Source organism: Patescibacteria group bacterium, assembly GCA_041651355.1.
In the GTDB taxonomy this organism is placed as follows: Bacteria; Patescibacteriota; Patescibacteriia; order Patescibacteriales; family UBA12465; genus JAPLVX01.
The window spans coordinates 57,672-115,342 of the sequence record JBAZJK010000001.1; the positions used below are offsets into that span (position 1 = coordinate 57,672).

The 57,671-nt window shown below is 43.3% G+C and carries 46 protein-coding genes and 3 tRNA genes (1 of these 49 only partly in view); 29 read left to right on the plus strand and 20 right to left on the minus strand.

What is annotated here, in order from left to right; genetic code table 11:
- The 10 genes from rpoC to WC441_00335 form a co-directional block, all read left to right on the plus strand.
- Positions 1–1,987, plus strand: partial view of a DNA-directed RNA polymerase subunit beta' gene (gene rpoC / locus WC441_00290; protein MFA5162949.1) — the 3' portion only. The gene continues 1,958 nt to the left of window position 1, outside the view; only the last 1,987 of its 3,945 coding nucleotides appear in the window; the start codon falls outside the window, past its left edge; it ends in the stop codon at positions 1,985–1,987.
- Between the two features lie 100 nt (positions 1,988–2,087).
- Positions 2,088–3,662 (plus strand): hypothetical protein, encoded by a 1,575-nt coding sequence (locus WC441_00295; GenBank protein MFA5162950.1) that lies wholly within the window; start codon positions 2,088–2,090, stop codon positions 3,660–3,662.
- Complete coding sequence (locus tag WC441_00300; protein MFA5162951.1) at positions 3,655–3,885, plus strand: hypothetical protein; 231 nt, start codon at positions 3,655–3,657, stop codon at positions 3,883–3,885. Before WC441_00295 ends, WC441_00300 begins: the two co-directional genes overlap by 8 nt.
- An 11-nt stretch (positions 3,886–3,896) precedes the next feature.
- Entirely contained in the window at positions 3,897–5,969 is a 2,073-nt protein-coding gene (locus WC441_00305; GenBank protein MFA5162952.1) for an acetate--CoA ligase family protein, read from the plus strand.
- Positions 5,950–6,696, plus strand: coding sequence for a glycosyltransferase family 2 protein (locus tag WC441_00310; GenBank protein MFA5162953.1), 747 nt, complete (start codon positions 5,950–5,952; stop codon positions 6,694–6,696). Before WC441_00305 ends, WC441_00310 begins: the two co-directional genes overlap by 20 nt.
- 5 nt (positions 6,697–6,701) lie before the next feature.
- Positions 6,702–8,405: a tetratricopeptide repeat protein gene (locus WC441_00315; protein MFA5162954.1), complete on the plus strand. Its 1,704-nt coding sequence runs from the start codon at positions 6,702–6,704 to the stop codon at positions 8,403–8,405.
- Between the two features lie 21 nt (positions 8,406–8,426).
- Positions 8,427–10,070, plus strand: a complete 1,644-nt coding sequence (gene murJ / locus WC441_00320) for a murein biosynthesis integral membrane protein MurJ (protein ID MFA5162955.1) — start codon at positions 8,427–8,429, stop codon at positions 10,068–10,070.
- 80 nt (positions 10,071–10,150) lie between these two features.
- On the plus strand, positions 10,151–11,974 hold the full coding sequence (gene lepA / locus WC441_00325; protein ID MFA5162956.1) for a translation elongation factor 4: 1,824 nt from the start codon (positions 10,151–10,153) through the stop codon (positions 11,972–11,974).
- A gap of 117 nt (positions 11,975–12,091) precedes the next feature.
- A complete protein-coding gene (recJ, locus tag WC441_00330; protein ID MFA5162957.1) occupies positions 12,092–13,927 on the plus strand; it encodes a single-stranded-DNA-specific exonuclease RecJ in 1,836 nt (611 codons plus the stop codon).
- Positions 13,928–13,936: 9 nt separating this feature from the next.
- Positions 13,937–14,338 carry a ribonuclease HI family protein gene (locus WC441_00335; protein ID MFA5162958.1) on the plus strand — a complete coding sequence of 134 codons (402 nt, stop codon included), beginning with the start codon at positions 13,937–13,939 and terminating at the stop codon, positions 14,336–14,338.
- Here WC441_00335 and WC441_00340 read toward each other — a convergent pair.
- The 7 genes from WC441_00340 to WC441_00370 are packed head-to-tail and all read right to left on the minus strand — an operon-like array spanning position 14,335 to position 20,286.
- Entirely contained in the window at positions 14,335–15,495 is a 1,161-nt protein-coding gene (locus tag WC441_00340) for an NlpC/P60 family protein (GenBank protein MFA5162959.1), read from the minus strand. The genes WC441_00335 and WC441_00340 overlap by 4 nt on opposite strands.
- On the minus strand, positions 15,492–16,364 hold the full coding sequence (locus WC441_00345; protein MFA5162960.1) for a thiamine pyrophosphate-dependent enzyme: 873 nt from the start codon (positions 16,362–16,364) through the stop codon (positions 15,492–15,494). The genes WC441_00340 and WC441_00345 overlap by 4 nt, the downstream gene beginning before the upstream one ends.
- 21 nt (positions 16,365–16,385) lie before the next feature.
- The gene (locus WC441_00350) at positions 16,386–17,498 is read right to left on the minus strand and encodes a pilin (GenBank protein ID MFA5162961.1); all 1,113 of its coding nucleotides are present in this window, start codon (positions 17,496–17,498) and stop codon (positions 16,386–16,388) included.
- Positions 17,499–17,509: 11 nt separating this feature from the next.
- Positions 17,510–18,676, minus strand: a complete 1,167-nt coding sequence (porA, locus tag WC441_00355; GenBank protein MFA5162962.1) for a pyruvate ferredoxin oxidoreductase — start codon at positions 18,674–18,676, stop codon at positions 17,510–17,512.
- Positions 18,677–18,680: 4 nt separating this feature from the next.
- Positions 18,681–18,962, minus strand: coding sequence for a 4Fe-4S binding protein (locus WC441_00360; GenBank protein MFA5162963.1), 282 nt, complete (start codon positions 18,960–18,962; stop codon positions 18,681–18,683).
- Positions 18,959–19,531, minus strand: coding sequence for a 2-oxoacid:acceptor oxidoreductase family protein (locus tag WC441_00365; protein MFA5162964.1), 573 nt, complete (start codon positions 19,529–19,531; stop codon positions 18,959–18,961). Before WC441_00365 ends, WC441_00360 begins: the two co-directional genes overlap by 4 nt.
- Positions 19,532–19,536: 5 nt before the next feature.
- Entirely contained in the window at positions 19,537–20,286 is a 750-nt protein-coding gene (locus WC441_00370; protein MFA5162965.1) for a thioredoxin domain-containing protein, read from the minus strand.
- 67 nt (positions 20,287–20,353) lie between these two features.
- On the opposite strand from WC441_00370, the gene WC441_00375 reads away from it, so the two are divergent.
- The gene (locus WC441_00375) at positions 20,354–21,121 is read left to right on the plus strand and encodes an exodeoxyribonuclease III (protein MFA5162966.1); all 768 of its coding nucleotides are present in this window, start codon (positions 20,354–20,356) and stop codon (positions 21,119–21,121) included.
- Between the two features lie 18 nt (positions 21,122–21,139).
- On the plus strand, positions 21,140–23,569 hold the full coding sequence (gene leuS / locus WC441_00380) for a leucine--tRNA ligase (protein ID MFA5162967.1): 2,430 nt from the start codon (positions 21,140–21,142) through the stop codon (positions 23,567–23,569).
- 125 nt (positions 23,570–23,694) lie between these two features.
- Here leuS and WC441_00385 read toward each other — a convergent pair.
- A tRNA-OTHER gene (locus tag WC441_00385) sits at positions 23,695–23,763 on the minus strand.
- Positions 23,764–23,825: 62 nt separating this feature from the next.
- Here WC441_00385 and rsmA point away from each other — a divergent pair.
- The 13 genes from rsmA (at position 23,826) to radA (ending at position 46,443) form a co-directional block, all read left to right on the plus strand.
- Positions 23,826–24,668 (plus strand): 16S rRNA (adenine(1518)-N(6)/adenine(1519)-N(6))-dimethyltransferase RsmA, encoded by an 843-nt coding sequence (gene rsmA / locus WC441_00390; protein MFA5162968.1) that lies wholly within the window; start codon positions 23,826–23,828, stop codon positions 24,666–24,668.
- 73 nt (positions 24,669–24,741) lie between these two features.
- Entirely contained in the window at positions 24,742–25,380 is a 639-nt protein-coding gene (locus WC441_00395; GenBank protein MFA5162969.1) for a hypothetical protein, read from the plus strand.
- Positions 25,381–25,395: 15 nt separating this feature from the next.
- Positions 25,396–33,837 carry a hypothetical protein gene (locus WC441_00400; protein MFA5162970.1) on the plus strand — a complete coding sequence of 2,814 codons (8,442 nt, stop codon included), beginning with the start codon at positions 25,396–25,398 and terminating at the stop codon, positions 33,835–33,837.
- A 105-nt stretch (positions 33,838–33,942) separates the two neighbouring features.
- Positions 33,943–35,250, plus strand: a complete 1,308-nt coding sequence (gene aspS, locus WC441_00405; GenBank protein ID MFA5162971.1) for an aspartate--tRNA(Asn) ligase — start codon at positions 33,943–33,945, stop codon at positions 35,248–35,250.
- A gap of 165 nt (positions 35,251–35,415) precedes the next feature.
- Positions 35,416–36,063, plus strand: coding sequence for a hypothetical protein (locus tag WC441_00410; GenBank protein MFA5162972.1), 648 nt, complete (start codon positions 35,416–35,418; stop codon positions 36,061–36,063).
- A gap of 12 nt (positions 36,064–36,075) precedes the next feature.
- Entirely contained in the window at positions 36,076–38,637 is a 2,562-nt protein-coding gene (locus WC441_00415; protein MFA5162973.1) for a hypothetical protein, read from the plus strand.
- Positions 38,638–38,647: 10 nt separating this feature from the next.
- Positions 38,648–39,841: a hypothetical protein gene (locus tag WC441_00420; protein ID MFA5162974.1), complete on the plus strand. Its 1,194-nt coding sequence runs from the start codon at positions 38,648–38,650 to the stop codon at positions 39,839–39,841.
- Positions 39,842–39,989: 148 nt separating this feature from the next.
- Entirely contained in the window at positions 39,990–41,312 is a 1,323-nt protein-coding gene (locus WC441_00425) for a hypothetical protein (GenBank protein ID MFA5162975.1), read from the plus strand.
- Positions 41,313–41,315: 3 nt separating this feature from the next.
- Positions 41,316–41,786, plus strand: a complete 471-nt coding sequence (locus WC441_00430; protein MFA5162976.1) for a PrgI family protein — start codon at positions 41,316–41,318, stop codon at positions 41,784–41,786.
- Between the two features lie 9 nt (positions 41,787–41,795).
- Entirely contained in the window at positions 41,796–42,470 is a 675-nt protein-coding gene (locus tag WC441_00435; GenBank protein ID MFA5162977.1) for a hypothetical protein, read from the plus strand.
- 18 nt (positions 42,471–42,488) lie between these two features.
- Positions 42,489–44,393, plus strand: coding sequence for a DUF87 domain-containing protein (locus WC441_00440; protein ID MFA5162978.1), 1,905 nt, complete (start codon positions 42,489–42,491; stop codon positions 44,391–44,393).
- A gap of 21 nt (positions 44,394–44,414) precedes the next feature.
- A complete protein-coding gene (locus WC441_00445; GenBank protein ID MFA5162979.1) occupies positions 44,415–45,026 on the plus strand; it encodes a hypothetical protein in 612 nt (203 codons plus the stop codon).
- A gap of 67 nt (positions 45,027–45,093) precedes the next feature.
- A complete protein-coding gene (gene radA, locus WC441_00450) occupies positions 45,094–46,443 on the plus strand; it encodes a DNA repair protein RadA (GenBank protein MFA5162980.1) in 1,350 nt (449 codons plus the stop codon).
- Between the two features lie 70 nt (positions 46,444–46,513).
- Here radA and WC441_00455 read toward each other — a convergent pair whose 3' ends face one another.
- On the minus strand, positions 46,514–46,810 hold the full coding sequence (locus WC441_00455; protein MFA5162981.1) for a hypothetical protein: 297 nt from the start codon (positions 46,808–46,810) through the stop codon (positions 46,514–46,516).
- A gap of 287 nt (positions 46,811–47,097) precedes the next feature.
- On the opposite strand from WC441_00455, the gene WC441_00460 reads away from it, so the two are divergent.
- Positions 47,098–47,376, plus strand: a complete 279-nt coding sequence (locus WC441_00460; GenBank protein MFA5162982.1) for a hypothetical protein — start codon at positions 47,098–47,100, stop codon at positions 47,374–47,376.
- Positions 47,377–47,429: 53 nt separating this feature from the next.
- Here the strand turns inward: WC441_00460 and recG are convergent, their stop codons facing one another.
- From recG to WC441_00475, 3 genes are all read right to left on the minus strand, one after another.
- A complete protein-coding gene (gene recG, locus WC441_00465; protein ID MFA5162983.1) occupies positions 47,430–49,532 on the minus strand; it encodes an ATP-dependent DNA helicase RecG in 2,103 nt (700 codons plus the stop codon).
- Between the two features lie 7 nt (positions 49,533–49,539).
- Positions 49,540–49,611 (minus strand) — tRNA-Arg (locus WC441_00470).
- Between the two features lie 20 nt (positions 49,612–49,631).
- Positions 49,632–50,159: a hypothetical protein gene (locus tag WC441_00475; GenBank protein MFA5162984.1), complete on the minus strand. Its 528-nt coding sequence runs from the start codon at positions 50,157–50,159 to the stop codon at positions 49,632–49,634.
- Positions 50,160–50,229: 70 nt separating this feature from the next.
- On the opposite strand from WC441_00475, the gene WC441_00480 reads away from it, so the two are divergent.
- A tRNA-Ser gene (locus tag WC441_00480) sits at positions 50,230–50,316 on the plus strand.
- 1,576 nt (positions 50,317–51,892) lie between these two features.
- Here WC441_00480 and WC441_00485 read toward each other — a convergent pair.
- From WC441_00485 to WC441_00500, 4 genes are all read right to left on the minus strand, one after another.
- Positions 51,893–52,123: a hypothetical protein gene (locus tag WC441_00485; protein MFA5162985.1), complete on the minus strand. Its 231-nt coding sequence runs from the start codon at positions 52,121–52,123 to the stop codon at positions 51,893–51,895.
- A gap of 156 nt (positions 52,124–52,279) precedes the next feature.
- On the minus strand, positions 52,280–52,465 hold the full coding sequence (locus WC441_00490) for a hypothetical protein (protein MFA5162986.1): 186 nt from the start codon (positions 52,463–52,465) through the stop codon (positions 52,280–52,282).
- A 13-nt stretch (positions 52,466–52,478) separates the two neighbouring features.
- Positions 52,479–53,099 carry a hypothetical protein gene (locus WC441_00495; GenBank protein MFA5162987.1) on the minus strand — a complete coding sequence of 207 codons (621 nt, stop codon included), beginning with the start codon at positions 53,097–53,099 and terminating at the stop codon, positions 52,479–52,481.
- Positions 53,062–53,424, minus strand: coding sequence for a hypothetical protein (locus tag WC441_00500; GenBank protein MFA5162988.1), 363 nt, complete (start codon positions 53,422–53,424; stop codon positions 53,062–53,064). The genes WC441_00495 and WC441_00500 overlap by 38 nt, the downstream gene beginning before the upstream one ends.
- A gap of 169 nt (positions 53,425–53,593) precedes the next feature.
- Here WC441_00500 and WC441_00505 point away from each other — a divergent pair, with 169 nt between their 5' ends.
- On the plus strand, positions 53,594–53,722 hold the full coding sequence (locus tag WC441_00505; protein MFA5162989.1) for a hypothetical protein: 129 nt from the start codon (positions 53,594–53,596) through the stop codon (positions 53,720–53,722).
- Positions 53,723–53,772: 50 nt separating this feature from the next.
- Positions 53,773–54,066 (plus strand): hypothetical protein, encoded by a 294-nt coding sequence (locus tag WC441_00510; protein MFA5162990.1) that lies wholly within the window; start codon positions 53,773–53,775, stop codon positions 54,064–54,066.
- A 61-nt stretch (positions 54,067–54,127) separates the two neighbouring features.
- Here the strand turns inward: WC441_00510 and WC441_00515 are convergent, their stop codons facing one another.
- The 4 genes from WC441_00515 to WC441_00530 form a co-directional block, all read right to left on the minus strand.
- Positions 54,128–54,982: a zonular occludens toxin domain-containing protein gene (locus WC441_00515; GenBank protein ID MFA5162991.1), complete on the minus strand. Its 855-nt coding sequence runs from the start codon at positions 54,980–54,982 to the stop codon at positions 54,128–54,130.
- Between the two features lie 4 nt (positions 54,983–54,986).
- The gene (locus WC441_00520) at positions 54,987–55,262 is read right to left on the minus strand and encodes a hypothetical protein (GenBank protein MFA5162992.1); all 276 of its coding nucleotides are present in this window, start codon (positions 55,260–55,262) and stop codon (positions 54,987–54,989) included.
- 8 nt (positions 55,263–55,270) lie between these two features.
- Positions 55,271–57,088 carry a hypothetical protein gene (locus WC441_00525; GenBank protein MFA5162993.1) on the minus strand — a complete coding sequence of 606 codons (1,818 nt, stop codon included), beginning with the start codon at positions 57,086–57,088 and terminating at the stop codon, positions 55,271–55,273.
- A gap of 208 nt (positions 57,089–57,296) precedes the next feature.
- A complete protein-coding gene (locus WC441_00530) occupies positions 57,297–57,545 on the minus strand; it encodes a hypothetical protein (GenBank protein MFA5162994.1) in 249 nt (82 codons plus the stop codon).
- Positions 57,546–57,671 lie beyond the last annotated feature (126 nt).

Sequence of the window (57,671 nt, forward strand, 5' to 3'; positions counted from 1 at the left end):
GGATTTGATTAAAGAGTGCCTACATGTCTATGGCGAGGAGTCGACGGTGCACTTTATTGATAACCTGAAGAATAAAAGTTTTGCCTTCATTACCAAGTCTGGTTTATCTTGGGGTTTTGGCGACCTGCCTGATCTTAAAGAAAAAGACCTGTTGATCGAGGCGGCTAACCAGAAAGTAGACCTTATCCAAGAACAGTATGAAGAAGGCTTGCTCACTGAAAGCGAACGCTATGCTAAGGTCATTGAAGAATGGACTAATACTAAGGATAAGATCGCTGATATCTGCAAGCAAGGCCTAAATGATGTTTTGCCCGTGTTCTCCATGATTGATTCTGGTGCGCGCGGTTCTTGGGCTCAGCCGGTTCAGATTCTAGGTATGAAGGGTTTGGTGACTTCACCTTCCGGCGCGATTATCGAATTGCCAGTCAAGGGTAACTTTAAACGCGGTTTCGGTGTGTTGGAATATTTCATTTCGACTCACGGTGTGCGTAAAGGTTTATCTGATACGGCTTTAAGAACGGCTAATGCCGGTTATCTAACTCGCCGTTTAGTCGATGTTTCTCAAGATGTAATCGTGTCTAGCGAGGATTGTGGCGATAGTGAGGGCTTATTATTCAATCGTCAGGAAGCTGAAAAGAATGGTGACGATTTCTTCAAGAAGATTACCGGACGTTATTTGGCTCAGGATCTCTTGGATTCAAAAGGGAAATTATTAGCTAAAGCCGGGGATCTTTTAACCGAATCAGTCGTCAAGACTTTTAAAGGTAAAGATTTTTCCGATATCATCATTCGTTCGGTTTTGAGCTGCAAGCTCCATAAGGGTGTTTGTGCTAAATGTTATGGCTACGACTTAGCTTATAATAAAACCGTGAAGATGGGGGCGACCGTTGGTATTATCGCGGCCCAGTCGATCGGAGAACCAGGAACTCAGTTGACGATGAGAACTTTCCATACGGGCGGCGTTGCCGGACAAGATGATATTACCCAGGGTTTGCCGAGAGTTGAAGAAATTTTTGAAGCCCGTCCACCGAAAAAGAAAGCCTTGATGTCGGATGTCGCTGGTAAGGTTAAAGTGGAGTTTGCCCAGAAGATAATTAAAGGTGAGGACGGACAGGATATCTTAGTCAACAATCCGCAAGCCAAAGTGTTGAGTATTTATTTTAAAGGCAAGGATTCGGATAAATATTATTTTTCCGAGAAGATTAATGAAGTTAAGCTGGCTGGCGGGATTACCGGTAAGACCAAGGCGAAGATCGAAGTCAAAGTCTTGGTGCAAGACGGTGATAAGGTTGCCAAAGGTTCGGATCTGTTCAAGGTCGGAAGCGAATTGGTTAAAGCTAAGGCTGCCGGCGTCGTCGAAGTTAATGATAAGTTCATCAAGATTTCCAAAGAAGTCGATAAGGTTAAGGAGTTTTCCATTCTCAAAGGTACGATGTTAATGGTTAAGGATGGCGATACAATTGAAAAGGGCCAGCAATTAACTGAAGGCAGCTTAGATTTACGCGAATTGTATAAGCTTAAGGGCCGCCTAGAAACCCAGAAATATATTATCAGGGAAATCCAGTACGTTTATTCTTCCCAGGGCCAACCTTTGAATGATAAGCACGTAGAGATCATTGCTCGTCAGATGTTTTCTCGCTATCTTGTTAAAGATCCGGGCGATTCCGGATTATTGCCAGGTGAGACCGTTGAAGAAGAAGTTTTAAGCGTCGCCGACAAGAGTGCTGCGACCAAAGTCAAGGCCGAAAGATTACTCTTAGGCATTACTAAGGCTTCTTTAACAACGGATAGCTTCCTATCAGCGGCTTCTTTCCAAGAGACTTCCCGAGTTTTAATCGAGGCAGCCGTTAATGGCAAAATCGATTATTTGGAAGGACTTAAGGAAAACGTCATCATCGGCTGTCTGATTCCGGCTGGCACCGGCTATAAAGGTAAGCAGCTACGCGATGATTACGGCCAAGCTAACCCTGAATTATCCGAGAAATAATTTTAAATAATTCAAAAAGCGCCCTATTATGGGCGCTTTTTATTATAAGCCTTCAGTCTTTTTAATTTTAGCAAAATAGCTTAAAATATAGACAGAGGCTATGATAGCCAAATTTTTTGCTTTAGTTCTAAATTTGATTTATTTCTCTATGGGTCGATGGTGGAAAATCATTAAAAATAGCACTTTGTTAAAGATCCGCTTATCTTTAGCTTTTCTCTTAGCTGTTATCATCTCATTTTTCTTATTGGCTAAAGTCGTTCCTAGCGGCAAAATTGTTTATAGTCGGGACTATTCACGTAGCTTTTTCGGTTTAGGCGGCCAAGGCTTCTTAAGCCTTTTTAGCCCAGCTGACAGAATTGACGCGATTTCTGGCGCCTATCCCCGTTTTCTGGCCGACCCGATCTATTTTTCTGTTTTTACTCCGCGGCGTTTTGAGAGGGCGCGCTTAATTATTAAATATCAAGACGCTTTATCTGATAACACCCCGCTTATCGAGGCCGGTGTTTTGAAAGACAAGATGATTTGGAGTTACCAGATGAAGCCGATAGAAAATAAAATTTTGGATTCATTATCTTGGCCGTCCTTGCGCGATGGATCCTTAGTCTTGTACCAGCGTTCAGAAAAAGTTAAAGATCTTTCTGTCTTTCAGCAAGATGTCGCGGGCCGAAATGATTTAGCCCTTTATAATTATACTCTGAACAAGCGTTTTTATTTGCCGGATTATCAGGCCGGGCAGTCAAGCCGGATAGTAGCTTCGGCTCTGCGGGGGCCTTACCAATTTTATACCTATATTGATAACGAGAGCTTAAATTTTATTTTCTATTTTCAAGACCTCAACCAAAATTATGATTTAAAAGGTGACGGTATTAATATCGTAGTCAGAGACCAAGCCGGAAAAAATATTTTAAGCCGTGAGATTTCTGATGACGGCATTATCGTTGATAGCGGTGATTTAGGCCCCGAGAAAATCAGCTCTTTTATCATAAAAGATTTACCCCGGGGAGTTTATAGGATTGAAGTTAAAACTAACGACGATATCCTGACTAAGAAAATAATTAGCACGCAAAGCAAGCTCTCCTTCATTAATAAGGTTTGGCTAGAAGATTCAGATTCAGGCTCGAAATCCACGGAGATTTATACTAACGCCGACTATATTAAGGCGACCGCTTTTGGAGCCTCCGGCTTGCAAAACTTATTTTTCCAGGATAAGGCTTATAAGATTGATGCTCCTTTTCAGCAGTTTAGTTTCAAGACCAAGAACGGGTCGGGGGCTGGAGCTTACCGGATCAACGCTAAGCCCAAGAATCTTATCTTGGAGAATAACGGAGTCTTCGCTTTCAGTCCTGAGGCCTTAGTGATCCCAGATTTCCCTAAAGTTGATGGTAATTGGTCGGATAGTCCAGAAATTAACTATATATTAGCCGAATATGAACAGCCCCAGAGCTTTGGCGAAGATAAATTGGCAGTCTTAGATTTTGATCTCAGCGATGCTTACCGAGAAAAAGGCAAATATGGTTTTATGATATCCATTCCTGGCCTTTATGCCGATAATCAGAATCGAGCGGCTATTGGCTTGGATCCCGCTTATCTCCAGGTTAAAGAAATCAGAGTAGAGCTGGCTGGCCAGAGTTTGGGCCAAAAGATTAAAGAATTGTTTAAGCGTTTATATGATTAATCGGTTAAGGATTTTACAGGGGGTTAATCATCCTTGGTGGCCAGTAGTCGCTCGGGAATTATTTTATTTTTTCTTTTTCACTTGGGTGATTTTAAATCTGATGGAAATTATTTTTTCTAAGATCGTCTTGGTTTATTTTAATTTAAATTATTTATTTTTAGTCGCGGTTATTTTCGGCTTAGCTAGCTTAGTCCAGCCCAGAGCAGAAAAGAATAATCCTTAATCTATTATAATATGTCTTTATCTAATTTTTTAAAGCCCTCAGCAATTGTTTTGGTCGGCGCGTCTTCTCACCCTGCTAAGATCGGGCACCAGATTTTGAAAAATATCATTAACTCCGGTTTTTCAGGCAAGATTTATCCGGTAAACTTAAAAGGTGGAAGATTGTTGGGCTGGAAGGTCTATCAGAGTCTAGAAAAACTGCCGTCATTAAAGAAAGTGGGGGCCTTGGTGGTGATAGCCATTCCCGCTCCCTTAGTTCTGCCTGAGGTCGAGCGGGCCGGCCGCCTGGGCTTCAAGAATCTAGTGATTATTAGCGCCGGTTTCAGGGAAAGCGGTGCTGAGGGTGTAAATAGGGAAAACCAGCTTAGAGATTTGGCCCAAAAGTTCCATTTGAATATCTTAGGACCGAATTGTTTAGGATTTATAAATAATCGCTTACCTTTGAATCTGTCCTTTGCCCAAGCCCTGCCCGCGAGCTCGGGTCAGTCAACCGGCTTAGCCTTCTTATCTCAGTCTGGCGCTTTAGGTAGCGCCTTGCTTGACTGGTGCCGCGCCAAAAATCTGAATTTCGAACTCTTCATCAGCTTAGGTAACCAAACAGTTCTTTCGGATAATGATTTTTTAGAGCTCATTTTAAATGATAAGTCGATCAAGGCGGTCTATCTATATTTAGAAGAGATTACCGCCGGGTCAAAATTCATTTCTTTAGTATCGCGCTTGTCTAAGCGCAAGCCGGTATTTGTATTGTTATCTGGCTTAACTGAACAGGGGGCACAGGCGGCCAAATCTCATACTGGTTCTCTATTGGGCTCATCCTCTTTGGCAAAGCTGGCCCTAAAAAGAAGTGGCGCAGTCATCTTGGAAAATTTGAGCGCCCTATTCAACAGTTTAGAGTTTTGGTCGTCTCAAAAATGGTCCGGTGATTCGCCGGCAGACCTTTTTATTGTTTCTAATGCCGGCGGTCCGGCGGTTTTAAGCGCGGATGCCGCTGCTCAGCTGGGCTTAACTTTATCACCCCTGTCTCCTGGTTTAGCTAAAGAAATGAAAAGGCGCTTACCAATGCTCGATAATTACAACAATCCTTTAGATATTTTAGGCGACGCCGATCCTCAGCGCTATGAGCTGGCTCTTAAGACTATTTTTGCCAAGCAGGCGAAAGCTCAAGTTTTAGTTTTATTAACTGCCCAGACCATGACTGACCCGATGTCAGTGGCCAAGGTGATGGTTAAAACAGCCAAAGCCTACCCAAAACAAAGTCTCGCGGCTAGCTTTATCGGGGGTGCCGCCGTCCAAGCCGCTAAAGACTATTTAAGCAAGAACAACATTGCGGTCTTTGCCAGTCCGGAGGAATTTTTAGGTGCTTATCAAAAATTATTTAACTATATTAAGGGCCGGGCAAGCCTCCAAATTTATGTAGCACCTAAGTCTTTAAGCAAAAAACCTATTTTAGCCCCTGCCGGCTTTTATGATTATATCGGTTCTTTAGAATTGTTACGTTCTTACGGAATCAAGGTAATAAAAACTATAAAATATGCAGATTGGCGGCCAGGAGTCCTTAAGTTCCCCGTAGTGCTGAAGGCCGTCGGTCCGGACTTCGTCCATAAAAGTGAAAGCCGCGCGGTCATCCTTAATCTTCCTGATGATCAAGCGCTTAAGGCGGCGGTTCGGCGTTTAAACCTGTCTTTCAAGAGACAGTTACGCTCCCCGCTTAATTATTTCGTAGTCCAAGAGAGTGGCCAGGGGCGCCAAGAGATGATATTAGGCTTCAAGCGAGACAAGGTCTTCGGTCCAGTCTTAATGTTTGGCCAGGGGGGTATTTATACTGAAGTTTTTAAAGATATCGTTTTTAGCTTGCCAGGCTTTGATCAGAAGCAGGCTTTAGAACTGATTAAGCAGTTAAAGATTTACCCGGTATTAAATGGAGCCAGAGGACAGAAAGCTTATGACCTTAAAGCTTTGATCCAAGCTATTTTAGATTTGAGCCGCTTAGCACTGGAACATCCAGAAATAAAAGAGCTAGATATCAACCCCTTGTTTTTAAAGGATAAGGGCGCCCTAGCCGTTGATGTCCGTATTATTATTTAATATGTATCAAGGCCAAAAAATCATCGTGGTTCTGCCGGCTTATAATGCCGCCAAGACGCTGACCCAGACGGTTAATGATCTGCCGTCTTTAGTGGACCAGGTTATCCTAGTTGATGATTTTAGCCATGATGAAACCGTTAAGATTGCTCAAGACTTAGGCTTAAGTATTGTTCGCCATGCTAATAATAAAGGCTATGGAGCTAACCAGAAAAGTTGTTACCAGGCGGCGCTGGAGCAGGGTGGTGATATTATTGTCATGATTCATCCCGATTATCAGTATGACCCTAAATTAGTTAAATATTTTGCTGAGTTTATCGGTGATGGTTATTTTGATGTGATGCTCGGCACTAGGATCCGGTCGCGCCGTGAAGCCCTGGCTGGCGGCATGCCTTTATATAAATATTTATTTAATCGTTTCTTGACCATTATTGAAAATTTAGTCAGCGGTTTAAACCTTTCAGAATGGCACACCGGCATGCGGGCCTACAAGAGAGAAGTTTTAGAAAAGATTGCTTGGTCGAAAAATTCCAACGATTTCGTATTTGACTCCCAGATACTTTTTCAGATCGCTGCTCAACATTATCGGATCGGGGAAATCCCGGTACCGGTTAGATATTTTCCCGAAGCTTCATCGATTAATTTTAGACGTAGTTGCCGCTACGGCCTAGGCACCCTGGCGGTTGTATTGAGTTACTTGATTAATAAAGACCGGTGGCGCGGTCATTAGCATATATGAAATTTAATTTTTTGAACAAGCTAGAAAACAACGTTAATCCTGGTTCTTTTTGGTTACGCCGCTGGCGGCCCTTTGCGCTTTTTTTGCTTTTAGCCCTGCTAGTTTACGGCCAAACCCTATTTTTTGATTTTTCTTATCTAGATGATAATAGTTTGATAATCGATAACGCCCTTATCCTTGATCAAGCCAGCCTGCCCGACCTCTTTTCTTATGACGTTTTTTTCTCTAACGAAAGATTTTACTATCGCCCGATAATGTCCTTATCTTTATGGGTCGATTTTAAGATAATGGAAGCTTTACCCTTTTGGTATCATCTTACTAATGTTTTATTGCATGTATTAGCTGCCAGTCTGCTTTTCGTCTTTTTGCAGAAACTAAATATTAGGCGTGTCTTAGCTTGGTGGGCTTCAGTCATATTTTTAGTTCATCCAGCTTTGGCTGCCGCCGTCGCTTGGGTCCCGGGTCGTAATGATTCTCTTTTAGCGGTTTTTGTGTTAGCCAGCTTTATCGCTTTAGATAGGTTCTGGCGCAACGCTAGCTGGAGCGCTTGGATCTGGCACGCGATCTTTCTGATTTTAGCCTTGTTCACTAAAGAGAGCGCCGTATTCCTGCCCATTCTCATGTCAATGTATTTGGTTTATTTTGCAGATTTGAAATTAAGGAATATCTGGCGTCGGAATGAAAACTTTTTATCCGAAGATAGCGAGAAGCCAGCCCTTATTTCTGCTTCTAATCTCGAAACTCAAATTAATCCTTCAGCTAAAAAAATAATTGTTCTCGTCTGTACTTGGCTGACGGCTTTAGTTGTCTGGTATCTGCCCCGTAGCATTGTTTTAGAAGGCGCAAGTCTAGGATTCAAGCCTTTGGCCTGGTCGTTTTTTACCAACCTGCCTGGGCTTTTCCTTTATCTAGGTAAGATAGTTTTCCCTTTGAACCTATCAACCTTTCCGACAGTAATTGATTCGCCTTGGTGGCCAGGTTTGTTCATTTTAATCTTGGCGGTAGTGATATTTTTCCGTTGGTCGCCTCAGGCCCGTCGCCCTTACCTGATTTTTGGTTTAAGCTGGGGATTTTTATTTATAGCTCCGTCTCTGCTTAATCCTAACTATAGCCGCGATTTGCCCTTTGCCTTTTTAGAGCATCGTTTGTACCTGCCTTTCATCGGGGCTCTAATAGTCTTATTAGAACTTGATTTTGTCAAAGCTTTGAACTTCAAGAGGGCTGGGGTTAAGATCGGATTAGCCCTTTTGCTTTTAGTTTTTATCTTGCTCACCCTTGATCATAGCCGTAATTATCGCGATCGCTTCGCTTTCTGGTCGAGCGCCGCGACCGCGGCCCCCCACTCCGCTTTTGTCCGGTCTAACCTAGGGGCGATGTATTATTTGTCCGATGATCTTTTCAATGCCGGTAAGCAGTATCAAAAAGCTTTAGCTCTGAATTACAAAGAGCCGATGACTCATAATAATCTGGGGCTGGTTTATTTAGATCAAAAAAAATACCCTGAAGCTGAAAAAGAGTTCAATCTAGAATTGGCCTACAATCCCAATTATGATAAAGCTTTGTTTAATCTGGGGCGCTTATATTATTTGCAGAAGCGCTATCTGGAGGCCGCCTATTATTGGCAAGCAACTCTCGTGATTAACCCCAGCTATTATCAGGCCTATCAGTATTTACTTTTAGTAAGGGATAAAATAGAATAGAAGTTTGGAGGTCCCATATTTATGTTTAAAAAAATTTTCCGCCAACAAATAAATAGCGTGACCGTCGCCGCGGCTTTAGTGGCCTTGTCATCTTTAGCTTCCCGCGCCTTGGGCGTTTTGCGTGACCGAATCTTGGCAGGGCGCTTTGGTGCCGGGCTTGATTTGGATATTTATTATGCCGCTTTCAGGATTCCTGACTTGATTTTTAATCTCTTAGTCCTGGGCGCTTTGTCAGCCGGCTTCATTCCGATCTTTTCCAGCTTAATCAAAGACATGAAATGTGATCGCCGGGTATGCTATAGTGACTCTCCTAACCGTGAAGCCTGGTATTTAGCCGCTAACGTGTTAAATATTTTAAGTCTAGGTTTGATAATCCTTTCTTTAGCGGGCGTTATTCTGGCCCCGCAGATTATCAGCCTGATTACTCCTGGTTTTAGCCTTGAGGCTAAAGCAAAAACGGTGGAACTAACTAGGTTGATGTTTTTGTCGCCTATCTTTTTAGGGATTTCTGGAGTCTTGGGCGGAATTTTGCAATCATTCAAACGTTTTTTCTTATATTCCTTGGCTCCGATATTATACAATCTGGGGATTATTTTCGGGGCCCTATATTTATCCGAAGATTTTGGGATGCTAGGCTTAGCTTGGGGGGTAGTGATCGGCGCTGCTCTGCATATGCTCGTTCAGATGCCCACTGTTTTCGGTTTAGGCTTCCGTTATCATTGGCGCTTTGACTTTAAGGATTTTAAAACCAGGCAGATTGGCCGGATGATGGTGCCCCGGACCTTGAGTTTGGCTATTTCCCAGATTAATCTGGTAGTGACGACAATCATTGCCTCCAGCTTGGCTAGCGGGTCGTTGTCGGTTTTTAATTTTGCTAATAATTTACAGTCTTTCCCCATCGGTATCTTCGGCATTTCTTACGCTGTCGCAGCCTTTCCTGCGCTGGCAGCCGCTGCTTCCGACCGGGAAAAGCTAAAGCAGAATTTTTCTTTGCCTTTTCGGCAGATATTATTTTTCATTATCCCGGCTACCGTTTTCTTGATTACATTAAGAGCCCAGATTATCAGAGTGGTGTTAGGAACGGGTGAATTTGACTGGCGAGCCACCGTTTTGACTATGGATTGTTTAGCAGCCTTCGCTTTAAGTCTGTTCGCTCAAGCGACCATCCCGCTTTTAGTGAGAGTTTTTTATGCCCGACATAATTCCAAAACGCCTTTTTATCTCGGTCTAGTTACGGTGATAATTAATATTGTGCTGGCTTGGTATTTAGCACCGATCTGGGGCGTCACCGGCTTAGTTTTAGCTTTCTCTGTCGCTAATATCATCAATTTTATCCTCCTAGGCGTTTGGCTTTATAGTGAAGTCGGGGATTTGGATATCAGGAAGATCTTGGGGTCCTCCCTTAAATTCTGTGTCGCCGCTATCTTGGGTGGCACAGTTTTGCAATTAGCGAAGTTAGCGGTTTGGCCCTTTATCGATATGACCAGGTTCTCAGGCGTCTTTATCCAGCTCTCGGTTTCTCTGGGTTTAGGCCTTTTGGTTTATCTGATGACTTGTTATTTCTTGCGCAGTGAGGAATTATTCGGCCTTTTAGCTTCCCTGAAAAACCGTTGGCCTTTCCGCAAGGTAGAGGTTGAAGACCAGGGAGAGGCCCGAGGCGTCTAATTGACCAAAATAGTTAAATAATTTAAGATAAAGGTAGGCCTTAAGCGATATTTAAATGTCGCTTTATTTATATTAAAAACATGTCAGATTTAAGTAAAATTAGGAATTTTTGCATTATTGCGCATATTGATCATGGGAAGTCGACTTTGGCTGACCGGATGTTGGAAATTACCAATACGGTCGAGAAGAGAAAGATGAAAGATCAGCTTTTAGACGGGATGGATATTGAAAGGGAGCGTGGAATTACTATTAAGTTACAGCCGGTCACCATGGAATATCAGGGCTATAAACTCAACTTGATAGATACCCCCGGTCACGTTGATTTCTCTTATGAAGTGTCCCGGTCTTTAGCGGCGGTGGAAACGGCGGTTTTGCTAGTGGATTGCACTCAGGGCATCCAAGCCCAGACTCTGGCCAATTTATATCTAGCTTTAGAACAGAACCTGACCATCATTCCGGTAGTTAATAAGATTGATTTACCGGCAGCGGATGTAGATAAGACGAAGCATGAAATTATCAAGCTGCTTGGGTGTCGGGAAGAAGAGATAATTTGCAGCTCTGGCAAGACAGGCGTCGGGGTGACTGATATCTTGGAGGCGGTGATTAAACATGGGCCTCAGCCTGCACTTAATGAATCTGATAATGATTCCCGCTATCCTCGGGCGCTCATCTTCGATTCTAAATATGATGAATATAAAGGTGTGGTCGCTTACGTCCGGGTGTTTAACGGGGAACTAAAAAAAGGCGATAAGCTGAGACTTTTGGCGACGGCGGCAGAAAGTGAAATTCTTGATGTTGGCATCTTCCGGCCCGACTATTTTTCTACCGGCACTCTGCAGGCCGGCGATATCGGTTATGTGATTACCGGTTTCAAACAAGTAGCTGAATGCCGGGTAGGGGACACTTTAACTGCTAATATCGGCACCAGCTTTAACGCCCAGGTTAAGCCGCTATCTGGCTATAAGGATGTAAAGCCCATGGTGTTTGCCGGAATATTTCCTAAAGAAGGTAATGATTTTAAGGAACTCAGGGAAGCGATGGAAAAGCTTAAATTAAACGATGCCGCTTTAGCCTATGAGCCTGAACGTTCTGATGCTTTAGGCTTTGGTTTCCGTTGCGGCTTCTTAGGGCTTTTGCATTTAGAGGTTTTTCAGGAAAGATTGCGCCGGGAATATAATTTAGATCTGATTGTGACTATCCCCAGCGTTGCCTATCGTGTTTTCAAAACTGATGGCGAAGAACTGATTATCCGGACTCCTCAGCGTTTGCCTGATCCTAGCATGATTGGCCATATTGAAGAGCCTTGGGTCCTTTTGGATATTGTGACTCCTAAATCTTATCTAGGTAATATCATCAAATTAACCCAGGAGAAAAGAGGGGTATATAAAAATACGGAGTATCTATCAGATGAGGGTGAAAATAGCCGGGTTCTCCTGCATTACGAGATCCCGATGGCCGCAATCCTGACTGACTTCTACGACAAGATTAAGAGCGTGTCTGCCGGCTACGCCTCGATAAATTATGAGTATTTAGATTATCGGGAAGCTGACGTGGTCAAGATGGATATTTTAGTGGCGGAAGACATTATCGAATCGCTAGCCACTATAGTTTATCGCGACCAAGCGTTCAGAGAGGGTAAGGAGATCGTCCAGATTTTAAAAGACACTTTGCCCAAACAGATGTTCGTGGTAAAATTACAAGCAGCGATTGGCGGTAAGGTCATCGCGGCCGAACGTTTGTCAGCGATGCGCAAAGATGTGACCGCTAAGCTCTATGGCGGCGATGTTAGTCGGAAACGCAAGCTTCTAGAAAAGCAGAAGAAGGGTAAGAAAAAAATGATGGCTGCCGGCAAGGGTAGCGTCGATATACCGCCAGATACTTTTGTTAAGATTTTAAAACGATAATCAATTTATGAAACGCAAAAAGATCGTCAAAGCGATTTGGGTAGTTATCTCGGTCATGGTAGTCTTATCAATGATTACCTGGACCCTAGGGATCGGCCTCTTATAAAATAAAGCCCTATGAAGCAATGGCAGTTAGCGCCACTCGCGCCGTCTGAATTTATCCAGGCCAACCCCGGCGTTAATCCCTTATTATTGCAGCTCCTGTATAATCGGGGCCTAAAAACCGAAGCCAGCCTCCGGTCTTTTTTAGATAAGCGTCTTGACGCTGATAAGGTTCTGAAACTCAGTGGCAATGATGGTCTAAGCGCTGACGACTTATTATTTTACGATCCCTTCCTATTCAAAGACATGGCGGCTGTTGTCGACCTGATTATTTCCCATATCAAATCAGGCCATAAGATCCTAGTCTATGGCGATTATGACGCTGATGGTGTCACCTCCACCGTAATATTATTGGAAACCCTGAAGATCTTGAAAGCTGAGGTAGATATTTATTTGCCCGATCGGGTCAGTGAAGGCTATGGCTTAAATAAAGCGGCTATTGAAGTCGCAGCTGAGCAGGGAAACAGATTGATTATCACGGTTGATAACGGTATCCGCAATTTCGCTGAAGTCGCCTATGCTAAGAGCTTAGGCTTAGAAGTGGTTATCACTGATCATCACATTTTGCCCGAGAATCCTGAGGAAGTTCCAGATTGTCTAATAATTAACCCTTCGGATCCGCGTAACAACTATCCCTGGCCTTTGTTGGCCGGAGTGGGCACAGCTTTCAAGCTGATAACCGCCTTGCTCCATAAGGCAAACTTACCCTTGAATCAGAAGCGGCTAATCTTGGAAAAAAGCCTTGATTTGGTAGCGATCGGTACGATTGCTGACTTAGTCAGCCTTTTGGGCGAGAATCGCCTGTTGGTGCAAAAAGGCTTAGAGGTTCTAAATCGCGGCCAGCGCTTAGGCTTAAATGAACTTATTAAAGTTTCTAAAATAAATGGTGGCAAAAAAATCGAAGCTTGGAATGTTGGTTGGCAGATCGGTCCTCGCCTTAACGCCGCTAGCCGTATCGGCCATGCCAACAGCGCCTTTTCTTTACTCACCACCAATGATCCCGAAGAGGCTAGGATGCTAGCCCAAGAGCTTAGTCAGCGGAATTCTAGTCGCCAGCAGATTACCGAAGAAATTATTTCCCAGGTAGATAGCCAGGTTGATAAGGAGAATATTCCTTCTTTGATTATTGGCGTTTCCGGAGACGATCAGAATTGGAATGAAGGCGTCATCGGCTTAGTAGCTGGCCGGATTTGCGAAAAGTATTATCGCCCCTGTTTGATTATAACCAGGATTATCGAAGAGGCCTCTCTTGATCCGGAGAGCGGGCGCTTGGTCGCTAAGAAAGTTAGTTTCAAAGGTTCTGGTCGCTCGATTGAAGAACTTAACCTGATTGCCGCTATTGAAGATAGCGCTGAGTTTTTAGATAAATATGGCGGCCATCCCATGGCTTGCGGTTTTTCCATTGCTAGCCAAGAGAATCTAAATGGATTCATTAAGAAAATAAGCCAGGCGGCCGATGTTAAGCTGGCTGGCCAGGAACTTCAGCCTAAAGTCAAAGTCGAAGCTGAATTGAAGATGGATGAACTCAGTCTTGATTTAGCTGAAGAACTGAGCCAATTAGCCCCCTATGGCCAGAATAATCCTCAACCTAAGCTCTTGTCTCGGCAGCTGCGCCTGGATGATATCATGACCATGGGCTTTGAGAACCAGCACATCAAATTTAGGGTGTCTTCCGGACGGAGTAGCGCCTGGGCTCTAGCCTTTGGTGCGGCGGGGGAATATAAAGATTTTCAGGTGGGCGACCTGGTTGATTTAGTCTATTATTTAGAGATCAATGATTTTAACGGCCGCCGGGAAGTACAGCTCAAGATTGTTGATATGAAATTGGCAGATAGGGGCGGCGATAAGTAATATAATTATATGAAATTATTCATCTACACTGATGGTGGCGCCCGTGGCAATCCTGGTCCGGCGGGCATCGGAGCCGTGATTTACGATGAAGACAAAAAAGTCATAGCCGAGGTGTCGGAATATTTGGGGGTAGCAACTAATAATCAGGCGGAGTATAAAGCCGTGATTGCCGCCTTAAAGAAAGCCAAAGAGATGGGTGGCACAGAGCTATCTTTTTATTTAGATAGCGAGTTAGCTGTGAAGCAGCTAAACCGGGAGTATAAAGTAAAAAACAAAGACTTGGCGCCTTTGTTTTTAGAGGTATATAATTTAAGCTTAAGTTTTAAGAAAGTCTCTTTTTCTCATATCCGCCGCGAGTTCAATCAGGTGGCAGATAGATTGGCTAATGAGGCGATGGATAGGGGAAATTAATATCTTTTAGTATATAATCTGCCATCAGAATGACTGTTGGCATATTTTTTTACTGTTTCAAAACTCATTGAGCTACTAACACAGTTGCCTGGTTCTTTTCCTGAACCTCCGTGGCAGTCCCCGAATAATCCTTTGCCCATATAGATAATAACATGCCCACTGCCTTTTTTATTATTTTTTGGTGCCCAACCAACCATATCTCCTGGTTTGAGGCTTTCTAGCTTTTGGTCCCAAACTTGTTGGTCTTTAAATATGTCAGCGCTTCGGCCACCGGTATCTCGACCAGTGGCACATTTAAAAACAAAGGAAGAAAAGCTGGAACAATCTAAGTAAACGAAATTTCCTGGCGCTGATTGTCCTCGCAATTTCTGGCTGTAAGTAACTTTACCTTTTGCCTTTTTTACAATCTGCTCCACTGAATCCTGATTACAGTTTACACCCAACACAGAGGCTATACCGGTTACATCAAGTGATATTCCTGGCGACTCGTTATCGCCTTCAAGCTCTATTTCCTCTATGTATCCCAGAGACAGGGCTTTGAATTTTGTCAGGTCAGGATTGATCTGGTAGAGGATTACATAAGAACAGAGAAGAAGCACCAAGCCGCTAATACTGCCGATGATTAGTTCTTTGGATTGGGTAATTTTGGAAGCGTCGCCACCAGAAACCAGCCAGATTATACCCCCAATCATCAAAACTATGACGGCTGCAATGCCGGCGATGCCGACGGCGTATTTATAAACACCCCCGATATATTCACCTATCCAATTAACCTTGCAGACCGGAGGCGTGCCGGTACATTTGGCTTCGGAGAAATTAGCCATGCCCGGTATTTTTATGGCTAATTCCGGGATTTTGAATTTAGGCTGTTCTGCTTCTGGCGCCGTCGCATTATTTGTTAGTTGGCCATTGGTAAGAGAAAAATTTCCGATATCACAGCAACATTCTGCTTTTATTAATCCGCATGAACCTTTGCCGGTGCAAGCGCCAAGGCCGCCAACAGTTCCTCCTAAACTATAGCAAAAATCAGCTGTTGTTTTATGTATTGAGAGATCATTGCATTGCCAGCTACAGGTTGCAGCTGAAGCAACACTAGATAGGGATAAGCCCAATATGCAGAAAAATAGTATCATTATTGTCTTTTTACCATTTTTCATATTTTGTATTTCCTGATATTCTCATCCGCTAGGCTTTGGATATATTTTATATCATCCGGTTTTAAATGTTTAAATCTTCCTTGGGCTTTTAAATATTCTTCTACGGGAATAGGCTTAGATTCTTTCTTGATGCTAGAAGAGCTTAATTTCCCCTCCGTATACTCTAGTAAAGGATAGAGGGCGGTCTGAACGGCTAGTTTACCCATTTTGACTGCCTCATCATTGTTTATCTTCCAACCGGGCATACAAGGAGAAAGAATCTGGATATAGCTCGGGCCTTGGATGGCCAGGGCTTTTTTAATTTTGTTAGTAATATCATCGGGAAAGCCAGCCGTGCTTTGGGCTACATAATTTAGACCATGAGCCAAGGCAACCGCGAGCATGTCTTTTTTTCTTTGCGCTGAACCGATGGATTTTAGACCATCAGGAGTGGTGGTAGTGCTAGCTCCATAGGGAGTGGCTCCGGAAGCCTGGATGCCGGTGTTGGAATAGGCTTCGGTATCATAACAAATGTATAGGATATTTTCTCCTCTTTCCCACATACCGCTGATTAAGCCGAAGCCAATATCAAAAGTGCCGCCATCACCAGCTTGTACGACTACTTTTGTTTTATTATCTCCCTTCTTATTCAAAGCGGCCAAGATGCCGGAAGCGACCGAAGCAGCATTCTCGAATAAAGAGTGAATCCAGGGTAGGCCCCAGGCGCTTTGCGGATATGAGGTTGTAGTTACTTCAAGACAACCAGTAGCATTGGCGATAATAACATCTTTATTTAAAGCTCTCATGACCGCCTGAGCGGCGACCATCTGGCCGCAACCCGCGCAGGCATTATGGCCAGGCGAGAGGAAGGAATTATTTTTATTTAACATATATCTCTGTCCCCTAGTTTTTTATTGGCAAATATTTGGTCCATTTAATTTAAGCTTACAGTCGCCATGACTTTCAGAACCGCATTTACAAGTGAGGTTATTATCAGAATTACAGCATTGGTAGTTTTCCCAGTTTGCGCTGCCACACTCAGAACCAAAAAGTTTGCAACGTTGACAGGTTTTATTTAGGCAATAACCCGCGATATTTCTGAATAAGATTTGTTCGCCGTTAACATTTGCAAACTCATCAAAAGCACAAGAAGATTCATCTGCTAGCTGAGCGCAAGCCTCAGCCGCGCTGACAATAGTTTCTGGTGGTTCCGGTTGGGCGGCCGCAGTTTCAGCTTCGGCGCATTTATAAGCGCTGTTTTCTGGTACTTTAACGTATTGAGTTCCGCAGGCAATGCAGTCGCCACCGTGAGGTGCACCAGTATTCCCCGAGCCCATTGAACTCCCCATATAGGTTGCCCATTTGCAATAGACGTATGAATAATCTGCTGGAGACTGCTGGCAACAACAAATCTGTTGTCCGGGAACTTCAGCTTTTTTAACCGAACATTTAGCTAGGCCAGCCTCTATTTTATTCATGCATTTATTATCTTTCCAGGCACACATAGCTATCGCGTTACAGGTTGAAGAGGCCACGGCGTCTTCGCATGATACGGCCGAATCTATGTTAAGGTTCTTTTCTTTAATCTGGGTGACATTTTGTATCTTGAATTTAAGAAGATCGGGATTAATCGTATTAAGTAGTATCCAAGAGCAGAGCAGTAAGGCCAGGCCAGTGATGCTGCCACCTATCAGGTCTTTGGCTTGCCCGACTTTACCGGGGTTGCCTCCGGATGTCAGCCAAATGATGCCGGCAATCATCAAGACGATTACCGCTACGATACCGACAATCGCTAAAGCATAGTTATAAAAAGCGGCCACATATTCTCCTATGTACACAGTGCTACTTGTAGTCATGGATCTTGGCGCGTCATTTTGGAAATTGGAGCCAGGGATGCTAATAGAGGTTTTGAGTTCTATCGGATCGGCTGCGCTTGCTGGGTTGGGAGAAATTAATAAATTAAAGGTTCCTATAATTACAGTAAATAGAACCAAAAGAAAAACAATTGTTGTTTTTTTCTTCATATATTAAATAATTATCCCCAAAACTTCACTTCCTTTGCTTTCTTTTTGGAAAACTTAACTATGTCTTTAATAATCTTCTGAGTGACATCACGGCCGCCGAGGCCGACAATATGGTTAGTGATGTTTAGCTTATGCGTTCCTAACCCAGCCTTGATATCGCTATACAAAGGCCCCATTTCCCCTAAGCTAATCGCTTTTTCTATGACAGCTAAATTTTTGGCTTTAGCTAGGATCTTATTTATTTCCTCTTTCGGGAAGGGCCGGTAGCTTTTTATTTTTAATAATCCGACATTTTTCTCTTTTTTAATGGCTTCTTGGATGGTGCCGGTAACTGAACCCATGGCGGCAATTACCAGATCGGGGGCGTTGGGGCCGTAGTATTCAACTAAGCCATTGTCAATTTGCGGTTTGAGAGCGCTTAATTCTTTTCTTTGGCTAAGCTTTTTGTATAAAACATACTCCTGTTTTATTATACTTTGGCTAGCTAGCAAATCCTGATGCAGTTTCTGTCTGGTCTCTTGGTAATATTCTGGCGTAAAGAAGGCGCCTAGGGTGATAGGTAATCTAGGATCAAGGTAGCTGCCCAGGGTAGGGTTGTAGTCTGGCAGATATCTTCTGATTAGTTTGCTATCGGGAATGATGACATTCTCATAAGAATGGGTGATGATAAAGCCATCGACATTAACCATCACTGGCAGGTTCAGTTTTTCTGCCAGCTTATAGGCGATGACGTGAAGATCGACTGCTTCTTGGTGGTTAGCGGCAAAGAGAAGGATCCAGCCGGCGTCGCGGATAGCCATAACGTCGCTTTGGTCATTAAAGATATTAATCGGAGCGGAAACGGCGCGGTTGGCACAGGTCATAACTATCGGCAAACGCAGGCCGGCAATATTAAAAACCACCTCAGTCATTAGCAACAGGCCCTGGGAGCTAGTCGCGCTATAGACGCGGCTACCGGTAGCACTAGCCCCGAGGATAATCGAGGCGGCTGCAAATTCACTTTCAGCTCGGACATATTCATAATTAGCCTGTCCTTCAGCTTTATATTTAGCCAACGTTTCTACGATATGGGTCTGGGGTGTAATCGGATAGGCAGAAATTACGCTTGGTTCCAAATTTTTTATCGTCTGAGCGATGGCTTGCGAGCCTTCGAGTAATTGAGTTTTGTTTAGAGACATAATTTTAATAGTCTTTTTCCATACTGATAGCCTTGACCGGGCATTCAGCCGCGCAGAGGGCACAGCCTTTACAATAATCGTAATCAGTAATCGGGATGTTCTTATCGTTTCTTTTAACCATTGTGATACAAGCTTCAGGGCAGACCTTAGAACACAAAGAACAGCCAATACATTTCTTGTAATCCGTCTGCGGCCGAAAACTGCGCCAGGGGCCGGTTTTATTATCCAGGGATGAATTCGCTTTGACGGCGGGAATTTTGTTTATTTTTTTGGTTTTGGTCTTCATATGGAAAAAGCTTTAAGGGCGGCTTGGATATTCTGGCTGACAACTGCCTGGCCTTTGCCGCTGAATTTATTTTCCATAGCTTTTTTGATCGAGGCTAGGCTAATCAGCTGGCTATAGCGAGCCAAGGCTCCTAACAGGGGAGCGTTAGCCAGATTTTTCTTGAATATTTCTATAGCGATAGCGGTGGCCGGAGTGATAAATATGTTTTTTTCCGTAATCAACCCTTTGTTTTTGCTAGATTTTTTAATAATTTGGTATATTTCTTTAGCGCTTAGGGAGCTGTTAACTATTATTTTAGTATTTTTCTTAGCTCCAACTAGAACGTCTACGCTGTTAAGCAGGCTGTCATCTTGGATAATCAGGATATCCGGTTCGTAAATCTGTTCCCGATTGTTTATCGGTTTATCATCCAGGCGGACGAAGGATTGGATAGGGGCGCCACTCCTTTCTACACCGAAAAGAGGGAAGGCTTGGGCATAGCGTCCTTCATTAAAAGCGGCTAAAGCAATCAGCTCGGCCGCCGTGACTACGCCCTGGCCGCCGCGGCCATGGATGCGGATTTGGATCATAATTTTTACTGGTTTAGATATTTTTCTATTAAGGCGTTAAACTGTTCTTTTTCCATATGTCCGGTGACGCGATGGCGGCCGATGAACCAAGTCGGTGTTTTTTCTACTCCCAAAGCCTCACCATCTTCCAGATTAGCCCGGATATTGTCTAAATAGGCTTTGTCGTTGAGACAAGCGCTAAAATCGTCAGTGTTAAGTTTGAGGTCTAGGGCTAGGGACCTGAGATTGATGTCTAAATCGGCTTCGCTAGCCTTGAGACTGTCTTGGTTGGCAAATAGAGCGTCATGCATCTCCCAAAATTTTCCTTGGGCGCCAGCACACCAGGCTGCTTGCGATAAATCGATCGATTTTTCGCTGATGACCGGGAAATCGCGGAAGATAATCTTGACTTGGTCCTTATATTTTTCTCCGGCTTGCCTGATTACTTCTGATAGTTGTTTGCAATAAGGGCAAGCGAAGTCAGAGAATTCAACAATAATCAGCTTAGGGCTTCCGGCACCTAAGTAATAATTATTTGCGCCATATAAGGTGGCCTCGGCTTGTTTTTGTAAGATTAAATTCTGGCTGTCAGCTCTTTCTTGGTTGATTCGTTTAGCTTCGTTTATGACATACCAAAAAGACAGGGCCGCAATTATCATAATCAACGCCAAAATCCCGATTAGTACCTTTCCCCAGGGTTTTTTATACCAAGGCCTCAGGGTTTTTTGGTGGCGAGATTTCATCTCCGCCAGCTTGATTCTATCTTCTAAGCTCATTGAAAAATAAGTTAAGATTAACTATACTTTTATTATAACATAAAGCCTGAAAAAAGTAATGAAATATATGAAGATAATCTCCTGGAATGTGAATGGTATTAGGGCGATAGCTAAGAAAGGCTTGTCCGACTTTTTGCAAGCGGCCCAGCCAGATATTATTGGCTTGCAGGAGACGAAAATTTCTGACGCCAAGAAGGCAGAACATGATTTCGGCTTTAAGAATTATCAGGAATATTGGTTCGGAGCGGAAAGGCCTGGCTACAGCGGCACGGCTTTGCTGGTCAAGAAGGGGGTAAAGGTCTTATCGTACAAAAGCGGCTTCGGTCAGAAGGAGTTTGATCGTGAAGGGCGAGTCCAGATTTTAGAGCTCGATAAATTATATCTGTTGAACGTTTATTTTCCCAACGCCAATGCCGAGTTGAGTCGCTTGCCTTATAAGTTAAATTTTAATGCTTCGCTTTTATCATATCTAAGGCGTTTATCTAAGAAGAAGCCGGTCTTGGTGATGGGTGATTTTAATGTCGCTCATCAGGAGATAGATTTGGCGCGGCCTCAGGCTAATATCGGCAGCGCTGGCTTCACCCCGGAGGAACGCCGCAGTTTTCATAAATTCTTAGAAAAGGATTTCATAGATTCTTTCCGTCATCTTTACCCTGATAAGATCCAGTATTCTTGGTGGAGTTTCCGGGCGGCCGCCCGGGAGCGTAACGTTGGTTGGCGGATTGACTATATCATCATATCCGCTAAACTAAAAAAACACCTGAAACAAGCCTTTATTTTGGATAAGGTGACTGGTTCCGACCACGCACCGGTTGGTGTAGAATTAGAGTTTTAAAAATTACAATTTTTTTGTATGTATAACCATCAAGAACTTGAAAAAAAATGGCAAAGGATCTGGCAGGAGCAAGATCTGTATCATACTGATGATAAGCGCCAGAAGCCTAAATATTACGTTTTAGACATGTTTCCCTATCCTTCGGGGCTTGGTTTGCATGTCGGCCACCCCAAGGGTTATATCGCGACCGATGTCTTGGCGCGCCTCAAGATGATGCAGGGTTTCAACGTCCTTCATCCTATGGGTTTTGATGCTTTCGGCTTGCCGGCGGAGAATTATGCCCTGAAGAATAAGGTTCACCCTAGGGTCTCTACCGCCCAGAATGTCGCTAATTACAAGAAACAACTAGAAATTATCGGCTTAGCCTATGATTGGCAGAGAGAAATAAATACCACCGATCCAGAATACTATAAATGGACCCAATGGATGTTTATCAAGATGTGGGAAAAGGGTTTGGCCTATGAATCATATGAACCGATAAATTGGTGCCCCTCCTGCCAGACTGGTTTAGCCAATGAAGATTTAGAAAATGGCCATTGCGAACGTTGCGGCAGTCTGGTCGAACAAAAGCCTTTACGACAGTGGGTCTTGAAAATTACTAATTACGCGGAAAGATTATTGAATGATTTGGATAAACTGCCCGATTGGGAAGAAGCGACTAAAGACATGCAGCGGAATTGGATTGGACGGAGCGAAGGAGTTGAGGTTAGTTTTCTAATCAAAAACAGCCCAGAGCAGATCAATGTTTTTACCACTAGAGTAGATACGATTTTCGGTTGTACCTATCTCGTCTTGGCGCCGGAGAATCCTTTGGTAGAGCGCTTATCTTCGCAGATAAATAATCTAGACGCAGTCCGCGCCTATGTTAACGAGATTAAGAATAAAAGCGTTTTAGAGAGAACGGATTTAAATAAAGATAAGACGGGGGTCCTGTTAAATGGTATTAAAGCCATTAATCCTTTTAATCAGGAAGAACTAGATGTTTTCATAGCCGATTACGTTTTAAACGCTTATGGCACTGGCGCAGTGATGGCGGTGCCGGCTCACGATGAACGTGATTTTGCCTTTGCTCAGAAGTATCAGCTTAAAATCAAGACGGTGGTCGTACCGGAAGACACTTTGATCCCCAGAGTCCATGAGGCCTATACTTCAGATGGCTTGTTGACCGACTCAGGGGAATTTTCTCGTCTCAAGTCAGAAGCGGCTCGTGCTAAGATGCTTAGATGGTTAAAGAATAGAAAGCTGGGCAACAAGAAGATTAATTATAAATTAAAAGATTGGGTCTTCTCCCGTCAACGCTATTGGGGTGAACCGATCCCTATGATCCATTGTCCGGCCTGTGGTGTGGTACCCGTGCCTCTTAATCAGTTGCCAGTCGTTTTACCGGAGGTGGAATCATATGAACCGAGCGGTACTGGAGAATCGCCTCTAGCCAAGATAGATTCCTGGGTTAATGTCGCTTGTCCAAAGTGCGGCGGCGCGGCCAAGAGGGAAACTAATACCATGCCGCAATGGGCCGGATCGTCTTGGTACTATTTGCGATATATCGATCCCAAGAACAAAGAAGAATTTGTGAATCGTCGCCAAGAAAAATATTTTTCTCCGGTTGATTTCTATGTTGGCGGCGCTGAACACGCTACCCGTCATCTAATATATGCTCGTTTTTGGCATAAATTCCTTTATGATCTCAAGCTAGTTAAATATCCTGAGCCTTTCCTAAAATTAAAGCACGTCGGCTTGATTTTGGGAGCTGATGGGCAGAAGATGTCGAAGCGCTGGAATAATGTGGTTAATCCCGATCAAGCGGTGGCTGATTTTGGAGCCGACGCCCTAAGAGTTTATGAGATGTTTATGGGCCCTTTCGAGCAAGTCGGAGTTTGGAATAACCAGGGCTTGGTTGGCGCGAGGAAATTTTTAGAGAGGGTAAGCCAATTGTATGAAGATAATCTACCAATCAAACCAGATGGCAGTATTCTTGGTAGATTACATAAGACTATTAAGAAAGTAGGCGCGGATATAGCTGACTTTAAATTCAATACCGCTATTTCCAGCTTGATGATTCTGGTCAATGAAATTTCTGATTTTAAATCTAAGGAAAAGGCTTGGCCTTTATCTCAAGAAGATTGGTGTAAATTCATAGCGCTTCTTGCGCCCTTCGCGCCGCATCTTTGCGAGGAACTATGGTCGCAGCAAGGGAAGACTGACAGCATCTTCCGGTCTGTTTGGCCTAAATTCAATAAAAAACTGATCAAGGACGAAATAATTTCTTTGGTCGTGCAGGTTAACGGTAAATTAAGGGCGACCTTGAAGGTGGTCTCAGATATTTCTGAATCGGAAGCTAAGGAGGCCGCCTTAGCTGATGATGGCGTGAAAAAGTGGCTAGAGGGAAAAGAGATTATTAGGGTCATTTTCGTGAAAGGGAAGCTCTTGAACATTGTTGTTAAATAATCCTCTAAATACAAAAAATCCCCCAATCGGGGGACTTTCGTGGTTTGCAAGTAGCAACTTTTAATCTAACCGAAGTTTAGCTAAGACAATATTACATTATTTATTGGTAAAAGTCAATCCATTAGTGGACCCGCGGGGAATCGAACCCCGAAACCAAATTGCTAAACTTCGGTTTGTAGCCACTTACCGGGCCCAGGCCATCAGTCTAGCACTTGGGGCCTAAATTATTTCTAAATTTTTATTAGCATCTTTAATCATGGATATTTCTGCTAAGACAAAAGAGCTCTGCCGTTTATATCAGATAAAGCCCAGTCGTTCTAAGGGGCAAAATTTTTTAATTAACGAAGCGGTTTATGAAGAAATAATCCGGAGTGCTGATTTGAAAAAAACCGACGAGATTCTAGAAGTCGGTCCGGGTTTGGGTTTCTTGACGGCGCGTTTAGCCGCTAAATCTAAAAAAGTAAGTGCCGTCGAGTTGGATGATAAATTAGCTTCTTTCTTGCAGGCAGGCTTGTCTGCTCAAGAAGTTAAGAATGTCCAAGTTATCAATACAGATATTTTACAGTTCGATGAAGCGCAGTTAGGCCAGCCTTATAAGATTGTGGCCAACCTGCCTTATAATATTTCCTCCTTTTTTTTAAGGAAATTCCTCAGTACTGATTTCCGTCCAGAACTCATGGTTCTTCTGCTACAGAAAGAAGTTGCCGAAAGAATCGTCGCCTGGCCAGGCAAGATGAGCCTTTTGGCTGTGTCGGTACAGTATTACGCCCAAGCGGAGATTATAAAGATTGTGCCGCCTGGAGATTTTTGGCCGGCACCGCAAGTAGAAAGTGCGATTATCAAAATCAAGCCCAATCCAGACGGCTTGAAATATAAGAACCGGGCGCAAGTTGACGCTTTTTTCCGCTTAGTGAAGATGGGTTTTAGCGCCAAGCGAAAAATGCTTAAAAATAACTTGGCCGCCGGCCTAAAACTTGAGGCTAAAAATCTAGAAGAGGTTCTTGTGTTTAAAGGATTTAATCCTAAGGCCAGGGCGGAGGATTTGAGCGTCGCCGATTGGCAGAAATTATTTGCGGCTTTAGCGCCTTTTATGTTATAATAAGCCTAGATTAATCTTTAGGCTTTCATTTTTTTAAGGGAAATCTGCGAAGCCAATTTTTATATATTTTTTTATGTTGGCCAGTAGTCAATCCGATAAAAATATTTCCCAGACCGCTAATGATTCTAAGGCTCTTCCGCCGCAACAACGCTGGGCCGTTATTTTGTTATCAGCCCTTGGCTTGTCAGTCATAATATTTTGGGCTTGGCAGTTTAAATCGCGGGTTAGCGGTCCCTTCCAGATACCCGAGAATAAGGATAAATATGCGGCTATCGCCAGTTCTACTGATTTGACTAAAGATACGGATGGCGATGGCCTAACCGATTATGAAGAAAGCTCTGTTTACGAGACCTCTCCTTATTTAGCTGATTCCGATAGCGATAATATAAATGATGGCCAAGAGATAAAGCAGGGAACTAATCCAAATTGCCCAACTGGGCAGACCTGCGGCCTAGAAGCGATTGCGCCTCCTTCAGCCAGCTCTTCTAATATCTTGGGTGAAACGACCGCCTCGGAAACCGATGTGACTTTAGAAGAAAAATTAGTTAACGGCGATATCAGTCCGGCTGAGTTGCGCCAGCTCCTCTTAGATAATGGTGCCGACCAAGCATCTTTAAGCCAGATAAGCGACCAAGATTTGTTGCAATTCTATCAAGAAACCCTTCAATCTCAGATGAACGCTAGTTCGTCTCTGCCCGCGTTATCACAATAAAATCTTTATAAAAACATGTCTCAAGATTTTAAAAGTCAGCCGAAAAATCCAAATCGTCAGGCTTTTTTTAGTTTTAGAAAAAAGATTGTCAGCGCCATATTCCTCTTAGCCTTCGGTGCCTTGGTTTTTGGCGTTCAGAATGTCAGGGCGCAACTAGTCACTACCGACCCTGGGTCTACAGCCGCGACGGTTGTCCAAACGAGTAAGGATATAATGAAAACAGTAAAGGATACTTGGTGGAATAAAATGGTAAAAATTTTGACCAGAGCCGGCTCGAAGGCTTTTAATGTAACTTTAAGAAGGGCTCTTAATAAAGTTGCCTATGATTATGCCACTGCTTTAGGTTCTGGAGATTGGGGGCAACAACCTTTATTCCAAGCCAGGAATTGGGGTGATTATTTTTCTGATATTGGAGATGAAGCCGCTGGTGAATTCATTGAAGGCTTCGCCAATGATTTTAGTGAAGAGAACGCTAAACTAACCAAAGAACTTAACACCCAAGAAGTTAATGCTCATAATGATAGGGCTAATTGTCTTAAGGCCTGCGAAGAATCAGCAGGCAGCGGAGCTTTGATGGGGGGAGATTACAGCCAACTTTTAGCTCAGTGCCAATCAGGCTGTATGTCTGCATATGATGCCACCATGGGGCCAATCAAAGAGAAAGAAAAAAGCTTGGGACAAAATAATCGCCCAATCGCTACCTGCCAACCGTCCTCGATTGATGTCAAACTGAAGATCGCTTTAGGTTTAGCTCAGGTTAACCGTCCCGCCGCCCCCAACTGTTCGGCTACAGAAATGATTAATAATTGGGGTAAGTTAGCTGATAACTATCCTGATAAGTTAAAAAGTTTCAGTAGTCCAGACTATTTAGCTAAAACTTTGCCCAACATCTTTAATCCGGTTTCTAATGATTTAGGCATCGCCTTGACTCTGAGAAGTGATTTGTTGAGCAAGCAGGCTGAAAAAGATGCAAACGCTAAATTACAAGCCTCTATCGGTCAAGGTTATACGGATAAGCGCAATATCGCTGGCAATTTAATCAGTATTCCTAACAAGTCACGCATGGATACCGAAGCTTCTGGGCAGATGTATGCCGAAAATTTTGGCCAGTATACTGGCGACGCTTTCATTGATGCGGCCAATATTTTTATCAACCAAGCCGCTTTGACAGCTTGGAATAAATTGATGGCTTCTTTAGCTGAAAAGGCTAAAAAAGGCAATGATAAAGATAAAGATGACCCTTGTGCATCAAACCTCAACTCTGAAGCTTGTTTATTCTGTACTAAAAATCCCAATGATCCAAGCTGTCGAAAAACTACCAAGGTAGCTGGATGCAACCCTCTCACCGACCCAAGTTGTGCTCCGGTCAGCTATGCCGAAGGCAATGTCCAGGAAGCGGCCTCGGTTTTAATCAAGCCTAGCTTTACCACTCAGGCTGATTATGATATTTTGCCCAGTTTGAGCACTTGTGTCGATCCGAATAACCCTGGTCCGACCGAGTGCGTTATTGATGAGCGCTTCTTGCAGGCGGTAACGGAGAAAAAGACTGTGGCTGAAGCCATAAAAGATAATTTTTTGAATAAAACCTGGCTCTTAAGCGGTAACAGCAAGGACTATAACAGTTATAATATTAGGAACATCAGTATTTTAAGAAAATATAGAATTTTACCGGTCGGCTGGGAGGAAGCAGCTAACAAGATTGCTAAATTAAATAAGAAAGCCAGTTTAATGGATTTGGTTTCTTGCTTTAACCCTAATGATGAATATAACGAATTTGGCAGCCAGTTCGATGTCCGCGACCAAGCTTGGTGTGAAGGTTTAGTTGATCCTAACTGGGTTTTGAAAGCACCTTTGAATTATTGTCGTAAACAAGGATCCGGCGGTCAGATTAGGGATTTACAGATCGTTCCTGGGCAATCAGGCCAGGGAGCTATTTCTGATCTGCCCAGTTCTCTGATTGTCAGCCGGGCGGACGAATATTGTGCCGATGAACAGTCATGCATCAAAGAAAAGGCCGATGGCAGCTGTGAGGCCTATGGCTATTGTAATACAGAAAAACGGACCTGGTCTTTCGGCCAAGATGCTTGCGAACCTATCTATAATACTTGCCAGACTTTTACCAAGGCTAACGGATCTTCGGTCTCTTATCTAAAAAACACCTTGGATTATGGTACCTGTAATGCTGATAATGCTGGTTGCCAAGCCTATTCTTGGTTTGGTTCATATAACTCAAGCAACGGACAAGTAGCTTGGGATATCGCTAAGCAGATTTACTTAAATGATAAGGCCGGCGTATGTTCGGCTAATGAAGAGGGCTGTACGGCTCTATATCGGGTAAAACCGAGTTGGGGTTCTAATTTAATCATGAATGCTAATTTTGATAATGACCAAATTGGTGATACTTCTGATGATTTGGCGCAATGTACTACCTTGGGATCTCATTTAAATGATTGGTATTTTAGGAGCATGAGCTCTTCAGCTAATAATTGCAACGCCGAGATTTTTGACGCTTCAGGCTTGTCAGTTAATGGCAAGGCCCTTAAGCTTTCAGCCCAGTCTGGAGATATCGGTATCTATTCCGGAGATAATCATTCTTTACTGCCCGATGATTTTTCTTTCTTGAGCGGGCAATCATATACATTTAGCGCTGATGTCTATCTCGTTTCTAGCAGCGGCGTCAGTCTCTGGATTGGGGATGATGCAGCTATTCCTAGCAATGCCGCTTCCACCAGCCAAAAAGGCTCTTGGCAACACCTTAGTTTCACCCGGAGCGCTCTGGATAATATTAATGATCCGGAGTTCGCGGTCAGGGGTGAAGCGGAATCCGGTTCGGTGGAATTTTATATCAAGAATCTTAAGTTCGAATTAAGTGATTTTGATACCGGCTACAGGTTGTATGGCGCCTATAAAGTCTATGAAAAAGTTTTGCCTCCATACCTTGAAGCCGCTTGTTATGTAAATGCCGGCTCGGGCGTTAGTGATTATACTTTAAAGCCGAATGCTCCTAGTATTTGTTCTACTTTTGCCCGTAAGTGTAATAAGAATGAAGCTGGTTGCGAACTTTATTCCTCTTTGGATAATTTCGCTATCCCGGCCCAGACCGTTCCTGCTGATTATTGCCCCGGCGAATGTTTAGGCTATGATACCTATGTTTCCAAGCAAAGTTATTTTAATTCACCAGCGGCGGAAAATCTTATTCCTAGAACAGCTCGTACTTGTACAGCTGCTAGCGTCGGTTGCAGCGAATTTACCAATTTAGACGAAACGGCTCGGGGAGGAGAGAATAAAGAGTATTATTCTTTCTTGAAGCAATGTATCAAACCGGATCCTAATGCTTGCGGTGATTTCTATGTTTGGCAGAATGGCAATGAGAGCGGCTATCAACTCCAGGCGTTAAGCTTAAAGATCGATACGGCCGACCAAGATCCTTATACGGTTGAAGATGATAGTGCTGCTTGTAGTGAAACAGTCTATAATTCTTTACCCGGTGATCCGAATTATAATCCAGATTGCCGCCAATTCTACAATAAGGCCGGTAATGTTTCATATCATTTAATCTCTAAGACGGTCAGTTGTTCGGATGAATGTAAAACTTTCCGCATGTCGGAAAAGAACATCGATGCTACTATTGTAAACCAGGCGGCTTGTAATGCTAGTAACCAGAGTTGGGATGCGGTTAATAACGTTTGTTATTCCTGCTTGAGCGGCGGCCAATGGGACGCCGGCCAGCAGGCCTGTCTGTATAAAGCTATTCCGAGCGAAGGGACTAAGTGCAGCGCTCAAGAAAACGGTTGCCGTGAATTCAACGGTAATCGCGGCAACAATTTACGTCTAATCCAGACCTATGATTTCGAAAATGGCATTTCTCCTTGGGAAACCGATGACGCTACCGCTACTTCCAGTCCGGACTCGAATAATAAAGACGGCAGTTCGATTAAGATCGATCCGAGCGGCATGGGAGGAATCAAGACTACTCTCGGCTATATTATAAATAGCCAAGCTTCTTATGTCATTAAATTTTTAGCCAAAGCGGAAAATACCACCAAGATGAGAATTTCCTTATCTAATAATGATGGCGGAGTCAGCGTCTTTGGTCCGGCTAATCCCGATAGCTTAGAGCTTAAGGGCGATAACAGTTGGCACAGCTATCAAATCAATCTTAATGTCTTAAACCACGAAGTCAGCAGTGAAGAGTACTTGCTCTTAGAGGTGGACAATATTGTTAAGCTCGATAATGTTGTCTTACAGGAAATTAGTGATAAGTATTATCTAATCGCGCGTTCCAGCGCTATTCCGGATATCTGCTATTATGACATGTTGGATAAATTTCAAGGCGCTGATTATAATCTGGGTTGTTCCGCTTATGCTGATCGTAACGGTGTCCAGCATAATTTGCATCAATTCAGTCGCCTGTGCCAAGATTCGGCCGTCGGTTGTGAAATGATGATTAATACCTATAATTACAGCCCCTATAACAGTCGGCTCTTCAATGATCTTAACGACAATAAAGTCTGTGATAGTAATGAGCCTGATTGCGTCAAGGTTAAGCAGGATGGCATCGTTTACGCCGTTTTCGATAAGAGCAAGCAATGTAATAGCGCCGACCAAGGCTGTTCGTTGTTTGGCCAAGCCCAGAAACAAGGCGTGACTTGGTATTTTAACAATGTCTATAAGAAAAATAATCCTGACAGTTACGATCAGTCCCTCTGCCGCAGCGGCGATGTCGGCTGCGCTAAGTGGAGTGATGATAATGGCGGCGAAAGCTACTTTAAAGATCCCGGCCTTAATGCCTGTGTCTATCGCAATGCCGCTAGCGGCAGCGGTAAAGATTGGTTCCGCATTCCAGTCAAGCGTTGCGACCTTAATGACGATGGCCAGATCAAGAATGTTAGCGGCGCCAATGAGTCTGCCGGCAGTCTGTGTTTTAGTGATACTGATTGCAGTGATGGTCACAAGTGTTTAGTGGACAATAATGATTACAGTTGCAGTTCTTCTTATCTAAAGACCATCGGCTACGGCGGGGTTAATAACCGCATCCCTACTCCTGATGGATCGGCTGGTTTATGCGAGGCCACAGCTTCTGGCTGTACAGAGTATATTGACCCGGTTAGTAAATTTTCTAGCAATTTAGTGATCAATCCTAACTTCGAAGATACTAATGGCGACGGCAAGATAGGGGACGGTTGGACTACTTATACATATGGCTCCGAGATTTTCTATAAACAGAGAATTTCTATCCAAGCTGGCCGCCTGTATAAATTCTATTTCTCCAATCCGGTAAACAATTTTGCTATCAATTTCAAATGTGATGAAGATTTCCGGGCTCTAGGACCTGATAACCAATTCAGCGGACCGCAAAAGAGCTCAAAGGTCTTGGCTAACAGCCCGCTCCTATTCTTATCCCCAATCAATAATACTTGCGAGATAAGGGAGGGTAAGGCTGATAGAAGTTTTGAACTTAAAGAAGCGATTGTCAGTTATCAAAAACAGAATGAAGTTGACCAGAAAAGCTGTAATGGAATAGTTAATTTTGAAAATGGTTGTGTTTTATTCAACGAAAGGAGCCAATCTGGGTCCAAGCCTTCAAGCCTTTTGGGCGCGTGGGATGCCGGAGCTAGCCGGGATAAGAATTCGCCTGCTGCTTGCGGGACAACCACGGTTTCTAACGTTAGCCAGTCTTGTGAAGATACTTGCTATCCTCTAGCCGATATATCCTTTAATACCTGTAATACTAATAAACTGATTAAGGTCAGACCTGACCGAACTTGCGGCGCCTGGTTAGATTGCAGCTCCTATGCTATCGATCCGGAAACCAAGGAAAAGACTTGCTATGCCGTCAGCCAATGCGATCGCTTGGATGATAAGAAGGAGTGCGCTAGTTTCGTTAAGGCGGCGGCTACTTCCACTTCTATCCATAGTTTCAGTTTTGGCAGTGACAAGAATTCGACTGGTTATTCCTTGTTAGATAAATACTATCTGCCTAACATGAAGGAGGTTGGCAGTGATATTGGCTGGCATGTCGACTTTGAAAGCAAAGCAACGCCATTGTCGTGCCGTAAGCTTAACACCTCTAACACCTTCGGGACCTGCGTCTTTGATAAAAATATTAATACCGACAGTATCGTGAGCGAACCAGAGAACGCCCCGACCGATTACCCGGCTCATGGCACCGGCTATCTTAAGGTTTTAAGTTTCTATCAGATTTCTCCCATGCCCGGGGCTAGCTGTATCCCCGTAGTCAAAGGTCAAGATTATTATCTAAACTATTTAGTTAATACTAAAAATTCTGGCATCAAGGCGAAGATTATCATCGGAAAATGCAGCGATAATACTCCTGGCGGTAGTCTGACCTCTTATTTAGCTGAAGCTCCTGATGGTTGGGAAAGAAAGGTTAATAAGATTAGTATTCCTAGTAACTTTAATAGTGATGGCATCAGGATTTTCTTGACCTCTGATGCCTTGGATGGCTCGGCGCCAGATTACAAGGAGAATTACGTTTATTTTGATGATTTAAATATCGAACCGGTTTTGAAGGTTGGTTCGGGCGCGAACGATTATATCGCCAAAGAGTGCCGCCTGTATCCCAGTAATGACAGTTTGACTTGTCTGAGTCGGGGAGAAAATGTCATTAGCGACGGGCTTTATGGCTATTGTCTGGAACATGATAAGAATAATAAGAACGTCTGCCTGCTGTGGTATCCTTTGGATAGTATTAGCGCCGGAGTGAATCGCAACAACAAGATCAGCGGCTATAAAGGAACTTTCCCCTTAAATTATTGCACGGAAATGAATGGTAATTTCAATCTATTAGAAAACAGAAAGACGGTCTTTATGGGGTGTTTTACTCATAATACCGGGGATAATTGGAACCGTTGTTATCTTAATTCTCCCGCCGGCGGGACTCTCCATGCGATAACCAGTGGCTCAACTGCTGCCAAAGAAGTGGGCGATTTTTCCTGGGCTTGTAACGTGGGTAATACTGGTAGCGATGCTTCTAGTATCTTCTATAATCAGGACAGCGATATCGCCAGCCTATGCGGTAATAACGATTACTGGATCTTTAAGCGTCAGATAGGTGGTAAGGCCGCTACTTTCTGCGTCCCGACTTTTTATAACGGCTGGCCCTCATCAACGATTACTACGGACTATCCTTATGTTGGCCAAGAAAACGTAGTGGCGGAAAAACCAACATCCCAAGAATTTTCTTGTAACTCGGGAACAGATTCCTTTTCTATGAGCGAAGGTTGGTGGCCCTATAACGGCATGAATAATAAGGGAAATGTGGATGAATCAAAAAATATAGAGAACCCGATCAGGGTTTGGGATAATATAGCTAAGCCGAGAGATCCGCGCGATCTTAAGTTCGCCCCTTTGAGTAATAATGACAAGGAAAGTAACTATGACTTAGTCTGTAATAAGTTTACCCAGTTGGTAGATTTGAATGGCTATAATATGTCCTGGGTCGACCGTTTGAGCAAAAATTCCGCTTATCCTACTTCGACGCCAGATTTTTTCAAGTACGGTGCCAATACCTATAAGAATGCGCCATACAATTTGATCGGCTATGGTCGGAATCGGGAATCCATTCCTTTCGGGGCCGCTATCTTGCCGGCGAATGTAGATATTTTCGGTTTAACAGCGATTAAGTTCCGCGATCAATATTCAGAGAAGAACCAAGAGGACATCTTAGCCGGACGACCCTATGGTTGCGTGGGTTCTGGTTGTAGCAACATCGGCTCTTGTAGTCTAAACCCCAACGTGTTCTGTCTCTTAGCCCAAGAACAGGATGGGAAGGGTTATCTGGCCAGCCGATCCTGTTATGGCGGCGCTTATGGTAAATGCGAGCCGATTTGGCAGAAGCCTTTACAGGTTAGTGGTGTGGGGACGGTCCAGAAAGATTATGAAAATATCTTAAAAACCCTGTTTATCAAGAGTTATGCCGCCTATGATTTAAGTGGTGGGACCTATAATTATGGCAGCTATAACTTCAATCATTCGCAAATGGCGCCGAGCGCTGATCGTATTCCTTTGTGTCCTAGTACTACTGGCCGCCCAGCCGATAATAGCGACTCTTTCTGTGCCGTCACGCCCGTCATCGAGAATGCGATGATATCTTCCAATAGCAATCCGGTCAGCGTTCCGTCTTCCGGCGTAGTCAACATTGCCAGCGCCGGCGTGTATCGCTTGGATTTCAATACTACGATTGATAAGGAACAGCAACCCCTACGGGATATTTATATCGATTGGGATGACGGTAATATCCAGGTGATTAATAATCAGGATAGTCGTCCGAGTCCAGCTAGCCCGCATCGGATTTATCACTATTATTCCACGACCGGCAACAAGACCTTGAAGTTGGCAGTTTATGACAATTGGGGAATATATATAAATGCCTTTGCTCAACCAATCAAAGTGGAAGAAGTTTCTAATTCAACCCTTTTGAATATAGTGGAATAAGAAATAGAAAGTTATATTTTTCAGTAAACGCCCCAAAATTGGGGCGTTTTTGTCTTTACAAAGGCTTTTTTTGCCTGTATGATGGTCTTATAAATATTTAAACATATGTCCAATCATCCAAGAGTTTTAATAAAAGACTTAAGCCAAAATTTCGAGAAAACTGTATGCATCAAGGGTTTTGTTGATAGCCTGCGCGATCAAAAGAAATTCGTTTTTTTAATCCTAAGAGATGGAAACGGCCAGGCACAGATTTTCTGCGATAAAGATGGTAAATTTGATGAAATATTAGAAAAAATTACTCCAGAATCAACTTTGGAAATAACGGGAAAAGTTGTTAAAAATGAGTCGGTTAAGCTTAATGGCCTAGAGTTGATTCCGGAAGAGATAAAGATTCTGAGTTTAGCGGCCACTCCTTTGCCGATCGATGCCGCTACTAACCTGAACGATCGTCTGGATTGGCGTTTTTTAGACTTGCGTCGAGCTGAGAACCTCTTAATTTTTAAACTCCAAACTTTGGCTGAAAAAGCGATGCGTGATTTTTGGCAGGAAAGAGGCTTTATTGAAATCCATTCCCCCAAGTTGATGGGAGCGGCTAGCGAATCAGGCGCTGAATTATTTGAAGTAAAATATTTTGACGGCAAAGCCTATTTGGCCCAGAGTCCCCAGTTCTATAAACAAATGGCAATGGCAGCTGGGTTTGATAAGGTATTTGAAATCGGTCCGGTCTTTAGGGCTAACCCCTCCTTCACCTCCCGCCATGATACGGAATTCACTAGCATTGACGTGGAAATCGCCTGGATAGATTCGGTAGAAGACGTTATGAAACTGGAGGAGGAATGGCTAAATTATATTTTTTCTCGGATAAAGGAAGGGCTAGGGGAAGAGATCAAAGCCTTATTTAATATTGATATCGAAGTGCCCAGTTTGCCTTTCCCAAGATTAAAGATGAAGGAAGCTAGAGAAATAGTCACTAAGTCCGGACATAAGATCGGTCCTGACTACGAGGGGGAACTAGACCCTGAAGGTGAAAAGATTGTAGCCGAACACGTCAAGAAAGAATTAAACCACGATTTTGTTTTTGTGACCGATTATCCAGCAGCTATCCGGGCTTTCTATCATATGCGGGACGAGGATAATAAGACGACTTTAAGTTTCGACTTACTTTATAAAGGTTTAGAGGTGACTACGGGAGCGCAAAGGGAACATCGCTTAGATGTTCTAACCAGGCAAGCCGAGGAAAAGGGAATTTCTCCGGCTGCCGTCCAATTCTATCTTGATTTCTTCAAGTTCGGCATGCCACCGCACGGCGGTTTCGGTTTCGGTTTGACTAGACTGATAATGTTAATGCTTAACCTAAAGAACGTCCGGGAGGTCACTTATATTTATCGCGGTCCTAACCGTTTATTTCCTTGATCATATTAAGTCAGTAGTATTTATAAAAGAGGCTATAAGCAGCCTCTTTTATTTTTGCCTTTTCTTGTGATTTATTGTAAAATAAAGACAAGAATGGCCTGTTAAAATCTCTTTGCCTGTTGTATAATTAGCTTGTATTCAAGCTATTAGTATTTTTCCAGGCCTATGTCCATTGACGAACAACTTTTAGCCGCTTCTAACGAGTCGGAATCCGCTGGTCAGCAAGATACATCTAGCGATCCAGGCGCTTTTCGTGAAGATAAAAGAAATTCAACTCCTAACGGACCAGATGGTAACACGGGTGATAGCGGCCAGAGTTTTAGGATGGCTAAGCAAGCCGCTAAGAACCAGGCGAAAGATCAGGATGAGTCCAGTGGCCTTAAAGGGGCAGCCATGGATAAGGCAACCGCTCCTGCTAGAAAAGCGACTGGTTCTTGCTTGAAACAAGCTTGGTTGAACGCTCCGGAAACCTTTGGCTGTACTCTGGCCTGGGTTAATATCCATGTTTTTTTGCGCCAGGTATTGGGTAAGAAATTATTCGGCCCCTTGGGCTCAGAATGGTTGCCTGGGGAAACGCCGTTTGCGGGAGCTGATAAAACCGGGGCGAGTAAAAGCTTAGAAAAAGGGATGCAATTAGGGGAGGGGTGCTTGTTGGTAATACTTGATCTTGGCTGCCTAATAATACTCATAGTGACGATCGGAGGCATAGCCGCTGTCCTTTATCTTTTAACCCACCCGGGAGAGGTTATAGGTGCAGTTCTAAATGCGGTTTGGGATCAGGTTACTTCTTGGGTGTCCGGTATATTTTCATAGTTTCAAAACCAAATGCGTGGGAAAATAAAATTTAACAAAAAGTATTTCTTTTTAACCCTGCTTCTAGTGGTAAGCAGTTTTTTTGTAGCTTCAAATGCTTGGGCACAAATATCTTTCGGTGAACTGATCACCCAACTCATTGGCTGGGTGGCCCAGGTAATAGTTAGCGCCTTGGGTTTGATATTAATTTTGTTGATGAGAGTTTTGATTTATATCGCCCAATATAATGATTTTATTGGTTCTCAAGCAGTATCTAATGGCTGGATTATAGTCAGGGATCTGTGCAATATGTTTTTTGTGGTAATATTGCTGGCCATATCATTTGCCACTATTTTACATATTGAACAATACAGTTACAAGAAATGGTTGCCGAAGTTAGTAATGATGGCGATTTTAATAAATTTTTCTAAAACGATTTGCGGACTTATTATTGATTTCGGCCAAGTTATCATGTTGACCTTTGTCAATGCTTTCAAGGATATTGGCGGCGGTAATTTGGCTGATATGTTAGGGATTACAGAGTGGCTCAAGATTAAAGAGAGTGGAGATGAAAATGCGGTAAGCAATTGGAATGTTATCGGCGCTTATATTTTAGCAGTCATATATGTTTTTATTGCTGTCGGCGTGATTGCTACCATGATTGCGATGTTGATCATGCGGATTATGATGTTGTGGGTCTATGTCGTCTTATCTCCGGCCGCTTATCTTTTAGCCTCTTTTCCTGGCGGACAAAAATATTCCTCCCAATGGTGGAGCGAATTTACTAAAAACGTTATTATCGGTCCGGTGTTGGCCTTTTTTATTTGGTTATCGTTTGTGACTGTTGTCCCTGGTTCTACGGGTGCGACTATTTTAAGTATGGAGAACGTGCCGTCTCAAGAGGCCGCTAATTTAGGAGAATCTCAAGCGGTCGGTGCCGGTACCGCCGATTTCATGGTTAAATTCATCATTTCGATTGCAATGTTGATTGGTGGTCTCAAGATATCTCAAGAAATTGGCGGGGCGGCTGGCAGTATTGCCGGGAAAGGAATGAATAATATACAGAAATATGGCTTAGGAACCGCCGCGGCCGTTACCGGCTATCGTTACGCAGCGGGCGTGATGCAGAATTATCAAAGTATCCGTAAATCTAGGCGTGAAGAAAAATATGCCTCCGCCGGAAAGAGCTTGGTCAGCGCGGTCGATACAACTAAAGCCGCGGCCGGCGCTCCAGTTAAAGGAGCGGCTAAAGTAGTTGGCGGCTGGGGCAAAAAAGCGAAAACTTGGACGGCAGCGAAAATGAACAATGAAACGGTTAGTGATTATAAGGAGAGAAAAGAACAGGAAACTAAGAAGAAAAGAGAAGAGAAGGCTAACAAGAAATATGACAAGGCAGCCAAAAGAGAAGCCTATAACTCTGGTAAATATACTGATAAAAGCGGCAAAGAGTACGATCTTGATACTAGTACTAATACCTATAAAGATAAGGCTGGCAATGAAGCTAAGGATACCAGTGGCAAGGTTGTTAAAAAAATGTCTGATACAACGGCTAATTATTATAATAGCGTTGAAGACAGCATGACAAAATCAAGGGCTTTTAGGAACCAGATTCAGGAAGAAAGAGCGGGTAAGAAACAGAAGATATTAGAAGACGCTGGCACCTCAAGTACCGACCTGAAGAGGGTAATGAATGATTCCAGCGCTAGTAGTGATAAGCGTTTAGCCGCTGCGATCAGCTTAGCTGTTAAGGAGGGCTTTAAGACTAAAGATCATACCAAGGGTCGTCAAGAAGTGTCTAACGCCAAGGCAGTTATCGGAGATAACAAGGTCTTGTTAAAGAAATTTAATGACACCGTTAATAAGAAATTCGCTCACTTGAATTATAATTTAGATAATGCTGACGGAACGATAAATGTAGATGAAAAAGAAAGATTTAAGCAGGCGATGGATAATGGTTTGTTTGATGGCTATAGTCAGGATAGTACAGCTTATAGCGAGAATGTTCTAAAAACATTAGAGGAGTATTCGGGCATAGATTTCCCTGAAAAAATTAGCAAGGTGGCGGGAAATAGCAAACAAGCCAGAGATACTATCGGCGACAGCATGGCTAAATTAAAGGATCAAGATTTAGCTAGTGGAGGGACAATGATTAACGCCGATGGAGACCTGAATAAATACGCGAAGTTGACGGCTAGAATTAGTGGAAATGTTGAAGCAGCTTTTAGTCAGACTAGTACGTCTGGTGTTAAGACATTTAATAAAGATGCTGCTACTAAATATTTCACCGACGCTAAAGCTAGTTGGATGAATAGCTTTGATGCCAGTCAATTAAAAATAAAAACCGACGCCTCTGGTGCAACCAATGCTGCTTTCGTGAAAGATTTACAAGAAGCCATAGCTAACGGAATCCAGGTTAACACCTTAGTTTCGATGCAAAGAGCTGACCAATCTCCTGATTTAATCAGAAGAATATTAGGAATTGTTGAACAAGAAGCATTTAAAGCATCCGCTTCGCCTGAATTAATGAAAAAATATGATGATATTGATGATAACAATGTGTTAAAAAATATCCCTCGCACAACCCCGCCCGTTTAATTGATTATTTATGGATTATATTAATGAAATAAAAAAATTACCTCAAGAAATCCAAGATATTTTAATATCCCCTTTTGGTGCAAAAATAAATAGGGAAATGATTAATAAGTATAACTTAGATAAAAAGTCGGCCGGCGTGATAGTGGATATAGTTAATGACATCTATTTAAAGAAACTCAACCTAGTAAACCTGAAGGAAAAGATTATCAATATTATCAGTTTGCCACCAGACCGGGTCCAGTCATTGTGCCTCGATTTAGCCGGCCTAAAACTACTAATTGCCGATGATTATTTTAAGGGGATAGTTAAAGATTTTATCTTAGCTAATCGCGGAGATTTGGCTACTTACCAAGCAAAAGCTCAAGAGTGGAAAGAGGCTATCAAACGTGAACAGGAAATTTATATCAGCGAGACGGCAGAGCCAAAATATGAGTCGAAATTAGTTAATCTCAACGATGACGAAGAAGACCCAGCTTTAATCAATCAAGAAAAAATAGACGCCGTATCTTTATTCAAAGAGGATGTGATTAATGCTTTAAAATTGGGGCCGGACAGTTCAGAGATGACCGCAATCTATAACGAATTTTTGATAGATCTGATCAAAGACGATGAAAATTTTAGAAAATCTTTAGAGACGTCCCTTTATAATAACCAAGAGTTGGTAGTCCCAGAAAAGATTATTGTGAACGGAAGCGAAGTTAAAGCCTCGGTGGCTAATTGGATAAAAGATTTTATCAGTCAAAATGGTAGCGAGATGTTTAATAACGTTGTCTTGGTAAAATATCTATCCGATAATCCTAATGTAAAAAAATTAAAAGATGCGGACAGGGAAATAGTAAAAAAGGTATTGAAACTATATCGTAATTTAGTATTTTTCCCCGATAGCATGGAGAATGTCCCCCTAGAAGAATGGGAAATATTTCCAGTTGATCAAACTCAAGCGCTTGCAACAATCGGTCCTAGAAAAGGAGGCAAGATACTTAATGTCTTAGATGAAAATAACCAGGAAGCGGTAGAAGCTAAAATAGCTGAGCCAGAAATTGATAATCAAGTTAGCCAGTCCATAGATCCCGCTCCCGTACAAAAAGAACCCAGCGAGTTGGATCAGTTGGAGAGTTTATTACAAAAATACTCCCCCGGCAGTTTTGAATACAAGACTATCCAGCAGGAGATCAAGCGTTTGAAGAGATTGGGGCAAAAATAATTAGCAGCTTAATATCATTTAGAAACGAGACCACGAGGTCTCGTTTTTTGCTAAACTTTAGCTTCTTCGTAAAGAGCTAGGCTCTCTTTCCTCTTTTTGGCAAAATGTGCTAAAATAAAACCAGAATAAATTATTTTTTGCCGGTTTCATGTTCGATTATTTGCAAAAATTTAACGCCCTGCCTAAGGATTTGCGCGATAAGATTTCTTCCCCTGCCGTTATGGCCGCGATTTCCGCTTTAGAAAGCAAATATGGGGTTGATTTGGCTATGACCGTGATGCGGGTGATGATAAAAACCCTTAGTTTGGAGAATTTGCCTTTCCATCTAGCTAGTGAATTCGGCCTTAATCAAACCCAGGCAGAAAGCTTGAACCGTGATCTTAAAGACCAGGTTTTTTTAGTTGTTGCTACCTATTTAGGCCTCAATTCAGATTCATCAGCTCTTGATTTAAACCAAAACTTAGAGCGGATCGTTAAAGAGTCAGGAATCAGGTTCACGAGTACCGATGCTTTGGCTCGCTTCAAACAAATCCTTAACACTTATCTGCGTGGTGTCAGAACCAAGATTGATACTCGTAATTCTTTAGCCAAGAGCGTTGTCTCTGGCGGCCTTAATTTGGACACTTTTACCATTGATAAGGTTTTTAAGATTTGCGACGAGCTAACCAAAGCCTTGCCGGCTCCGGAAATCGTCAAGCCGTCTGCCTCGCCAGCTTTAGATAGGTTGATCGTGGCTGATGCCGTTAAGGATAAAACAGCCATCACCCATGAATCAGAATATAATCTTAAAGACCTGGCCGCTAAAGGAAAATTAAAACCGTTAGGCAATTTGGATACTAGTCACGAGCTTCCTTCAGGGGAAATGAAAGACCTGCCGGCTCCGCCTAGTATTGATGCCGAAGCCGCCGCGATTGCCGATTTAGCTTCAGCTAAGATCACTGAAGCCTTATCCAAGATCAACCCGGTGCCTAGCACTCCATCTCCGGAACTTGCTCCTAAGGTAGAGGCTCCAGCTCCGGCAGCCACGCTGAGACAGGAAGCAGCCCCGAAACCATTAGTTAAGTCGCCCCTGCCGGCGGCGGCTAATTTGCGCCCGGCGGCTGATCCCTCCCGGCCCAAAGTCGCCGATATCCGACCGATGCCCAAGATCATGGGTCCGATTGAAGAATTACAATTTTTGGATCTAGTTAATTTCCGTCGCTTGGGCGTGAATCCCAGTGATATCACTAGCAAGATTTATACCAAGATCAGATTGCTGGAAAAGACTGGCTATGACCAGATGATTCAAGGGGTAGTGGCTTGGCGGAAGGGTATTATTAATCGTGTCTATTTGAAGATGTGCCAAGAGGCTTTCGCTAAAGGAATGCCACTTAAGGAGATTATTGCCAAGCGGCAGTCCGAAAACCGTGAATATTTGACTTGGGATGAAATCAACGCGATCGTCGACCTTAATAAAAAGCTCATGTTCTAATATATGCAGCAATTTACCGTTCCTCAATTCATTGACGTGGAAAGCAAGATTATCGGTCCAATCACTACCCGGCAATTTTTAATCTTTCTGGCCACCGCGGCTTTAATCGGAATCTTCTATAAATTATTCGATTTTGCCCTTTTCTTGGCAACCGGTCTGCCAGTCCTAGGTTTGGCTATCCTTTTTGCCTTCGTGAAGGTTAATGGCCAGCCTTTCCATCTTTTTGTTTTAAGCTTGGTAAAGACCTTGCGGCGGCCCAACACGAGGATTTGGAATAAGCAGACGACCGTTCAAGAGGTTCCAGAATTCACCCCGATCATCAAGAATGAATACCAGGCTCAATTCAAGCCGGCCTTTAAGAGCTCTCATTTAGCCGATTTATCTTTAGTGGTAGACACCCAGGGCAGATATAAAGGGCAAGAAAATGCGCCTAATCAAAGCTTGGCCGAGAAAAAAGATTTTAATAATAATTAAGTTTAAAATATGGCTGATAAGGCAGCTAGTAAAATTAGCGCTTCCACCCAAGATTTCCTAGATATCGCTGAAATAAAGGAGAACACCGTGGTGATGAAAGATGGCACCTTGCGGGCGGTCTTATTGGCGTCCAGCATCAATTTTGCTTTAAAAAGCGAAGATGAACAGAATGCGGTAGTTGATTCCTATATCCGTTTCCTGAATAACCTATCTTTTACCCTGCAAATCGTCATTCAATCACGCGAGTTAGACATTGATAATTATCTTGAGTATCTCAGAACCAAAGAGAAGGAGCAGACTAACAAGCTGCTCAAGCTCCAAACCGGGGAATACATCGAATATATCAAGGAATTAACTTCTTTGGGCAAGATCATGAATAAGCGTTTTTACATTATCGTCCCCTATAACGCCTTGTCTGATAAGAAGAAGAATTTTATGGCCCAGTTAGGCGAAGCCTTGAAGCCAGCTACTTCCATCAAATTAAAGGAGAAGACTTTCTTGCGCTATCAGGAGATGCTTAATCGGCGGATAGATAGCGTGGCCGGCGGTTTAGAGGCCATGGGTATTAATGTGATTAGATTAGATACTCAGAGTCTGATTGAATTATATTACCGCACTTATAACCCGGAGACCGCTAAGAACCAAGCTTTGGGCGAAATCGACAAGATGCGCGTCGAGTCTTAATTAATCCAAGGGAAAATTATGATAAATTTCAAAAAATCAGATTCTCCAAATAACCGCTTGACCCTAAATAGTAGTTTAGGTGCTCGGCCGGATAGTCCGGCGCCAGTGGAAGCTAACCCGGAGCTAACGCGGGAGATTATTGAGGAGGAAAAAGCTTTCCGGCGAGGGGTTATTTCTGTCCGGGACATCATTTCTCCGGCGAGCATGAAAGTCGAGCCGACGCTTTTGCGTTTAGGAGACAAATTCGTCCGGACGATCTTTATCATCAATTATCCTCGTTATATCAGTGTCGGTTGGTTCGCTCCGGTCATTAATCTTAATTTGACCTTCGATATCTCCATGTTTTTCTATCCTGTTTCCAGCGCAATTATTCTGAAACAGCTGAAGAACAAAGTCGGTATCTTAGAGGCACAGATTGCTGGCGATGCCGAGAAGGGCGCTGCTCGTGATCCTTTGCGGGAAACTGCCTTGCGCGATATTGAATCCTTGCGCGACGCCTTGACCCAGGGAACGGAAAAGTTTTTCCAATTCGCCCTGTATGTTACTTTATATAGCGATAGTACGGAGGAATTAGATCGTATGTCCGATCAGGTTGAAGATATTTTCGGTTCACGACTAGTTTTCTCCCGGCGAGTTTATTTCCAAGCCGAACAGGGCTTTAATTCTACTTTACCCTTGGGAAACGACGAGATGTCCATTACTTTTAACATGAACTCTTCGCCGGTCGCTTCATCTTTCCCCTTCATTTCTAGCGAGCTAACCAGCGATCGCGGCATCTTGTATGGTATCAATCGCCACAATAACAGCTTGATTCTATTCGACCGTTTTAGCCTACAGAACGCTAATTCAGTCGTTTTTGCCACCTCGGGTGCCGGCAAGAGCTATGCTATCAAATTGGAAGTTCTCCGTTCTTTGATGCTCGGAACCGACATCATTATCATCGATCCTGAACATGAGTATAAATATCTATCTGAAGCGGTCGGCGGCACCTATATCAACATTTCGCTGTCTTCGGAGAATAAGATCAATCCTTTTGATTTGCCACGCTCGATCGGAGCTGAATCAAAGCCGAAAGATATCATCCGGAGCGCTGTCATAACCCTAAAAGGTTTGGTTAGACTTATGATCGGCAACCTTAGCTATGATGAAGATTCTATCGTTGACCGCGCTTTGCTGGAAACCTATGCCAAGAAAGATATTACGCCAGATTCAGATTTATCTAAGATTGAACCGCCGGTAATGTCGGATTTCGAACAGGTTTTAGAGGGCATGGAAGGTGGCGCTGATTTAGCCTTACGCCTCAAGAAATATACCGAAGGTACTTTTTCCGGCTTGTTGAATAATTTTACTAACGTCGAGATGAATAATCAATTGGTCTGTTTCTCGGTGCGTGATTTGGAAGATGAGCTCCGGCCTCTGGCTATATATACGATTATCAATTATATCTGGAATATTGTCCGTAGCGAGACTAAGAAGCGCATCTTGGTAATTGATGAGGCTTGGTGGATGATGCAGCATGAAGATAGCGCTAAGTTCGTCTTCGCCTTAGTCAAGCGTTGCCGCAAATATTATTTGGGCGTGACCACGATTACTCAGGACGTTAATGACTTCTTAACCTCGCCCTATGGCCAAGCCATCGTGACCAACTCTTCTTTGCAGATTCTGCTCAAACAATCGCCGGCCGCCATCGACCTAGTCAAGAAAACTTTCATCCTGACGGAAGGCGAGAAATATCTGCTACTAGAGTGCGGCGTGGGCGAGGGCATATTTTTTGCCGGCAACAAACACGTGGCAATGAAGGTGGTGGCATCTTATTCAGAGGATCAGCTGATCACTTCTGATCCGCGTCAATTATTGGAAATCGAGGAGGCTAAGAAAGAATTCGAAGAGAGTCTCAAAAATAATCCTAATCCGGAAATCTAAATCTTTTTAATCTTTAATCATATGATTAACCGTAAGCGGGCTATTATCTTGGTGGTCGTTCTAGGACTCTTGATTATCGCCTTTATAATCTATTGGGTCTGGTTCCGTCGTCCGATTACTTTAGGGCCAAGCGTAGAAACCCCGGTCAGCCCCGGGTCTTTGCCGGTAGAGATAAGTACCAGTACGCCCGGTAGTAAGCCGCGCAACTATCAGAATTATGACATTTCTAAAGAGGCGCCTCATGAGATTAACGCTAATGATCTCGGCAAACTAGGCATGACTTTCGCTGAACGTTTCGGCTCCTTTTCGAAACAATCGAACTATGGTAATATTGAGGACGCTAAATTATTCATGACCAGCGATCTCAGAGACTGGGCGGACACTTACTTAGATAAGCTTAAAGAGGAGAATAAGGATAAGGACTATTACGATATCGTTACTAAAGCCACCTCTTTTGAGGTTAGTAGCTTTGATGCTAAAAGCGGCCAAGGAAGCATAGTAATCAAAACTTTGCGCAAGGAAAGCACCGAAGCGGTTAACAACGGCAAAGAGTATCCGCAGTCGCTCACCCTAGACTTTAAAAAGGTGGGTGATTCTTGGTTGATAGATGCCGCTTATTGGGGAAAGAAGTAATATCAGGATTATATAATTTAAAATAGAAAAAAGAAGCGGAGGCACGCTTCTTTTTCTCTCTAAATATATGGCTGACAAACTAAAAACCGTCTTTACTTGTTCCAACTGCGACGCCCAGTTTCCCAAATGGAGCGGTCGTTGTACTGAATGCGGATCTTGGGGGACTTTAGGCGAACAAGCCTTCGACGGTCATGTCCAACAGAAAGAAATTATGAAAAAGATAGTTGGAGCTGAAGTTTTAGATTTGAATAAAATCCAGTCTTCCGGATTAGTGCGCCAGGCTTGCGGCTTAGCGGAAATCGACCGGGTACTAGGTGGCGGCTTAGTCTCCGGCTCCTTGCTTATTCTAGCTGGCGAGCCGGGTATCGGCAAATCAACTCTTGTCGCCCAGTTGGCTGACGCCTATTCTAAGGATCAAGAAGCCTTATATGTCAGTGGCGAAGAATCTGCCAGCCAGGTTAAATCCAGATTGGAGCGCTTGCATTGTGACCTGGGGAGGATTAAGTTCGTCAGTGAGACAAACGTAGAGAAAATCGTATCCACCGCCATCAAGTTATCACCCAAACTCCTCATCATCGATTCTATCCAAACAATCTATTCCGCTTTGATTCCGGCGGAAGCGGGTAGCGTCAGCCAGATTAGAGCCGGAGCAGTTAAATTTCTAGAGTTAGCTAAGCAGAATGATATTTCGGTGATTCTGATCGGCCACATTACCAAGGATGGCCAGGTCGCCGGACCTAAATCTCTGGAGCATATAGTGGACACGGTTTTATACTTAGAGAACGAGGCTCAGAACAACTATTGCTTACTGCGAGCTAGCAAGAATCGTTTTGGTTCAGTTAATGAATTAGGGGTTTTAGAAATGACCGGGCAAGGATTCAAGGAAGTGAAGAATCCTAGCCTGGTCTTCATCGAGAGCGCCCCCTCCAATTTAGCCGGTTCAGTGATCGGTTGCGTCTTAGAAGGTACCAGACCATTTTTAGTCGAAGTCCAGGCCCTAGTCTCTAAGACCGTCTTCGGATACCCCCAGCGGAAATCTAGCGGTTTTGACCTTAATCGTTTGCAAGTCTTGAGTGCAGTCTTGTCTAAACGTACCAAGACCAATCTTACTGTCCAGGATATTATTTTAAATATCGTCGGCGGCCTCAAGATTAGCGATCCCGCCCTGGATTTGGCTGTGGCCGCGGCTATCATTTCCTCTCACTTTAATAAGAGTTTGGATCGACGGACAATAGTCTTGGGAGAAGTCGGTTTAGGCGGGGAAGTGAGAGCCGTCCATAAACTGGAACAACGCCTGGCCGAGGCGGAGAAGCTCGGGTTTACTGCGGCCATCATCCCTAATAGTGAAGTCAAGGCAAAAAAGATTAAGCTTTTGAAAATTAAAAGCCTGAGCGAATTAGAAGAGATAATCAAATGATTTTTTAAATAAGAAAAAAGATCATCTCGCGGATGATCTTTCTTTACTTTTGAAGCACTGCTGCCTAATTTTAACGAGCGATTCTCATCGCGCTGTTCCGGCGACATTCCGGCTTGTCTTTGATCTTTGATTTCTTATCTCTGATTACAGCCAGTTTGAATGTTTTCTGGACCAGGTCCCGGTTTCCGTTCTTTACGATTATCTCTTTGTGGGAGACGAAAAATGGCTTTTGCGGCGTTTGCCGCGGGTTGGTTTCCCGGACTTCTACGTTCATAAATTTGTGGCTTTTGGCCACAGAGATGTTGTTCAGGTTGACCAACACTTCTCTCCCGTCAATCAGTTCAGCGATGAATTCAGGTTTCGGCATGACTTTCTTGTTTATGAGTTAAACTTAGGTGAATATTTAAAGGACTATTAAAATCATATGTTTATGTTATAATAGATAAATGATAATGTCAATATAGCCTATCCTTATTTATTGAAAATTAGCTAATTTTTAATGAATAATATCTATATATTGACAAAATTATTATAAAATGTTATAATTATCTTTGTTAGTTTTGATCTTTTCAATCCGTTTAATATTGATTTTGTATCTTATGAGCCCAACTCGTAATATGTAAAATCAATATTAAACACATAAAACAAGAAAAAATGAAAGTAACAAAAGTTTTGCACCGTATCCTCATTGTGGCTGGTTTTATCTCATTAGCTTTGGCTACAATTTTTTTCTTTTGTGCTCTGATGAGCTTTTTTGCCGGTCAGCGGACTGATTCCGTGGATATCTTAATCGACTGTTTAGTCGATCTCAGAATATCCGTTACAATGGCAATCCTAATCGCGATTTCCGCCCTTTCAACCTCTGAAACCCTGGCTTTAGGCGAGGATTTAATGGATTGGATGGATAGAAATATCCGGAAAAAAGCAGTTTAGCAAAAGACAACACGATCTTTAAAAAAAGGCTTATCGTAAGATAAGTCCTTTTTTTATTCGAAATGGATTTCATTTTCCCATTGTCCTAGTTTTTCTTTCAGGAGAGGATAATCTTTTAATTCCGGATCTTCTTTAACTATTTTTTCGGCTTCATCTTTAGCTTTCTTGATCAGCTCATAATCGAATAGGGTGGCAATTTTTATTTCCGGCCAGCCGCTTTGGTTGGCGCCATAGATATCGCCCGCCCCCCTCAACTTGAGATCGATCTTAGCGAGGCTCAAGCCATCGCTGTATTTGGTGAGGGCTTCTAGACGCCTAAGACTTTTATCACTCATTTCTTGTTCGTTGCTAGGGAAAAGGAGACAATATGATTGATGCGGCCCGCGTCCGACTCGGCCGCGGAATTGATGGAGCTGGGCTAAACCGAAGCGCTCCGCTCCTTCGATTATCATGACACTGGCATTTGGTACGTCGACACCCACTTCGATAACTGAAGTAGCGACCAGTATTTTAGTCTTCTTATCCAAGAAGTCTTGCATTACCTTGTCTTTCTCATCACTTTTGAGGCGTCCGTGCAGCAGGCCGACAGGGAGGTCAGGAAAAATTTCTTTATCCAGGCGTTCATGTTCAGCTTTGACTGATTTATAGCCGCTTTTATCGGATTCGTCGATCAGAGGACAGATGACAAATATCTGCCGGCCTTCAGAGATTTGCCGTCTGATAAATTCATAGCTTTTTATCCTTTCTTTTTCGCTAATTATTTTGGTAATTACCGTTTTTCTGCCAGCCGGCATTTGCTTGATTAAAGATAGGTCCAGATCCCCGTAGATCGCTAAAGCTAAAGAGCGGGGAATCGGGGTGGCGGTCATTGATAAGAAGTGAGGAATGAGATTTTTAGTGCCGGAAGAAACTATCTTATGCCGCTGGACTACGCCGAAACGATGCTGTTCATCGACTACGATCAGGCCTAATTGCCGGAAATCTAAACGATCTTGGATTAAGGCATGAGTGCCGATTATTATATCGGCATTGTCTAGGATTTCTTTGGTAATAGCAGTAGTTTTAGCCTGGCCTTTCAGGGATGGGTTTATATTGTCAGCCTGGTAGTTGATATTTTTTTGCCCCCTAGTTAATAGTCCGATTTTCACGTTAAAGCCGCCGAGGAGCCGGTTAAGGGAATTGAAATGTTGGCTAGCCAGGATTTCTGTGGGCGCCATAAGCACCCCCTGGTAGGCATTTAAAGCGGTATTGAATAAAGCTAGGGCGGCTACTAGGGTTTTGCCACTTCCGACATCGCCTTCCAGCAGACGCGACATAGCTTGGCTTTTTTCAAGGTCATTGAGGATTTCCCAGGCGGCGCGCCTTTGGTCGTCGGTCAGTTTGAAGGGCAGGCTGGCCACAAATTTTTTAGTCGCCGTTTCTTGGAATTTGATAAGCGGCGCTTGTTTGGTCCGAAGCTGGTTTTTGGTCGATTCAGCTTTCAACTGGCGTAGGAATAAATCACCGAAATTAAGGCGCTGGGAAGCTGCCTGGGCTGCAGTCGGATCTTTGGGAAAATGCGCTTGAGCCAGGGCTTCGCCCAAGGTTAATAATTTTAGATTTTTTCTGACTCTTTCTGGTAGCCAGTCAGGAATGTACTTAGTTAAAGGCAAGGCTTGCTTGATTAGGAATCTTATTTGTTTTTGGCTGAGCCCGGCGCTCAGATGGTAGCGGGGAATGAGGCCTTTAGTATGTATCAGGTCAGCAGAGTTTATTTTTTCGTATATCGGTGACACTAAGCTTAATTGGCCATAATTATCACTAACCTTTCCTGCTAAGGAAACCTGATCGCCTGCCTTAAGATTGCGAGCCAGGAAGGGTTGGTTAAACCAGATAACTTTAATGGTTTCGCTCTCATCGCTGACTAGAGCTTCGGTTAGGTATTTTCTTTGTCTGGCGCTCCGCTTATTTTGAATTAATTCAATGGTACCGATAATTGTGACAGTTTCCCCGGCTTTTAAATCTTTGATCAGCTTAGTCTCTCTAAGATCGTCATAGCGGAAAGGCACATAAAAAAGCAGGTCTTGGGCTTGAGCCAGACCTAGCTTTTTTAAGTATTTAGCCGTAGTTTTACCAACTCGTGATAAGTCGGAAATAGGGGAATTGAGCTGAAGCATAAAATTGTGCTTTCGGCAGGAATCGAACCTGCATTACAAGATCCGCAATCTTGCGTCCTATCCGTTGAACGACGAAAGCCTATCTAAAGCCTAATCTTATTATAATTTAAATAGTTTCGTCAACTGTTCGGATAGGGGGACATCGGTTCGCTCTAAATCCTCGTCTAAGTATCTGAGTAAGAAGTTCCTGACCAGGATTGGGTTCATATGACGCAAGGGAATCGATAGACGGGGGCGGAAAGAATTTTTAAATTCAAAATAAAGGTTTTTGACGCTTTGCTTGGGCTTATATATGACGGCGAAGTGCTTGAAGCTGTCATAATCATAGAACTTGTTCCCGATTTTTATCCCTTCACTCTCCAGATATATATTAACCATCAGGGCTGGGCGACCATCATTGATTATGATTATTATAGAGGAGATTATTAGGATAAGGGCAAATAGGAAATTAGAGTTAGCCCCTAAAAATGTTAGCTTCCAGCCGGAAAAACTGAAAAAAGAGAAGAAGAGGCAGAGGAATAGGAATATGCCGGCGATTATATACCAACGGCGGCCTCTTTCAGGGCGTCGATATTCCGGCACCGGCCAGACTAATTTTTGGGGCATATTTTGCTTATCAATAGCCATATTTTCAAATTGACATTATTGCTTTTATTTTATATAGTGATTATACCACAAAAATCAGACGAGATAAATTGGAGAGGTGCCGGAGCGGTCGAACGGGGCACCCTGCTAAGGTGTTATCCTTGAAAGAGGATCGAGGGTTCGAATCCCTCCCTCTCCGCAGAACGGGACGAAGCGAGTCTAAAAACTCATTTCGTCCTTTTTTTATCGGCATTTTTGAAAGTTCGAACGTAGCAATTTTGGCGTTTAGGAGTTCTCGATTTTTTTCTATCGGCAATAGCCATTTGAACGCTAATATTTCAAGTTTTTTGTCTTCAAGAAAAAAGTTCGAACCGAGCGAAGACAATATCTCTCTTTTCTTCTCGGATTCGCCATTCACGAATTGATTAAGGCCATGACAGGCCAGTTCGAAGGTTTGTTTAGTCAGCTTTAAAACCTTTTCTTCTCTGATCTCGTCATAGCCGTCTAAATCGTCCAATTTGGCCATTTCGCGGGTCAGTTCGTTCTTAGCTTCCAAATATTCATCGTCGCTTAACAAGTCCCGACATTTCATTTTAGTGAGGCTTTTTAGTTCCTCTTTGAGCTTTTCCATAGACTTGCCCGTATTGGCCTTTATAGCCTCGTCTTTGGCCGTTTCTTCCTGTTTCAGCTCATCTATAATCTCCAGCCCCAAGTCCAAAAAGGCGGGGTTAAGCTCATATTTTTGCAGTTCGGCGATTATTTGTTTGTCCATAGCTTCACGGTCGACGGAAGACTGTCCGCAAGAATAATCGCGACGTCTGTGGGCGCAATAGTAATAGGCATAAACCTTGTTTTGACCGGTTTGTTTATTAAATTTTGTCTTGAAATCGGCCGTTATCAAACAGCCGCACTCTTTGCATTTTATCAATCCCCGATAAGGGAAATCTTTTTCTTGCCGGCGCGGTTTTCCGTCTCGGCCCATTATGGTTTGAATTTGGTCGTATTGGGAAATTGTTATTAAACGTTTGTGCTTGCCTTTGGTTTCCTGTCCGCCGTAATTGATTATTCCGGCGTAAAACGGATTGGTAAAAATTCTGTAAATCGCACTACGCGACAATTCTTTGCCGCCGAGACTGCGAATTTTTCTTGTCTTGTATCCCCATTCGCCGTTCATCTTTTCCAAAATTTCGGGAACACTATAATTGCCGGTCAACATCAAATCGAAAGCCCGGCGCAATAACGGGAAACGTTCCGGGTCAGGGACGATAATGCTGAAATTACTGTTTTCGTCTTGTCTGTTTAGATAACCTTCGGGCGCTTTGTTCGGTAGCCAACCCATGGAAAACTTTTTTTCCAAACCGCGGCGGACATCTTTTCCAAGTTTCGACGAAAAATATTGTGATTGGCTAAGCGCCAATTGCAACATCATTATGCCTTCGGGGGAATTGTCGAAATTATAGGAACCGAATTTCAAATCTTTGATGACGCCCGTGCGAACCAAGTATGAAATCGTCGAAGCGTCTATCTCGTTGCGGCTTAATCTGTCCGGATGCCAGGCAATAATTCCTTCCGCTTCGCCCTTTCGGATGCGCTTTATCATCTCGGCAAAAACGGGGCGATTGTACGGCGAAAAAGCGCTGTGCTTTTCTTCCAAAATTTCCACTATTTCCAAACCGTTGAAGAATTCCCGAACTTTGTCCTTTTGGCTTTCAATGGACAAGGCCTGACGTTCTTCGCCCTCGGTGGATTTTCGGACATAAGCGAAATATTTAATTTTAGTCGCCGTTGTCATATTTGTTTCTTTTTACCAAATCATAATTCCAAAAAATATCGGTCAAATCATCCCGGATTTCTTTCAAGACTCTCGCCTTATCTTCCCGGTCCAAGTGTTCGTCGGGAAGTTCAAAATCCAGCCGGATCTCGTTGAGAACCTCGGCCATATTTAAAAGAGTCTTGTCCTCCAAAACTTTCTTTTGTTCTTCGGTTGTTGTTTTAGTTTTTGGCATAACAAAAAGGGGCGGTCCTGGAGACCCAACTAAATATCGCCAAAGGCAATACTCGTCGGCAGAACCGTCCCTTTTTGGGGGCGAGTATAAAAAATCCCTTGGCGGATGTTATTTAGTTGGGTCTCAATGTTAATGATACCATAGTCGGGCGATTTTTCAAGCCCTAAAATAAAGCTCTTTAAGTCGCTTCTTTTCGGTCGCGCTTATCGGGATATAAGTCGCTTTGACCAAAATGACAAGCTTGAGGCATTGCTCGAAGGTTTCTTCGTCGCTTATTTCTTCTTTAAACGTTTCTCTATATAAATTTTTAAACTTTTCAACGTGGCTCGGTTTGATGTTCATAATCGAACTGCGTTCAAGTTTTAATCAAAGGCGTTTCCGAACCGAACAGACTGTAATCTATCGCGCCCAACCAGTCCGAACGGTACTGTTTTTCAAACAGATTTTTTAATATATCTTTCGTCGAGACAAAAAAATCTTTTATTTGTTCCTTGATGATAATAATTATCGGTTTTTCCAAATTGCGGGAAGACAGAATTTTTTTCATGCCGAAATAACGGAAGTCGAACAAATTTTTGCCGACGTATTTGGAAATATACAAGCCTAAATTGTTGACGTGTTGGACGCGGTTTATCATTACGAAGCCTTGATCCCATATCGCGGACAATTCTTCGTTTCTCATTTCAAAATTGACGAGCAAATGATAGTGAACCGCGCCGCGTTTTTGAAATTCCGGCACGGCCAGATATTTCAAATCCTTTTGTTTTCTCTTTAGCCGTTTGATGAATTTCTTGAATATCGCGTTGGCTTCGCCGAGTTCCCGGATATTCTCCTTGAAGGTCAAAGTTATAAAAATTTTTAAGTCGGGATTGGAATCTATCAAGCGGACTATTCTCGCCCTGGTGCGGCGAAGAGAAAAATCTCGCATGACTTCCATTTCAAATTCGCATTCTTCGTTGTTTTTTATTTCTGCCATCACTTCCTCTCTCGTTCGTCGTTTTATCTTTCGATGTTTTCGCTTTTTGCCAATCACAATAGGAGCCTCGTATTGATAGAGTTCCGCTTTCTTGCCGCATATAATCAGTTTTTGTCGGTAGGTCGTCATTTTTCAGGAGGGAATAAAGTTCGTCCAAGACAAGCTTGAATTCCCGTTGATAAGAAATAAGTTTTCGACCAAGCAGGGCAAAATCGGTCGTTGAATCGGTTTTTACTTTTCTGCTTATGCCGAAACGGAGTTTGTTTATCCTTTCTCTAAGCCAAAGGATATATTCGAATTCTTTTTTGATGTTTTTGTATATCATATGTTTTGTATATTTGTTTAAGTCGCGGCCCTTTGTGTGCGTATGGTCAAGTTAATTATTATAAGGGGTCGCATTTCTAAAATCTCATTTACCGGCCGCGTTTTCCTTTTTTCGGCTCCCCCAAGGGGATGCCGCCGAAAAAAGGAAAAAACTGCGGCGGCCGGTCGGTATGCCCGATTGTCTATCTGTGTCCTCTCATTGTAGCGTCAGCTTATCGGCTCTCAAGGTAGTGCCTATGGCCTCCACTTTGACAACCGCAAGCAATCAGACGCTCGCTTCTTTCGTGGCCGATAGATAATCTAAGGCGACGTTATCCGGTCATTTAAAATCAGTCGCCAATTTAAATTTATGACAATATCAGTCAAATCAAATTGGACGGGTTCGGAAAACACTTCAAATCTCGTCCGCAAGGAAATCGCCAAGCGTTGGGGCGAAGACGAGGCCAAACGCTATAATCCGTTCGAGAATTGCTTAACCTTCAAAGGTTGGCTCAAGAACGGATGTGTCGTTCGCAAGGACGAGAAAGCCATTCGGTCTTTTATCGTCGTCGAGAAAAAAGACAAGAAAACCGGAGAAGTCATCGAGAGACGACTGAAAACGATTTATCTTTTCTACGAAAAGCAAGTCGAGCCGCAAGCTTAACGACTTTAGGAGCTGATCCCTAACGGGATTGGCTCCTTTTTTTGTATAGACAATCAAAGAACTATTTTCTGACGGTCAATTCTTTCTGTTTCAAAAATTCTTCCTCGCTAAGAATTCCTTTATAACCGCCTTTATCTTCTTTGCCGCAAGAATCGCAAATGCTGACGGGGCGCCAGTAATGTTTTTTCGGACGAAGCCGAATGTCATAACAACTGTCGTATATGCCGGACTGTTTTATAACAAGTTTTCGTCCGCATTTCGGACAAATATCAAGATTGAATTCTTGTCGTTCGTGGCACTTCTCGCAGAATTTATGCTCCAATTCCAGTTTGTATTTGTCCCATTTTTTAAAAAGCAGTTTTGATTTGATAAACAGTCTTATTTCCGACAGCCAAGAGAAGAAGCCGTTATCTTTCGGCTCCGGTTCTTCCTTTAGCATTTGCGTCCGGTCTATCGCCCGTTCGCGCAAAAGAACGATGCCGGGAATAAAGCTCAAAATGCGAAAAGCGTCCGTCCATTCGTCTATAACTATTCGCGCGCTTTTGGCGACAAGCGTGATATTTTGTGTCGTGCCGTAAATGTCGATATGGTGGTGGCGGTGTTGCTGAAAAAATCTTCTCACGCCCGAGCCCTCGTTTTCCCAATTGCGCGGATCGAGCGGCTCGGCGATTTCGTCGCAAATTACGATGCAGTTTCTCACGTCCGTGATGTCTTCCATTTCTTGATAATAGTGAAGATTGTTTTTATCCGTGTCCCATTCGCCCAAAACGTCAAAGCGTTTCCAGTTGAGCCATAGGTTGGAATAGACTTGATAGCCGGCGATAAGGTAGGGGTAGACGAATGTCGCCATAAGCAGCGATTTGCCGCTTCCGGGAAGACCGGTTATCAATTTAAATTTAGAACCGTCTAACGCCATATGTTTATTCTCTTAATCCCGAATTGTTAATCAAAATCTTTATCGCCATAATCGACCACAAGAACGGATAGACAGAAAAGACTATGCCGACGATTTGCCAAAGCGTGTCAGTCGGGAAAATGAAATCAATAAGGCTCGACCATTGTCTTATCATCCCGAAAAATATCGTAATGTTCTGCCAAGGAATGAGATTGTTTACGGCTTGTCCGATGGCGTAAAGAAGTCCGGACAAAAAAGTCGTAATCAACACCACTTTTATGAATTGAATGAGTGCGTTCATATTTTTATTTATTGACCTTCAGTCATCTTGTTGATGAAGGCTTTACCGTTTTTAATCGCCCAGAATCCGAACATTCCCCAAAGCGCCCATTTGATAATCGTCTTAATGGCCAGAAACAGTTGATTGGTTTTTTGCGCGTTGACCGTTCCCAAAGTCGAACTGGAAGTGAAAATATCTTTGCCCCACAAAACGACGGTGGCGGTTGAAGTGCCGGTTGTTGGAATTTGCGCCGTCAAATTTCCGTTCACCGGAGATAAGAAAGATAGTTCGGAAAGCGTCGACGAATTTGCGCTGGCCTTCCAAGCAGCGTTCAGATTGGTGTAAATGTTAAACGGAAAAACATTTTTTAGGATATTGCCAGCTTTGTATATGCCGTCGGTCGCTATCGTCGTAAATTTATTACCGGCGATAATAAATCCCAATTTGAATTTGCAACCGATAACAGTCATATTAAGAGCGGGCATGCTTATGCCGACGAATTCCGGGTCGGGCGTATTCCATTGATCCGCGTCGCACGCGGCGTAATACATAGCGCTGTCGTCATAAAATGGATTGCTTGAACTGGCAGTTAAAATATCTGCGGCCGTGGGTATCTCAGTTGGTTGCCAATTAACCACAACCACATAAGGAATGGTCGTGGTAGCGGCCACGTCGCCTAACGTCGGAGACCAATAACCGGATAAATGACCTATTACCTCGTAATTAACGTAGCCTATCGTTGTTCCGTCTCCGGTCAAGGGGAAGAAACTGGTTCCGTTGTATTTATCGGTAAAGAAACCGGTGCTGTCTATTATGGTACTGGTAGCCACTAAAGTGCTTGTCGCCCAATCCGCGCTTATTTGTCTTATTTCGATATAATCGTAAACGGTAAAGATATTTTCGTTGTAAAGGTATCTGACTTTGGCCGTCGATTGATTGGAGAAAGTATAAGGATTGTTGAAGAAGAACAGGCCGGTGTTGTCTGAAGCGTTAGGATTATTCGCGCAGTCTCCGCAGTCGCTCGGACAAGTGGAACAATTTTCGCTAACGGTTTGACAAAGTGTGTCGCCGCAATATTCGGCCGGGGTGAAATAGATATTGTTCAGGCCGCCGACGTGGAGATATATTTGAGAAACTTCGGTGTCGGACAATGTTTTATCCCAAATCGCGAAATCGTCGAAAAGATAAATGTTTCCCGCCCAGTTATTCGGATAGAAATATATCCCTCCGATATTGCCGTAATTTTGTGGTATGCTTAAATCCGCTTCCCATTTTCTAATGCCGTCCATATAGAGAACTTGATGATTGGCGGTGAACGTTAAGGTGATTAGGTGCCATCCGGCGGAAAAATTCGGATAAGAATAATTGCCGGAGGGGTTGGACGCCAAATTATTATTCCAAGTCGGGTTTTCATTTACGTAAGCGTTGCTGTAAACCCTGGGCTTTATTGGATTGCGACCGTCATTGGCGTGGTCCGAACACATTCCGGCAATCAAATTTCCGGACGTGTTTTTGATTTCGACACAATCGGAATTGTTGTCAAAATATTGCCAATAAGAGACGGAAAAATTATTTCCTTGGTTTATGTTTAAGCCGGTGATATTCACGTTATACCAATTAGCCGCGGCATTAAGAGAAGCGCTGTCCGAAAAATTCCAAGGATTGCTCCCGTTATATCCGAAATTATTTCCCGCCACCCCGCTTATCTTGTCTATATTAGTGTTATTGAAATCCCAATAAAGCCTGAGGCTGCTGTCGTACGAAGCCAGGGCTTTTCCGGCGAAGAAAAGATGCAGACAGAAAAGAGCCAACAACGAAAAAGTATATTTTAACAATTTATTTTTCATCTTTTTGTTTCGTTATCTCGCGCCAGTTGTTGTAGATTTCATCCATTCGCAATTTATCGTGATATAAACGAGGCTCGGTATAAGTTTTGTAAAATTGATAGTCAAAATGGGCGAGAATAGCTATTAAGATAACAAGCGATATATAAGTAAACATAGTTTTGGTTAGGAGAAGGGGTTTATGCCCCGCCGGTTAAGGCGGGGCGATAAACTATTTGATGGTTCCTCTGATTTTTTTGACCCCCCACATGATACCCTTGATGATAAGAGTAAGAGTGATGACGGCGCCGAACACTCCGAGGATGTAAGGGATAAACGCGTAAGCGTTATCCTTCAACAAACTGGTCGTGCTGGCCAAGGAATTCGTCAAATCTTGATCGGCGGCGGCGTGGGCGAAGTTGGTGGCCAAACCAATCGTGCCCAAAAACGCCATTAAGCCGAACCCGATTTTCTTAAGCATACTTTTCACCTCCTCTCTAGTCTTTATTTTTTGTTGTCAATAAAGAACGGAATGAGAATAAGACCGACGAATCCCGCCATAAGACACCATTTCAGCAATTCGTTAACCGCTTCGAATTCGGTCATA

Excerpts from the sequence above, each read along its gene's own strand:
- WC441_00360 (MFA5162963.1), bottom strand. The coding sequence starts at position 18,962 with ATGAAGACCAAAACCAAAAAAATAAACAAAATTCCCGCCGTCAAAGCG.
- WC441_00485 (MFA5162985.1), bottom strand. The coding sequence starts at position 52,123 with ATGCCAAAAACTAAAACAACAACCGAAGAACAAAAGAAAGTTTTGGAG.
- WC441_00295 (MFA5162950.1), top strand. The coding sequence starts at position 2,088 with ATGATAGCCAAATTTTTTGCTTTAGTTCTAAATTTGATTTATTTCTCT.
- WC441_00370 (MFA5162965.1), bottom strand. The coding sequence starts at position 20,286 with ATGAGCTTAGAAGATAGAATCAAGCTGGCGGAGATGAAATCTCGCCAC.
- WC441_00505 (MFA5162989.1), top strand. The coding sequence starts at position 53,594 with ATGCCCGATTGTCTATCTGTGTCCTCTCATTGTAGCGTCAGCTTATCG.
- WC441_00345 (MFA5162960.1), bottom strand. The coding sequence starts at position 16,364 with ATGTTAAATAAAAATAATTCCTTCCTCTCGCCTGGCCATAATGCCTGC.
- WC441_00305 (MFA5162952.1), top strand. The coding sequence starts at position 3,897 with ATGTCTTTATCTAATTTTTTAAAGCCCTCAGCAATTGTTTTGGTCGGC.
- WC441_00415 (MFA5162973.1), top strand. The coding sequence starts at position 36,076 with ATGCGTGGGAAAATAAAATTTAACAAAAAGTATTTCTTTTTAACCCTG.
- WC441_00315 (MFA5162954.1), top strand. The coding sequence starts at position 6,702 with ATGAAATTTAATTTTTTGAACAAGCTAGAAAACAACGTTAATCCTGGT.
- recG (MFA5162983.1), bottom strand. The coding sequence starts at position 49,532 with ATGCTTCAGCTCAATTCCCCTATTTCCGACTTATCACGAGTTGGTAAA.
- WC441_00520 (MFA5162992.1), bottom strand. The coding sequence starts at position 55,262 with ATGAACGCACTCATTCAATTCATAAAAGTGGTGTTGATTACGACTTTT.
- WC441_00410 (MFA5162972.1), top strand. The coding sequence starts at position 35,416 with ATGTCCATTGACGAACAACTTTTAGCCGCTTCTAACGAGTCGGAATCC.
- aspS (MFA5162971.1), top strand. The coding sequence starts at position 33,943 with ATGTCCAATCATCCAAGAGTTTTAATAAAAGACTTAAGCCAAAATTTC.
- WC441_00510 (MFA5162990.1), top strand. The coding sequence starts at position 53,773 with ATGACAATATCAGTCAAATCAAATTGGACGGGTTCGGAAAACACTTCA.
- murJ (MFA5162955.1), top strand. The coding sequence starts at position 8,427 with ATGTTTAAAAAAATTTTCCGCCAACAAATAAATAGCGTGACCGTCGCC.
- WC441_00515 (MFA5162991.1), bottom strand. The coding sequence starts at position 54,982 with ATGGCGTTAGACGGTTCTAAATTTAAATTGATAACCGGTCTTCCCGGA.
- WC441_00350 (MFA5162961.1), bottom strand. The coding sequence starts at position 17,498 with ATGAAGAAAAAAACAACAATTGTTTTTCTTTTGGTTCTATTTACTGTA.
- leuS (MFA5162967.1), top strand. The coding sequence starts at position 21,140 with ATGTATAACCATCAAGAACTTGAAAAAAAATGGCAAAGGATCTGGCAG.
- radA (MFA5162980.1), top strand. The coding sequence starts at position 45,094 with ATGGCTGACAAACTAAAAACCGTCTTTACTTGTTCCAACTGCGACGCC.
- WC441_00425 (MFA5162975.1), top strand. The coding sequence starts at position 39,990 with ATGTTCGATTATTTGCAAAAATTTAACGCCCTGCCTAAGGATTTGCGC.
- WC441_00335 (MFA5162958.1), top strand. The coding sequence starts at position 13,937 with ATGAAATTATTCATCTACACTGATGGTGGCGCCCGTGGCAATCCTGGT.
- WC441_00525 (MFA5162993.1), bottom strand. The coding sequence starts at position 57,088 with ATGAAAAATAAATTGTTAAAATATACTTTTTCGTTGTTGGCTCTTTTC.
- WC441_00475 (MFA5162984.1), bottom strand. The coding sequence starts at position 50,159 with ATGGCTATTGATAAGCAAAATATGCCCCAAAAATTAGTCTGGCCGGTG.
- WC441_00310 (MFA5162953.1), top strand. The coding sequence starts at position 5,950 with ATGTCCGTATTATTATTTAATATGTATCAAGGCCAAAAAATCATCGTG.
- WC441_00420 (MFA5162974.1), top strand. The coding sequence starts at position 38,648 with ATGGATTATATTAATGAAATAAAAAAATTACCTCAAGAAATCCAAGAT.
- WC441_00530 (MFA5162994.1), bottom strand. The coding sequence starts at position 57,545 with ATGCTTAAGAAAATCGGGTTCGGCTTAATGGCGTTTTTGGGCACGATT.
- WC441_00400 (MFA5162970.1), top strand. The coding sequence starts at position 25,396 with ATGTCTCAAGATTTTAAAAGTCAGCCGAAAAATCCAAATCGTCAGGCT.
- WC441_00460 (MFA5162982.1), top strand. The coding sequence starts at position 47,098 with ATGAAAGTAACAAAAGTTTTGCACCGTATCCTCATTGTGGCTGGTTTT.
- WC441_00395 (MFA5162969.1), top strand. The coding sequence starts at position 24,742 with ATGTTGGCCAGTAGTCAATCCGATAAAAATATTTCCCAGACCGCTAAT.
- WC441_00340 (MFA5162959.1), bottom strand. The coding sequence starts at position 15,495 with ATGAAAAATGGTAAAAAGACAATAATGATACTATTTTTCTGCATATTG.
- lepA (MFA5162956.1), top strand. The coding sequence starts at position 10,151 with ATGTCAGATTTAAGTAAAATTAGGAATTTTTGCATTATTGCGCATATT.
- WC441_00375 (MFA5162966.1), top strand. The coding sequence starts at position 20,354 with ATGAAGATAATCTCCTGGAATGTGAATGGTATTAGGGCGATAGCTAAG.
- WC441_00455 (MFA5162981.1), bottom strand. The coding sequence starts at position 46,810 with ATGCCGAAACCTGAATTCATCGCTGAACTGATTGACGGGAGAGAAGTG.
- WC441_00500 (MFA5162988.1), bottom strand. The coding sequence starts at position 53,424 with ATGATATACAAAAACATCAAAAAAGAATTCGAATATATCCTTTGGCTT.
- recJ (MFA5162957.1), top strand. The coding sequence starts at position 12,092 with ATGAAGCAATGGCAGTTAGCGCCACTCGCGCCGTCTGAATTTATCCAG.
- WC441_00365 (MFA5162964.1), bottom strand. The coding sequence starts at position 19,531 with ATGATCCAAATCCGCATCCATGGCCGCGGCGGCCAGGGCGTAGTCACG.
- WC441_00440 (MFA5162978.1), top strand. The coding sequence starts at position 42,489 with ATGATAAATTTCAAAAAATCAGATTCTCCAAATAACCGCTTGACCCTA.
- WC441_00445 (MFA5162979.1), top strand. The coding sequence starts at position 44,415 with ATGATTAACCGTAAGCGGGCTATTATCTTGGTGGTCGTTCTAGGACTC.
- rsmA (MFA5162968.1), top strand. The coding sequence starts at position 23,826 with ATGGATATTTCTGCTAAGACAAAAGAGCTCTGCCGTTTATATCAGATA.
- WC441_00300 (MFA5162951.1), top strand. The coding sequence starts at position 3,655 with ATGATTAATCGGTTAAGGATTTTACAGGGGGTTAATCATCCTTGGTGG.
- porA (MFA5162962.1), bottom strand. The coding sequence starts at position 18,676 with ATGTCTCTAAACAAAACTCAATTACTCGAAGGCTCGCAAGCCATCGCT.
- WC441_00430 (MFA5162976.1), top strand. The coding sequence starts at position 41,316 with ATGCAGCAATTTACCGTTCCTCAATTCATTGACGTGGAAAGCAAGATT.
- WC441_00495 (MFA5162987.1), bottom strand. The coding sequence starts at position 53,099 with ATGGCAGAAATAAAAAACAACGAAGAATGCGAATTTGAAATGGAAGTC.
- WC441_00490 (MFA5162986.1), bottom strand. The coding sequence starts at position 52,465 with ATGAACATCAAACCGAGCCACGTTGAAAAGTTTAAAAATTTATATAGA.
- WC441_00435 (MFA5162977.1), top strand. The coding sequence starts at position 41,796 with ATGGCTGATAAGGCAGCTAGTAAAATTAGCGCTTCCACCCAAGATTTC.